Below are 57,671 nucleotides of genomic sequence, written 5' to 3' on the forward strand. Positions count from 1 at the left end.
GCTCATTTCATATTGTTCTCTTTAAAAAATCTAAAATTCATCCCTTTTTGTTTGTTGAAAAAAAGATTATTACTGAATAATTGTTGTTCAGCTTATTTGAAGGAGCGATTTTCTATCATGATTAATGAAGGAGGAACAAAGCCGTGAAACATAATTGTATAGCATGTTTCCATTTGTTAAAATTGTTGTTTCTGTAAACGAAAATACATATTGTTAGACTTTGAATCATTTTTATGAAAAAATGATAATAGATAAGGAAGGGTATTTTTCCTTAAGTGCTTCGTATTGAAATTATTCTATAAGAGAAGGTGAGCTTGATGAATTTAAATTAAATAAGGAGCTGTTTTTATTTTATGCAACAAAGACATAATTTAGATTTTGGACCTCAAGATGTTAATATTATTAATCCTAAACAAGCAAAAAAAGCTGTTGTAGCTACTGGCATTGGGAATATGATGGAGTGGTTTGATTTTGGTTTATATGCTTATTTAGCGGTTATTTTAAGTCAATTATTCTTTTCAAACGTCCATAATAGTAGTCTCCAACTTGTACTTACATTTGGTACATTTGCTGCTGCCTTTCTCGTTCGCCCAATTGGAGGCATTTTCTTTGGGAGAATTGGCGATAAATATGGGCGGAAGGTTGTTTTAAGCACGACGATTATTTTAATGGCGCTTTCTACATTATTCATTGCTCTACTGCCAACTTATGAACAAATTGGGATTTGGGCACCGATATTCTTATTAGTTGCTCGGATCGTTCAAGGGTTCTCTACAGGAGGCGAATATTCGGGTGCAATGGTTTATATCGCAGAATCTTCTCCAGATAAAAAGCGTGGAATACTTGGTAGTGGTCTTGAAATTGGAACGCTTTCAGGTTACATTGCCGCTTCAGGAATCGTTACCATTTTGACAGTATTATTAACAAATGAACAAATGCTTAGTTGGGGATGGCGTATTCCTTTCTTAATTGCTGCACCAATTGGTTTGGTCGGTTTATATTTACGCCGTCATTTGAGTGAATCTCCAGTCTTTCAAGAGATAGAAAAAGAAAAAGCACAAGAGGAATATAAAGATGACAAACAAATTCCTTTGATTTACATTCTAAAATATTATAAAAAAGATTTTCTTCTAAGTATAGTCATTGTCGCCTTCTTTAACATTACTAACTATATGATCCTTTCTTTTATTCCTTCTTATCTAACGCAAATAGTAAAAATGAAAGAAACAACTGGTTTAATAATCATTTCAATTACGATGACACTTATGATTCCACTGGCATTTTATTTTGGTAAATTAAGTGATAAGGTTGGAAATAAACGTGTCGTACAATTTGGCTTATTGGGTTTAACATTATGTTCAATTCCAGCATTTTTACTAATAAGACATGGACATATTGTAGCTATTTTCGCTGGTATTTTTGTTTTAGGCTTTTTCTTAAGTATTTATGAAGGAACACTACCTTCCTTATTACCATCTCTCTTTTTCACAGATGTGCGTTATCGTGCACTGTCTATATCTTTCAATATTTCTGTATCCATATTCGGTGGCACAACGCCACTTGTATCTTCATATCTTGTTCACATTACTGATAATGCACTTGCACCAGCGTTTTATTTAACAGGTGTAAGCTTAATTGGTTTAATTGTATTTAGTCTATTATTTGTGACAACATCAGGACGTGCATTGAAAGGTGCTTATCCTACAGTTGAAACAAAAAAAGAAGCTTATGAAGTAGCTAAGCAAGCCCCTGAAGAAGCACTTTGGTGGCATGAAGAAGCTTTAGAAGTGAAAAAGTCATAGTTTACGAAAAAAACGATATCATTTTTTGGGAATTTCAAAATATAAAAGATCCCTATCTTATTTAAAGAGGATAGAAGTCTTTTATATAGTTAGGTATTTTTTATAAAAATGTTTGGAAATAATATAATTTCTTAATAAAATATTTTACTTGATAAAATAAAAAGTGTATTGTTTTCGATAGATTACAAGCAGGAAATAAAAAGAAAAGTCAAAAAAGAGCTAGGAATAGAAAATGTTTTCTCAACATCTGAAAATTCTGAATACAAGAAAAAGAATTGAGCTTTTGTGGGATTAATTGTTAATATACCCTTGTATTACCAATTGATTGAAAAGGGGGATTTTGACATGAAACTAAAAATGAAAGTTAAAAAGGCTACGCAACAAGATAATCAATGTGTATGTTTATTATTATGCTAGTTTGAGAAAAGAAGGTGTGCAAGCACCTTCTTTTTCAATGGAATGGGGAGAAAAAGATGAGATTAAAAACAAGTTTGAATTTTAGAGGGTATCCAAATAGAAATGAAATTGTTTATTACGATGGCGAAGAACGAGTGATTGAAGTGAATGAATTTGAAAAGCTATGGTCATTACTGAAAATTTTGGAAAGCCCGAAAGAAGATGTTCATACAAAAATACAGGAATGGAAAAATAACAACGACATAGAGGATGAGGAGTTACATCAAATTCTCCAATTTATAAATGAGAATGGAATGTTATATGAAAAGCGTTGTGACAAGATGGATGAGGAACAATTATATAATATAAGAAACTTTCATTATTTCAGTACACACGATTCTACTATATATGCAGATGCGATTGTTCAAAGGATAAAAAAGGTAAAAGTAGTTGTAATCGGGGCTGGAACGATAGGTGCAACATTATGTATGACATTATCTAAACTTGGTGTCGGAGAGATTATTGTTATCGATTTTGATACGGTACAACTAAAAAATATTAGAGCGCAGACAATATTTCAAAAAGAAGATACGAATAAGAAAAAAATACATGTTATCCAAGAAAAGTTAAAGAAAATGGATCCGTATGTTAAAGTTCAAGTGTATGATATGAAAATCGAAACAATCCATGATTTGTTACGAGTAGACTTACATGATGTGCATTATATTTTTGGATGTTTTGATGAATCTTCACTTCAATTGCAAAAAGATATAATGAATTATTGTGATAAGGAAAAGATTCAATATTATTTGATGGGATACCATAATGATTTTGTCAAAGTGTTTCATGTAAGCAATCGGAATGATGGAGAGAGACTGCTTGAAGAGAGTTTTCAAAACTATCATACAGAATATGTTATTCGAGAAAATAGGGGGACGATCATTCAAAGCCTAGCTGTTTCGCTTATAATTAGTCGGATTCTATTCGAGGACATAACAAAAAGCAGTTGTACAGTGCCAAGTGGGTATCATTTTGACTTTATTACATTTCAAACTTCTCATAACCGTCAATCTATCTCGAGAGAACCATTCGTTCAATCATTGCAAAGAATTATGCCCTTTGACCAAGAACAATTAAATCGGAAGATAGAATTCCTTTTCAATATTATTGATAAAAAAGAGAAAGTGACGATTCTTCCGAAAGTAATAGAAATGGATATTTTATCTATGCACCAAGTGTTTGACATTTTATTTCATATAGGTCAAATTGCTAGCTTACAGTTAGAAGATCACTACAATAAATTTATAGAACTGATGAATGAAATAGACGAAACAGAAGACCCAGAACATAATGAATATGAACAATATCTACAATTCATTCGTAGCATGAAAATAAATTATGAAGATGAGGTATACACCATATTTGAAATTTTTGAAATGATTCGCAACACGAAGGATTATGAGGAAAAGAAAAAAATGCAAAGCGGAATCTATGAAGTATTGAAACAGAATGGTGACACACTGCTTTCGTTTTTTGTAAACAGTAAGAAGAAGTATTTAGCTTTAGAAATCCCGAATTATTGCATGGAAGTCTTTGGCGTTAAAGAGGAAACGTTACATATACTCGAAAATGAGTTGCAAAAGAAGTTCCATACATTACTTACGAAAAGTCTATCTATGATGTTTTCAAATTCATTTCATGAAATTGGCGTAGACTTTTTATCATATAATGAAGAAGAACACAGTATGATTACACTGGATGAGGCAAAACATTTCATCGTTACAAGTTTAGAGAAAGATGGGAAGCATCATTTTGTTCATTATATAGAGCGAATGTTCGAGGAGAATTTTATACAAGTATATAATAATGTTGAAGTAAATAAAACATACTATTTTCCAAGTATGAAGGAGAGTAGAATTGTATTTAACTATCATAATGATATGGATAGTGTATTTGTGCTATGCCATGAATTAGGACATGCTTATTTTAACCAAAGTTATGGACATACATTTTTTGACGATAGTACACAATTAGTTAACGAAATGATGGCATACTATTTTGAAATTATTTGTATTCAATCAATGCTAGGAAATGAAGAGATAAAGATTGAAATGAAACAAGAAATAGCACGACAATATATAAAAAGAATACATCAAACTGTCTTATCCACATACGGAGTTCACTTGTTAGAAAAAAGCTTAGTTAAGCATATAGAGGAACACGGAACCATTTCGTTACTCGACTTTTTGAAAATTCGTGATGAATATAATCAACATTCTTTTTTTAAAGGGATCAAATTTAAAAATGAAAAGTATTTTTATTTAAATCCACTTTTGAAATCTTCATTTATGCTTGAATTTGGAGAGCATCTTTTACCCCCAATGGCATATTTACTTGCGGTTAGTTTATACAATGACCGAAGTGAAACAAGTATTCCAAAAGATATTCGAATGCAAGAGGCTATATATAATGGGGTATATTGTACAGAAGAGTTTTTATCTTATGTAGCAAAGGATGTTCCTTATGATGAACGTATGAAACAAGCAATTCATACACTTTTAGAACTGTTTTGTAAACTGGAATCATTTACGATGAAGGATGAAGTATATTCCAATTAAAAATAAAAAAGTTATGAATAGAGACATGTCTCCATTCATAACTTTTTTATTTTGTTTCGAAATTTAACGAGAAAAGAAGACTTATGTAAGAGGAGGCATATTGCTAAACTTTTCAAGGAAAAGGGTGTAGAATGGTTATCTAAGAAGGAAGGTGTGAAAATGGCCAGCTGGAAAAGAAATTTAATGATTTGTTGGCTTGGTTGTTTTACCACTGCAGCCGGTATGAGTTTAGTAATTCCTTTCCTATCCTTTTATATTGAGAAACTTGGCGTGACTGGAACTTCTAATATCGCACAGTGGTCAGGAATTGCATTTGGGGTAACATTTTTAATGGGTGCCATTGTATCGCCTTTATGGGGGAAACTTGGTGATACACATGGACGAAAATTGATGCTTATTCGTGCTAGTCTCGGTATGGCGATTATTATGACACTTATGGGATTTGTGACAAATGTGTATCAATTAGTTGCCCTTCGCTTTTTAATGGGAGCGGTATCTGGTTTTCTTTCTACAGCAATGACATTTATTGCTGCAGAAACACCGAAAGAGCATTCTGGTTGGGCGATTTCTACAATCTCAACTGGGGGGGTTAGTGGTTCCTTACTTGGACCAATGCTCGGTGGGTATTTATCAGAGTTAATTGGTATGAGATATGTATTTTTCGTAACAGGCGCTTTTTTATTTCTATCCTTTATTATTGTCTTTTTCTTTTTAAAGGAAGAAAATCGTTCTGTTCAACCGAAAAAAGCACAACCGAAAAAAGTATGGACGATGGTTCCAGCAAAACATTTTATTATGAGCTTATTTGTCGTTACATTTATGATTCAACTTGCAAATATGTCGATACAACCTATTATTACATTATATGTAAAGCATTTGGCGGGGGCGCACACAGCGCATATTGAAACCATCGCGGGGGCTGTTATGTCCGCAACAGGCTTGGCTGTAATTTTAGCAGCTCCTCGATTAGGACGTTTATCTGATCATATTGGTCCGCAAAAAACATTGATTGTAGCTTTGTTTGTTGCAGGGATTGTTTTTATTCCACAAGCTTTTGTGACCTCTGCTTGGCAATTGTTAATTTTACGATTTCTTTTAGGAATTGCACAAGCTGGATTATTACCTTCTGTACAAACGCTACTAAAAAAACACACACCAAATCACATCACTGGCCGTATTTTTGGATATAATCAATCCTTTCAATTTTTAGGAAATATGATTGGTCCCGTACTTGGAGGGCAGGTAGCCGCGCATGCTGGTTTCCAATATGTATTCTTTTCAACTGCCGCGCTATTATTTATAGCTTGTATTTGGGTATATTTCCATAATAGACATGCAGAAGTGACAGGAAAAGAAGGATTGAAAGTTAGTTAACAAGGTGAATAAATATAAAGTGAAGCATAATTTATATAGTTTCAGTTTATAAGAATCGAATTTTAGGACATTATAAAAAGCACATCACCATAAAAATGTGATGTGCTTTTTCTGTGTCGAACTCCGTTAACAGAACTTTTATCGTTCGGTCTGTTAACGGGAATATATGACTCAAACAAAGATGGTAATAAAGTGATAATTTATTTAAGAGAATGCAAAATTATCATAAAGCTAACCAAATTGTTGTTTAGGAGGATTTTTATTTACCATGGTTTACTCAGAACACAAAGTATCATCATAATAAGTTGATGTTTGGAAGAAACTTGTGTTTAGATCTATCTGACTTAAAAGGTTTTGTCAGCAATAGATTTTTCTAATACTTTTAACTTTCTAGTTATGAATTTTTTATACGGAATGTTACTAACATGTCTACGTTTCCATAACAAAGAATGTAAAAATAGCATTACCATCTATTGTTTGACAATTATATTTTAAGCAAACTTTAGTAAAAAAATCAATAGCATAGAATAAATCTTTTAACAAAATTTTGAGAGAATTCTTCTTTAAGTACGTAAAGGGCATACTTCAAAAGTTGTTTTCGTCCTATAACTGAGAAGCTTCCACTTCAAACTTTGCTAATTCTCTTCATACAAATTAAAACTGAAAGCAAAGATAGCTTAATGTTCCAAGCTCATAGCTACGATGAATGACTTTTCCTTTCGTATCTCCACTACCCATAGCGATGAAAAGAGGGACAAAATGTTCTGGTCTTGGAACGGCTAAATGTGCATGAGGAGCATTTGTTTCCCAATGAAATAAAGCATTTGTATCATTTTTTTCTACATGATGAATGATCCAATCATCGAACTCTATTGCCCATTTTTCAGGTTCTGTTTGGCCCCATTTCAGTGCTCGTAAGTTATGAACCGTAACCCCGCTACCAATTACTAAAATATTTTCTTGACCGAGTCCTTTGATAGCTTGTCCAATTTCAAATTGTTCTTTTACTGGAAGGAATGGATGCACAGAAATTTGAATAACAGGTATATTAGCTTTTGGATACATGCGGTGAAGTAGCGTCCATGAACCGTGGTCTAATCCGCGAGTTATATCTCTTCGCACAGGAATTCCTTTACTTTTAAACTTTGCTTCTAATAATGATGCAATGGTAGAAGAACCTTTTGCTTTATATTTGATTTCGTATAATTCGGGAGGGAATCCTCCAAAATCGTAAATCGTTTCATATTCATCATCAGAGGATGAAATTGTTAACATTTCACTTTCCCAATGAGCTGTAAATATCACAATTGCTTTCGGTGTATATATTTCGCCAAGTGTTTTTAGAAAACGTGTATAATCTGTATCTTGAATCGCAAGCATGGGTGAACCATGAGCTAAAAATAATGATGGCATCATAAATGAACCTCCTAAAAAATATATAGTTACTTTATGTAAGTAACTATATATTTTTATTGTTTATATGTCAATACATTTATCCATTCATTTGTTACAAGAATCATAGTAAGAGGTGTTCATATTAAAAAGTACATCAAACAGGAAGTGTTTGTCAGGGGAGAGAGAATTACATATAATACATAATAAGAATTATGAATACTCATTCATTTTATGATGTATATGGAATAGATTTAGGGGGCGATTACAATGAAATTACAAGAAAGCTTCGTTACGGTATCAGATGGGTCTGAAATTTATTTATACAAGTGGCTACCAGAAAACGAACTTCGAGGCATTATACAAATTGCCCACGGCATGACAGAACATGCAGGGGTTTATACAGAATGTGTTAAGGCATTCATACAAGCTGGATACGGTGTTTATGCTCATGATCATAAGGGACATGGAAAGACAGTAAAGAGAGAAGACGATTATGGGCACTTTGAACCAGAAGTAGGCTGGGATCAAGCTGTTTCTGATATTATTTTTGTATCGGAGTTTATTCGGAAGGAGCAAACATGTCCACTTTTTTTATTGGGACATAGTATGGGCTCTTTTTTATCTAGACGTGCTGTACAACTTCGAGGCGAATTATATGATGGTTTTCTTATTTCTGGGACAGGTGGAAACCCAGGGTTGTTAGGGATAATAGGTCATAAAATAGCAACGATTGAAATGAAGCTTCGTGGTACAAAAACGAAAAGCCCGATGTTAAACTTTTTATCGTTCGGAAATTTCAACTCGCATTTTAAACCAAATCGAACAAAGTTTGATTGGTTATCTTCCGATACAAGCCAAGTTGATAAATATATAGAAGATCCATTGTGCGGATTTATTTGCTCAACAAGTTTTTATCGTGAATTATTTAAAGGTGTACTTGAAGTGAACAAAGTAAAGGAATATGAGAAAACGCCTAAAGATCTGCCTATCCATATTTTTTCTGGAGATCGTGATCCAGTAGGGAATATGGGGAAAGGTGTAAAAGAAGTATATGATACATATAAAAAATGCGGTATAAAAGATGTAACACTTCGCTTATATGAAAATGGGAGACATGAAATGTTTCATGAAGTAAATCGAGAAGAGGTTTTTCAAGATGTAATCTCCTGGTTAAATGAACATACTGCGTAAGAAAAGCTCTCACTAGAAATATAAGTCGGAGCTTTTTATTTAAATATATATTTTTTATGATGTGAAGAATGATTATAGATTAATAGTTTACATGAAAGGAGAATAAATGATGATCATTCGAGAAACGATATTAGAAGAAGCAAATGAACTAAGTAAACTCGCACTTCTTTCAAAGGCAACGTGGGACTATAGTACGCAATTTCTAGCAGCTTGTAAGGAAGATTTAACAATTACGGAAGCATATATAAAAAACAATTATGTCTATGTTTTAGAAAATGCGGGAGTAACAATTGGCTTTTTTTCATTTATACGTAAAGATAGAGATATTCTTGATTTTCTCTATTTACATCCGCATTACAAGGGGAAAGGGTATGGAAAAATGTTATGGAAAGCTGTTGTAGAAAAAGCAATTGAATTAGGGATAACATGCTTTATCATTGAGAGCGATCCAAATGCAAAAGGATATTATATGAAAATGGGAGCAAAGTTAATTGGAGAAACGCCTTCAACAGTATTGAAAGGTCGGAGTTTACCTCTTTTGCAGTATGATGTATAAAGCGGTTCATATATAGGGGATGATGAAATGGAAGAGTTAACTTGGGAGGAAATATGTAAAGTGCTCATGAAATCGTGGTCACTTGAAACGAGCTCCAAATGGTCAGAAAGAAATCCAGCGAAAGGACAATGCGGTGTAACAGCACTTGTAGTAAACGATTTCTTTGGTGGTGAAATAAAGAAGACGAGAGTCGGTGAAGATTGGCATTTTTATAATGTGATAGATGGCAGGAGATATGATTTTACAGCAGTGCAATTTAAGGAGGAAATCATTTACGAGGATACGATTTCAAGCAGAGAAGAAGCGTTTGCGGATACAAATAGAACACAATATAATACGCTAAAACAAAATGTATGTAGGGAATACAAGAAACTTTTGACTCTTTAAAATGATTAAGTTACTATAATAGTAGTAACCAATTGAGGTAGAATTATATTTTAAAGAATCGAGAGGGGAAATATTTTTGAAAACAGCTTATGTAAGCGCTACAATTGTGACGCTTAATGAACAAAATGAAGTATTTGAAAATGGATATATTATTGTAGAGGATCATACGATTATAGAAGTGCAACATGGAGATTTTTCTAAACACGATCAAGTGGATGAGGTCGTTGATTTAAAAGGAAAATGGTTATTACCAGGTCTTGTGAATACACATACTCATATTGTAATGAGTCTTTTGCGCGGTATCGGGGATGATATGTTATTACAACCGTGGCTTGAAACGAGAATTTGGCCTCTTGAACGTCAATTCACTCCAGAGCTTGCCGTTGCGAGTACAGAACTTGGTTTGTTAGAAATGGTGAAAAGTGGGACAACAACCTTTTCGGATATGTTTAACCCAATTGGTATCGACCAAGATGCGATTATGGAAACGGTTCGTAATAGTGGAATGCGTGCAGCGGTTTCAAGAACTTTATTTAGTTTTGGTACAAAAGAAGATGAGAAAAAAGCAATTCAAGAAGCAGAGAAATATGTGAAACGATATTATCGTGAACATGATATGTTAACAACGATGGTTGCACCTCATAGTCCATATACATGTTCTACAGAAATGTTAGAAGAGTGTGCAAGAATTGCAATGGAAAACAATACGATGGTTCATATTCATCTTTCAGAAACAGAGCGCGAAGTACAAGATATTGAAAAGCAGTATGGGAAACGCCCTGTAGAATATATCGAGAGCTGCGGTTTATTTAAGAGACCGACAGTCATTGCGCATGGTGTTGTGCTCAATGAAAATGAGCGCACTTTCTTAGCTGAACATGATGTGCGTGTAGCGCATAATCCAAATAGTAATTTAAAGCTTGGGTCTGGAATTGCAAATGTGAAAGCAATGCTAGAAGCGGGTATTAAAGTAGGGATTGCAACTGATAGCGTGGCATCTAACAATAATTTAGATATGTTTGAAGAAATGCGCATTGCAACTTTATTACAAAAAGGAATTCATCAAGATGCAACTGCATTACCAGTTGAAACGGCTCTTTCACTCGCAACAAAAGGAGCAGCAGAAGTAATTGGGATGAAACAGACAGGTTCTATTGAAAGAGGAAAGTGTGCGGATTTTATTACGATTGATCCAGCAAAAAAACCTCACTTGCAACCAGCTGAAGAAGTATTATCCCATCTTGTTTATGCAGCAAGTGGAAAAGATGTGTCTGATGTTGTCATCAATGGAAAACAAATTATGTGGAACGGCGAGTGCAAAACATTAGATGAAGAGAGAATCATTTTTGAGGCTAGACGTTATAAGCATGGTTTGCAAATGTAATTCGTATAAGAATGCTATTTTTTCGTGAAATCGAAAAAATAGCATTTTTAAATTGATAAGCGGATAAAGATTCATGGAGGTGTAACACTTTTTCAGTAAACTTTCTGCTATAATAAAGAGCGTTTTATAATAATTATTGAATGTAAGGAGAATAATTCATGAAGCAAGAAAAGAGTCGCTTACTTATGCTTACCATTATGACATTTTTTATTTTAGCAGCTTGTAATAAAAGCGAGGATAAAATACATAAAGAAGCTCAAAAACAAGTGTTAAACGTAACGATAGCAGAAGAAATGCCATCTCTTGATGTAGCGAAAGCAATGGATGGCACATCGGCACATGTAATGCAAAATATATTTGAAGGATTATATGTATTAGATCGTGATGATAAACCAATCCCTGGTGTTGCTGAGTCATTTGAGAAAAGCGGAGATGGTAAGAAATATACATTTCATTTGCGCAAAAATGCAAAATGGTCCAATGGTGAATCGGTAACTGCACATGATTTCATTTTTTCTTGGAAGCGAACATTAGCTTCTGACACAGCCTCTCCCTATGCTTACATGTTATTTGACATAAAAAATGCAAAAGAAATAAATAAAGGTGAATTACATGTAGATCAACTGGGAGCGAAAGCGTTAGATGATTATACATTAGAGGTACAATTAAATAGGCCTATTCCTTATTTTCTACAATTGTTAACATTGCCGATTTATTTACCGCAACATGAACCATTTGTGAAAGAACAAGGGGAACGTTATGGGTTAGAACCTAACCATCTTATTTATAATGGGGCATTTGTACTAGAGGAATGGAAGCATGAGCAAGAGTTTCAGTTGAAGAGAAACGAGACATATTGGGATAAAGAAAAAGTGAAATTAGACGAAATAAATTTTCACATTGTAAAAGATACAGCGACAGCTGTGAATTTGTATGAATCTGGCGTACTTGATCGAACACCTATTAATTCTACCTTTGTAGATCGTTACAAAAATAACAAAGAGTTACACATGTCAAGTGAATCAGCAATTGCTATGCTTCGCTTTCATGAAGGAGATGCGTTACTAGCAAACAAAAAAGTTCGCCAGGCCATTTCATTTGCCATAAATAAAAAAGAAATGGTAAATCATTTTATTAATAATGGTGCAGTTCCTGCATATGGCTTAATTCCTAGCGGATATGAAAATGAAGTAACTAAAAAAGATTTTCGGAAGGAAAATGGAGAGATCGCAGGTTATGACGTTGAAAAAGCAAAGGAACTTTGGAGTGAAGCGAAAAAAGAGCTTGGTACTGAAAAGGTTACGATAGAATTTCTGACATTTGAGCAAGATAATGCAAAACGCCTAGCGGAGTATATAAAAGGAGAGTTAGAAAAACATTTAAGCGGTTTAACATTACAAATTAAACAGCAACCATTCAAACAAAAATTACAATTAGAGCAAACTGGACAGTACGATATTTCAATGGTCATATGGGGACCTGATTATAAGGATCCCATTAATTACTTAGAATTATTTACGACAGATAGTCCGAATAATCGGATGCAATATTCTAATCCCGATTATGATAACTTAATTAAGCAGGCTAAATATGATATTGTATTAGATTCAAAGAAAAGATGGGAAACCTTGCAACTAGCGGAACGAATCATATTGGAAGATGCAGCTGTGGCACCTCTTTATTATAAAGGTTCTGCATATATGCAAAAAGAATATGTAAAAGGCATTGAAGAACATCAATTCGGTGGCATATATACGTACAAATTTGCCTATATAGATAAGAAATAATAGAGACTTGCTACAAGAAAGAGTAGAGTGCTTGAGTGAAAAGTGCTTTACTGCTCTTATTTTCTCGAATGTAAAGAGGTTTAAAAACTTATGGAGCAGATGTACTAGCCTCTGGTACAGTTGTATCTGTTCAAAATGATGAATTTGACTTAAAGCCCGGAGCGGATGATTCTAATTCTATGGTTGGGAATCACATATATATACGTTTAGATGAAACAGGAACATATTTAGTACTAGCCCATTTGAAGAAAGGATCCGTACGAGTGAAGAAAGGTCAGCATATAAAAGAAGGCACAGTCGTTGCGAATGTTGGGAATTCTGGAAATTCTAGTGAGCCCCATTTACACATACATCATCAGCGGCAAGATCCATCGAAAACAAGTATATTTCTAACGGAAGGACTTCCTTTATATTTTCGAGGGATTCAAGGTCCTGCAGCGCCAAAAGGTGGCGTTCGAATAGAGCAGGGAAAAGATGTTCCAGTAGGGGACAGTGTAATCCCGTTACCTCTCTAATTTTGGTGAAAAGAGAGAAGGAAAAAAGATCTCATCTATATTTGATGAGATCTTTTTTCTATTGACCTGTAAATGTTTGATACAGTAAGAAAATATTTAAGGCGATAACGAGTGCGGCAATAATCCAAGCCATTACAGTCGTTATGGGATGGTTGGAAAGTAATCCCATAATTTTTTTACTGCTTGTAAATATAATAAGTGGGACAAGTGCAAAAGCGATTCCAAATGATAATACAACTTGACTCATAACGAGAGCATATGTTGGATTTACCCCTAAGGCGATAATAACAAGTGGTGGAACCATTGTAATAAAGCGTCGTAAATATAAAGGGATGTGCATTCGAATAAACCCTTGCATAATAATGTCACCAGACATTGTTCCGACAGAAGAACTAGATAAGCCTGCAGATAATAATCCAACTCCAAAAAGGCTGGCGGATATCGGTCCCGCTAAGTTACCGAATTCTCTAAAAGCGACATCTAAATCTTCAACGTGCAATCCGTTTTTAAAGAAAAGAGCCGCAGCTACGATGAGCATACTTGCATTAATTGCTCCGGCAATCACCATAGCAATCATAATATCGATGAACTCAAAGCGGAAAATTTGTTTGCGCTGTTCATCTGTTGTTCCTACAACGCGGCGCTGTGTTAAAGCAGAATGTAAGTAGATGGCATGTGGCATTACTGTTGCTCCTAAAATGCCAGCTGCAAGTAAAATGCTATCTACACCTTGGAATTTTGGGATAAATAGTCCTGATAGAAGAGGGCTTAGCTCTGGTTTTGCATAGAATACTTGTACACCAAATGCAACAACAACGATAAAGACCATCCCTGTAATGATAGCCTCTAATGGTCTAAAGCCGCGGCGCTGAAATTCGAGTATAATAAATGATCCAGCTGCAGTAATGAAAGCGGCTGGTAACATGGGAATGCCAAATAGTAAATATAAACCTAAAGCAGCTCCGATAAATTCGGCTAAATCAGTGGCCATAATAACGAGCTCACCTTGTATCCATAAACCGATTGAAACTGGTTTTGGAAAATGTTCGCGTGCTACTTCAGGAAGGTTTTTACCAGTTGCAATTCCGAGTTTTGCTGAGAGAGTCTGGATTAAAACCGCCATTAAATTAGAAGCGAGAATGACCCAAAGTAATAAATAACCATATTGTGAACCCGCTGCAATATTTGTCGCAAAGTTTCCAGGATCAATATAAGCAACAGAAGCGATAAAGGCAGGCCCAAGAAAAGGAAGCAGTCTTTTTAGTCCCTTTATTTCACCACTTAAAGCAAGATGAGCAGATTGACTAGTTGTACTTTGCGGAGGGATGTTTTTCTCTTTTGTTATATTATTAGTCATAGTGGTTTCCCCCTTTAATTCTTAACGTAATGAAACTATTGTATGGATTCTTATTAAGCATTTCAATACATTTAAATATTTTCGTAATACCTTTATTTGAACACGAATGTTTCCTTAATGCAAATTATATGACTATACACAAAAAAGTGCGTGTGAGAATGAAGAAAGAAATCACTATGTAACAAAAATAAAAAAGACGATGCATATAGAATGAAACGCTAGATATTTTGGATCGTAAAGAAAATAACCTATAATTTGGAATGGAAAAAAGACTTTTCTCTTTGTAAATAAGCCTTATAGCATATAAATTGCTGGAAACTAAATTGTATGTTATATAATATATTAGGATTACAACATAACCATAGTGTTTTGTATGTAATCTTGCTTTTTTGTTAACTTATGGAAAATTATAATTAGAAGAAAATGATGTATATATAACTTGGCATGCATTCTCTTATTATTATATGTTTTGATATAATCGTTAACTTATACACGTAATTTTAAAATTTAGATAGGTGGTAGAAATGCATTGGCAATAAAAAAACCATATAGAGTGTTACTGTATTATATGTATACAACAATTGAAAATCCTGAAGAATTTGCTGCGGAGCACTTACAATTTTGTAATTCGCTTGAATTAAAAGGAAGAATTCTTGTCGCAAAAGAGGGGATTAATGGAACGGCTTCAGGTACTACCGAGCAAACGGAAAAATATATGGAAGCAATGAAGAACGATCCGCGTTTTGCTGGAATCGTTTTTAAAGTAGATGAAGCAGATGGGCATGCTTTCAAAAAAATGCATGTACGTCCTCGCTCAGAACTTGTTACGCTTCGCTTAGAAGATGATATTAATCCAAAAGAGCTAACTGGAAAATATTTAGAACCAAAAGAGTTTTATGAAGCGATGCAACAAGAAGAGACGATTGTAATTGATGCACGGAATGACTATGAATATGATTTAGGGCATTTTAGAGGTGCGATTAAACCGGAGATTAAATCATTCCGTGAATTACCAAATTGGATTAAGGAAAATAAGGAAGTACTTGAAGGGAAAAAGATTTTAACGTATTGTACAGGCGGAATTCGTTGTGAAAAATTTTCCGGTTGGTTAGTGCGAGAAGGATTTGAAGATGTAAGTCAGCTTCATGGTGGAATTGTCACATATGGTAAAGACCCTGAGGTTCAAGGTGAACTATGGGACGGACAATGTTACGTATTTGATGAGCGTATCGCTGTTCCGGTAAACCAAAAAGAACATGTTATTGTGGGCAGAGATCATTTTACAAACGAGCCATGTGAGCGTTATGTAAATTGTGCAAATCCAGAATGTAATAAGCAAATTTTATGTTCAGAAGAAAACGAAGCGAAATATTTACGTGCATGTTCTCATGAATGCCGCGTTCATCCACGAAATCGCTATGTAAAAGAACACGAATTAACAGAAGAACAAGTCGCTGCTGCATTAGAAAAAATTGAAGCAGAAAATCAAGTGAAACTAGGATAATCTTTTTTAGTAGCTGCCTATAAGTCGGTGAAACCGACTTATAGGCAGCCTTTTTTAATTTTATAAACAGAAGAGACTATGCACAATTACATATTCGCGAAATAATTATTTCAATATAACACTATCTCTTGTGGAGAAACAAGCTTTTTTACTATTATGCATAGATATTTTAAATTGAAAAATCTTGATTACTTTATTTTAAAATAAGGAGATAAATCATTGGAGATAAAGGGAAATAAAATAGTTCTTTACGTTAATAAGGCGCTGTGTTTAAATAATTTTACAGTACAGAACTTGAATGAAAAACAAAAGATTGTTTTCTACGATTTTGCTAAAAATGAATAATATTTTCATGTAATTTATGCAATGCGTAAATGGGCCCATTTTTCTATGCTTTTTAGTAAATTCAAGTTTGTGTTGTATTTTCAATTTCGTAAATAGGAAGAGAGTGCAAGGGCTGAATGTTAATTGTCCCTATTTATGAAGGGTAACAACTGAATCTGTATAAAAAATAAATTGTTAATTTATACATTAGGAGGAATTAAAGTGAAAAAGACTTTAATTGCGGGGTTATTGGCTACAGCAGCATCTACAAGTTGGTTTACCGATGTAAACGCTTACTACGAAGGGGAGCAATCTGGATTACAGCCAATGTATGCACAAAATGTAATGACTCCAAATACATTTTCAAATTCAATTAGAATGTTAGGAGCGCAGTCCCCGCTTATACAAGCATATGGATTGATTATTTTGCAGCAACCGGATATTAAGGTGAGCGCGATGAGTAGTTTGACGAATCATCAAAAGTTTGCAAAGGCAAATGTTCGAGAATGGATTGATGAATATAATCCAAAGTTAATTGATTTAAATCAGGAAATGATGAGGTACAGCATAAGGTTTAATAGCTATTACAACAAATTATATGGATTAGCGGAAAAAATAAATGAGGATGAACAAGCAGCGGTCGATTTTACAAATGCCTATGGAAAACTTCAAGGGCAGGTACAAATGATTCAGGATAATATGGAACAAACATTGTTTGAGTTAAACAGGTTTAAAGCACTGTTAACGAAAGATAGCCAAAGCTTATCACAAAAGGCCGATGAGGCTATTCAATCATTGCAAGGGGCAAATGGAGATATTGTTAAGATAAGAGCAGAGATAAAAAGAATACAAGAAGAAATTCAAACAGACCTTAGTGATATTTTAAATCGGCCACAAGAAATCGTCAAAGGATCTATTCATATAGGAAAAAAAGTATTTACAATAACAAATCAAACAGCGCAAACAAAAACGATAGACTTTGTTTCAATTGATTCTTTAAGCGATGAAATTGTAAATGCTGCGGATAGTCAAACAAGAGAAATAGCCTTACGGATTCAACAAAAGCAAAAAGAGTTACTACCGCTAATTCAAAAATTAGCAAAAACGGAAGCAGAGGTAACAGAAATTACTTTTGTTGAAGATCAAGTAAGCAGCTTTACGGAGCTCGTTGATCGACAAATTACAACTTTAGAATATGTATTAAATGATTGGAAAGTATTGAATCAGAATATGATCCAAATCAAAACAAATATTGACTCTGGAACATATACAAACGGTAGTCTGCTTCAAAAGCATTTCAATCAGCTAAAGAAATCTAGCGATGAGATAAAAAAACAAACGAGTCAATTTGAAGATTACATTACGAACGTCGAAGTACATTCGTGAAAAAAGCATACATATTGCATGATTAGGGAGAGAAAGAAAATGAATAAAAAACCTTCTAAAGTAATGACTTTATCAGCACTTATGATGGGGTTTGCAGCAGGAAATATGATGCCAGCGCATACTTTTGCAGCAGAAAATATGAAATCAGTTTCAGTTCATGCGGTGGCGAAAGCATATCATGAATATGAAGAGTATTCACTAGGTCCAGAGGGATTAAAAGATGCAATGGAACGCACTGGTTCGAATGCTTTAGTAATGGATTTATATGCTTTAACAATAATAAAACAAGGAAATGTTAGTTTTGGAAATGTAACAACGGTTGATGCTCCTTTAAGGGCAAAAATTGTGCAGCACCAAAATACAGCGCGAAGTAATGCAAAACAATGGTTAGATGTATTGAAGCCGCAGCTTATTTCTACAAATCAAAATATCATTAATTATAATACGAAATTCCAAAATTATTATGATACTTTAGTGAAAGCTGTAGATACGAAAGATAAAGCAACTCTGACAAAGGGATTAACAAGGTTGTCTAATAGTATTACAGAAAATAAAGAACAAGTTGACAAGTTAGTAGAAGATTTGAAACGATTCCGGAATAAAATGACAGCAGATACACAAAACTTCAAAACGGATGCAAATCAAATTACATCTATTTTAGCTAGTCAAGACGCAGGAATTCCACTATTGCAAAGTCAAATCACAACATACAATGAGGCGATGAGTAAGTATAATGCACTTATTATTGGTTCCTCTGTAGCCACAGCTTTAGGCCCAATTGCGATTATAGGTGGTACAGTTGTCATCGCCACTGGAGCGGGAACGCCGTTAGGAGTGGCACTAATCGCAGGCGGTACAGCAGCAGTAGGTGGAGGTACAACGGGAATTGTTTTAGCAAAAAAAGAACTTGACAATGCACAGGCAGAAATTCAAAAAATAACAGGTAAAATTACTACTGCACAATTAGAAGTAGCAGGGTTAACAAATATTAAAATGCAAACAGAATATTTAACAAATACAATTGACACTGCGATTACAGCGTTACAAAATATTTCAAATCAGTGGCATACAATGGGAGCAAAATATCATTCATTACTTCAAAATGTAGATTCTATTAGTCCTGAAGAGCTTGTGTTTATGAAAGAAGATCTTAGCATCGCAAAAGATAGCTGGAAAAATATTAAAGATTATGCGGAGAAAATTTATGCTGAGGATATTCAAGTAGTAGATAGGGAAAAAGTATAATGCTCTTTTAATTTATATATTTTTATGTAACAATTTATAATATGTGCAATAAAGAATAGGGGAAAAATATGTACAAGCATTTCTATCAAAAATGTCTATTATCTATCATGATTATTGGAGTCACAATAAATCATGCATTTCCTCTGCATTCTGTTGCCGAAGAACAAAAAGGTGCAGGAAATGATTCTCTTGGTCCAGCAGGCTTTCAAGAGGCAATGGTGCAAACAACATCAAGCATTTTTGCAATGGATTCATATGCAAAATTAATTCTTGATCAACAAGAAACAGATTTACATAAGATAAACTCCATTCACGGTGATGTAAGACGAGATATAATCCAACATCAAAGAGATGCAAAAATGAATGCAACAAATTGGATCCATCAAATGAAACCACAAATTATGAAAGTGGATCAAAAGATTATCGATTTTCATACTATTTTTCAAGCGCAATACAACAGCATGCTATTGGCAGTTGATCAGAAAGATCGTGACACATTAAAAGCGAATTTAGAAACATTGTATACGAACATTTTACGCAATCAAAAGGAAGTAGATGCTTTATTAGAGGAGTTAAAAGCGTTCCGGGAGAGAATGGTGAAAGATACAACTCGTTTTAAAAATGATGCGGATCAATTAACTGCGATTTTGGCAAGTACAAATGCAGGGATTCCAGCGCTAGAGCAACAAATTCAGACATATAATGATTCTATAAAAAAGAGCAATGACATGGTCATAGCTGGAGGTGTACTTTGTGTGACTTTACTTACCTGTCTTGCAGGTGGACCGATGATTGCTGTGGCTAAAAAAGATATTGCAAATGCTGAGCGAGAAATCGCGAATGTAAAGGCAAAAATTTCTGGAGTACAAGCGGAGATTGCCATTTTAACAGACGTGAAAAATAAGACAATAAATATGACAGAAACAATTGATGCCGCAATTACAGCGTTACAAAATATTTCAAATCAATGGTATATAGTAGGGGCAAAATATAATAACTTATTGCAAAATGTAAAAGGAATTAGCCCTGAAGAGTTTCATTTTATTAAAGAAGATTTGAATGTAGCAAAAGATAGTTGGAGGGATGTAAAAACATATACAGAAAAACTGCACGAAAGCATAAAAAAGTAGTAGATAGAATCTACTGCTTTTTTTGTCTTCGTTTTGATAGAGGGGAGGAAAGGTCGAATAGTCGAAATTTCGAGAATAAACCTGTATAATGCTTGTAATGAAAGGGAAATACAGGAAAGGATATGTAATGAGTTACTATGGATAAAGAAAAACAACAATTAAGTGTTGAAGTTGCAAGATTATATTATCAATCTGATTATAGTCAACAAGAGATTGCCAATAAGCTGAATATTTCAAGGCCAACCGTTTCAAGACTGCTAAAGTATGCAAAGGAAAAAGGCTTTGTTCAAATTACAATAACAGATCCATTTGCTAATTTAGACAATGTCGGAAATTTACTGAAAGAAAAATATAATTTGTTAGAAACACATGTCGTATTTTCTCCTGTACCAGAATATGCAACAATAACAGATTATATTAGCAAATATGCTGCTGAATATATGGAGAAAACGGTAAAAAATGGAGATATCGTTGGGGTAAGCTGGGGAACGACGATGTATGAAATCGCTCGAAAAATGGCACCGCAGCCTGTAAAGGGAGTAGAAGTAGTTCAATTAAAGGGGGGCATTAGTCATTCGAGTGTAAATACATATGCAAATGAGACGATTGCTTTATTTGCAGATGCTTTTCAAACAACGCCAAGAAATTTACCGCTTCCTGTTATATTTGATAATGCGATAACGAAGGAACTAGTAGAGCAAGATAGACATATTCATCATATTATTGAAATGGGGAAACAAGCGAATATTGCTATTTTTACTGTTGGAACTGTGCGTGATGAAGCACTGTTATTCCGGTTAGGGTATTTGGATCAGGACGAAATGGATCTCTTGAAAAAGCAAGCAGTCGGTGATATTTGTTCACGCTTTTTTGATAACGATGGGAATATTAGTAGTGAGGACATTAATCGGCGTACAATTGGAATTGAACTAGAAGAATTAAAATTAAAGAAACGTTCGATTCTTGTTGCAGGAGGTTCGCGAAAAGTAAAGGCAATCGACGGTGCATTAAGAGGGAAATATGCGAATATCTTAATTATAGATCAGCATACAGCAAAAGAATTATTACATTATCAAAAAGATTAAAATAAGGGCTTTCTCAAACCTATTATTTTGGGAAAGGCTTTTCCATATACAGTTCATTTTAATATAAGAAAATAAGAGGATAATACTTTATGAAGTATGGAAAAGAAGGCTCCTTGGTGGATTGTTCTTTTCAAAAACTAGAGATTTCGTCATGATAGTTCTTGATTTTTAAAAACGATAAATGAACATAATTTCAAAAGCGTATTTACATGTGTTCAAATGAAGGTTAAAATGGAGTTGTTAAAAGAGATAAGGAGTGAAAGATATGAACATTGCAAAGTTAATTGATCATACAGTTTTGAAACCGAATTCTAAAAAAGAAGATGTAATGAAAGTCATTGAAGAGGCAAAGAAATATAATTTTGCTTCCGTTTGTATTAATCCTACATGGGTAAAATTAGCTGCTGAAGAATTAGCAGGACATGATGTGGATGTTTGTACTGTGATTGGATTTCCATTAGGTGCAAATACGACTGAAACAAAAGTATTTGAAACAAAAGATGTAATTGCTAAAGGTGCAACGGAAGTAGATATGGTAATCAACGTAGGTGCTTTAAAAGATGGTGATGATGAATTCGTTGAAAAGGATATTCGTGAAGTTGTACAAGCAGCAAAAGGAAAAGCACTTGTTAAAGTTATTATCGAAACATGCCTATTAACAGATGAGGAAAAAGTACGTGCTTGTGAATTATCAGTGAAAGCTGGTGCAGATTTTGTAAAAACTTCAACAGGCTTCTCAACTGGTGGAGCGACTGCTGAAGATATCGCATTAATGCGTAAGACAGTAGGACCAAATGTTGGGGTAAAAGCATCTGGTGGCGTTCGTACACGTGAAGATGCAGAAAAAATGATTGAAGCTGGTGCTTCAAGAATCGGAGCTAGTGCAAGTGTTGCGATTGTATTAAATGACGAAAAAGGCGCTACAGACAATTATTAAGTAAAAAATAGATAAGGAGCAATAGATACACATATAGAGTATCTATTGCTTTCCCATTTAAAAAAGTGTAAGCGGATACGAAGGAGGGGGAGGTTTGTTATAAAATATGTTCTAAGTATCGCTTGATTAGCAAGTAATATATAGAAGGAAAGTGAAATTTCATCTTTAGAATATATCGAGTTTAGGGAGGAAATAACATGGATAAAAAAAAGTATATTGAAGCAGCAACAAAGATGCTAGAAAAAGCTTACATTCCATATTCTAAATTTCCTGTTGGTGCGGCACTCGTTACAAAAGAAGGTAAAATCTATACGGGTTGTAATATAGAAAATGCATCATATGGATTATGTAACTGTGCTGAAAGAACGGCGATCTTTAAAGCGGTATCAGAAGGGGAACGTCATTTTAGCTATTTAGTAGTTACAGGTAAAACGGATGGGCCTATTTCACCATGCGGAGCTTGTAGACAAGTGATTGCGGAATTTTGTGATCCCAAAATGCCAGTATTATTAACAAATGTCAAAGGTGATGAAAAGGAAGTAACAGTTGAGCAGCTATTACCTGGTGCATTTTTAAACGGCGATTTAGTTTAATTTCATTTTGATAAGATAAAAGAGAGCCGAAAATTTTCATATAAATATCGGCTCTTTTTACGTGCTAAATGCTATTCATTTAGCAGAATTAGATTTTCCGAATTACAAATTTCCATTCAGTATCTTATAATTTTTGTGATTGACTACTGTTCTATCGAATTCAAAAGTGCCACCGCTTATATTTGTGATTTCAACTAATACAGATTCACTGTATAGTTTCACGACTGAGCCTGTAATGGTAACATTTCCACGCTCAAATTGTATCATATCTCCAACATTTGCTTTCATAGAACCACCCCAATGAACAGAAATATTTTTATATTATATACATTAAAACATGAATTGTTGCATTCGTGAATATTTAATTGCATTTATTAAAGGAAAAGAACTATAAGATAGAAAAAATAAAAGAAAGTTTATTTTGAATTTCGTTTTTTCTATACGTATTCTCTAAACTTGGCAATATGACCGTTATATCAAATCATGAGTTTCTATTGTGAAGGCGGAAAGAATAAGCGTATAATATATAGGTCTTATACATAAATACATTGCGAATGATAAAAAGAAAGATTTATGTATCATCGCTTTTAACAGATCAAATGAAAAGTAACACTGGAATTTAGATAGGGAGTTATAAAATGAAATTAATTATTGCCGAGAAACCAGATCAAGGTTTAGCTCTTGTTTCACAATTTAAATACCGCCGGAAAGATGGGTATTTAGAAGTAGAAGCAAATGAGTTATTTCCAAATGGAGCTTATTGTACATGGGCAATTGGTCATTTAACGCAGTTATGTAATCCAGAACATTATCACGCTGAGTGGAAAAAATGGTCGCTTGATACGTTACCGATGATTCCAGAGCGTTTTCAATTTGAAGTAACAAAGTCGAAATATAAACAATTTAATGTGGTGAAACAGCTGTTACATAATCCGCAAGTGACCGAAATCATTCATGCAGGTGATGCAGGACGTGAAGGGGAACTGATTGTGCGAAATATTATTAACCTTTGTAATGTGCAAAAGCCGATGAAACGTCTTTGGATCTCATCTTTGACAAAACAGGCTATTTATCAAGGGTTTAAAAACTTACTTGATGAATCAGATACGATCAATACGTACTATGAAGCATATACAAGATCTTGCGCCGATTGGGTCGTTGGCATGAATGCATCGCGCGTCTATAGCATTTTACTAAAGAAAAAAGGAATGAATGATGTTTTTTCTGCTGGACGTGTTCAAACGCCAACATTAGCGTTAATTGTAAAACGTGAAAAAGAAATAGAAAACTTTAAATCAGAACCGTTTTGGGAAGTGTTCGCAACCTTTAATATTGAAGGTAAGAAATATGAGGGTAAATGGGAAAAAGATGGTGAATCCCGCTTAAAAGACCCTGATATGGCGAATAAAATTGCCGCTTTTTGCCAAGGAAAACCAGCTGAAGTAAAAGAAGTGAAAACGGAGCGCAAGGAATTTCAGCCGCCGCTTTTATTTAATTTGTCATCGCTACAAGCAACGGCGAATAAAGCATTTAAATTTTCACCGAAAAAAACATTAGATATTACACAAGCGTTGTATCAAAAAGGGATTGTTTCTTATCCTCGTTCTGACTCGAACTATGTAACACAAGGTGAGGCAGCAACGTTTCCTGATATTTTGCAAAAGTTAAGTCAATTTGATGAATATAAAGGAGTGTTGCCAGCCCCAATTGAATCGATTAGGAATAATAAGCGTTATGTGAATGAAAAGAAAGTGACAGATCACTATGCGATTATACCGACAGAACAAGTTACGAATCCAAATAAGCTATCTGGTGATGAAAAGAAAATTTACGATATGATTGTAAGAAGACTGATTGCCGCTCATTATGAAGTTGCTATTTTCGACTATACAACAATAACAACCCTTGTAGATGGACGGGCTGAATTTATTTCAAAAGGGAAACAACAAATTCAAGAAGGATGGCGGAAAGTCATCTTTCAAGATGATAAGGACGATGAAACGATCCTTCCAATTGTTACAGAAGGGGAAGAAGGAAAAGTTGTAAAAGTGAAAGTAAAAGAAGGAAAAACGCAGCCGCCGAAGCGTTATACAGAAGGGCAATTGATTACGTTAATGAAAACGGCAGGAAAATATTTAGATAATGAAGAGCTTGAAAAAGTGTTAAAGAAAACAGAAGGGTTAGGGACGGAAGCGACTCGGGCTGGTATTATTACAATGCTGAAAGACCGTAAATATATAGATGTGAAGAAAAACCAAGTGTATGCAACGGATAAAGGGAAAGTACTTATTACAGCGATTGGGGATAAAATTTTAGCTTCACCAGAAATGACAGCAAAGTGGGAGCAACGTCTTGCAGAAATTGGAGAAGGAAAAGCATCACCAGCGACTTTCATGGAACAAACGAAGAAGCTATCTGCAAAAATTATTGAAGATGCAATTGAAATGTCTGAGAAATGGGATTTCACAGGCTTAGATGTAGAATCGATTGAACGAAAAGGATCAAAATTTACAACGGGGAAAAAAGTAGGGAAATGTAAAAAATGTGATGGCGATGTGATCGATAAGTCTACTTTTTACGGTTGTTCGAACTATAATACAACAAAATGTGATTTTACAATTTCAAAAAAAATATTAGGCAAAACAATCTCACAAAAAAATATGACAAAACTATTGAAAGGTGAACAAACTGACTTAATTAAAGGATTTAAGAAAAATGATAAAACGTTTGATGCAAAGTTAGAATGGAAAGATAATAAAATAAACTTTGTGTTTGAAAATTAATAGTTGTTAACTAATAAAAAAGTGTTTTACGAATATGAAATGACAAAAATAATACGTCTATGCATTTTTGAAAATAAACCCCTGATTCCCTTTGAATGAGCTGGACCACTGATGTGAGACAGGAGTAAAACACCTACGCTACCTGTTCCCTATACTCAATCGGGGACAGGTAGTTTCATTTTTTAAACGGTTATATGTGATTAGAATCATGCAGGAAATGATTCCCTTTTTCTAGTACGATAGAATTTGTAAGACATTCCTTTTTCTAGTACGATAGAATTTGTAAGACATTCCTTTTTTGGTTGTAGCATTCTTCGGACTTTATGGTGGAGTGGAAGGATTCGATGACGGCATGATCGAAGCGGTTTCCTTTCCGAGACATGCTTGTGATAATGCCTTTTTCTACGGTTAAATGCTGAAAAACATTCTAATGATTTGAATGTATTACTTTGTAAAATTTATGTAAAAGTTTTTAATGCTAAATTGAAAAAACGATATATTAATGCTACATTAATTACGAATTTCGACATTTAGCCTTGGTACGTTATACTCTATTCTTCATGCGATGGACTTTTGAAGAAAGAAGAGCATAATGTAGCCGGAAACATTAGAAAATATGATACAGCGACTGAAAAAGGACGTGTAATGAAGAAAATAACGCCTCAAAATAAATTGAAAACTTTATTAGAAATATTGCTTGTTTCTACTAGCCTTGGACTTACATCTTTCGGAGGACCGACCGCACATCTAGGTTATTTTCATGAAGAGTATGTTCGCAAAAGAAAGTGGATGGATGAAAAAAGTTATGCAGATTTAGTTGCTTTATGTCAATGTCTACCGGGACCTGCGAGTAGTCAAGTGGGGATTGGAATTGGTGTCATGCGTGCAGGTATATTGGGAGGAATTCTTTCTTTTATCGGGTTTACTCTTCCTTCTGTGATAGCATTAGTCCTATTTGCATATATACTACAAGATTTAAATATGAGAGAAGCTAGCTGGATTCATGGTTTGAAAATTGTAGCCGTCGTAGTAGTAGCACATGCGATTTTAGGAATGGTTCAAAAGTTGATACCGGATTTACACCGGAAAGCTATTGCATTATTCTCTTTAGTGGGAACGCTATTATGGCAAACGGTTTTTACACAAGTAGCAGTCATTTGTTTATCCGGTCTGATCGGCTATTACATTTATAAAAAACAAGTGGACAATGATGAATCAAAACGAAACTTTCCAATCTCTCGAAAGGAAGGATTCATTTGTTTATCATTGTTTTTTGGGTTACTTATTTTCCTGCCAATCCTAAGAGAAATTACATCATTGAATTGGATTGCAATGTTTGATAGTTTCTACCGTTCAGGTTCTTTAGTGTTCGGTGGAGGTCATATTGTTTTACCTTTACTTGAGCGTGAATTTGTTCCGACAGGATGGATGGATCAATCTTCGTTTTTAGCGGGTTACGGTGCTACTCAAGCTGTACCTGGACCGTTATTTACATTTGCAGCATATATTGGTGCTATTATCAGTGGATGGCAAGGGGGATTCATTGCAACGATCGCTATTTTCTTACCAGCATTCCTTCTTATATTAGGGGCATTACCTTTTCGGTATCAGTAATGGTTGAGGAGGACAAACTTTTTGTGAAAGCTTGGACACGACAAAGATGGCGGAAAATGCTGTAATACATGTCAGTGTTCGAAATTTTAAAATGCACCTGAGGATGAGTTTTCCAAACGATTTTGATTCAAATCACCCTCAGTAACATTTTTCACGATTTATCTTCTATAGGAATCAATTCGAAAATACTCTCATCTTTTATAGAATCTACTAATTTTTGTAGCCATTTATAATAAGCACGCGATTCTTCTAATTGCTCATAAATCTGCTTTGCATGGGCTTTGATTTCTTCTGACTCTTCCTGATTATTCATCACTTCTCTCAATATTTTTTGAGACTTTCCTAATGCGTTCAAATTTATCTTTACCTCTCTTTCCCATTTATGAGAAAAGAAATGAGTGAAAAATTTAAAAAAGTCTTTTTCGGCTACATAAGTATGCTTTCTACTCCCTTTAGTAAAGGTCATTTTGACAATATCAAAGTCTTGTAGCTTTTTTACACTTGTGCTCATACTAGGTTTACTCATTCCTAGTCGTTCACGCATTTCATCTAAATTCATATCATCTTCAAAGTACATGGTTCCATATAATGTTCCTGCACTTCGTGTAACTCCATACAGATCCATTGTTTCAGCAATTGAATCAATTACGAATGTTTTTGCCTTTTCAATAGCCTCATATCCTTTATCGTCCATCTTATAAAAAACCTCCTAGTAGAGAAAAGTCAAATCGTTAAGAATATAAAGTTTATTTTGAACAATGTTTATATTAACGTATTACAGAAAAATGTCAAAAAAATACGTCGATAAATAAATTTTTTATACTTGATAATCCTTTATATGCCGAAGGGTTATAAAATTCTAAATTTAATTTTTATTTTGACAACATTTTTTGCGTATGTTACGTTAATTTTGTTAAAAACGTTAAGAAAAAACTTAACAAATTTAACTTAGTGATTTTCAAAGGAGTGATTGCATGTCTCTAAAAACAATGTATATAAACGGAGAGTGGGTAGAGTCCATTTCTGGAAAAACGAGAAACATCATCAATCCCTTTAATCAAGAAATCATTGCAACTGTAACTGAGGGAGACAAAGAGGATGCCAAGCTCGCGATTAAAGCGGCACGTGCAGCATTCGATCAAGGTGATTGGGCCAGTACGCCTGCGAATGAACGCGGAGAACTTGTTCAAAAGATTGCGGAGCTCATTCGCCGAGATAAAGAAGAATTGGCTAAGCTAGAAACCTTAGATACAGGAAAAACATTAATTGAAAGCCAAGCGGACATGGATGACATCGTCAATGTATTTCAATACTTTGCAGGTCTCGCTGATAAGTATGGCGGAGAGATTATCTCTTCTCCTATTCCTAATTCTCAAAGCCGAATTGTTCGTGAACCTGTTGGAGTTTGTGCTCAAATCACACCGTGGAATTATCCTTTACTTCAAGCAACATGGAAAATTGCGCCTGCGCTAGCTGCAGGAAATACAATTATTGTGAAACCGAGTGAAATTACGCCACTAACGACTATAAAAGTATTTGAATTAATGGAAGAGGCTGGTGTGCCAAACGGAGTAGCTAATTTAGTATTAGGTCCTGGATCGACAGTAGGTTCAGAATTATCTAGTAATCTAGATGTCGATTTTTTTTCTTTTACTGGAGGGATTGAAACAGGGAAGAGAATTATGCAAGCGGCTAGCAGTAATGTAAAGAAAATTGCACTTGAACTCGGCGGGAAAAACCCGAATATTGTATTTGCGGACGCAGATTTTGAAGTAGCAGTAGATCAAGCGCTCAACGCAATTTTTTATCATGCTGGCCAAGTGTGTTCAGCGGGAGCACGCTTACTAGTTGAAGAAAGTATTCACGATGAATTTTTACAAGCTGTTGTTAACCGTGCAAAAAATATAAAATTAGGAAACGGATTTGATAAAGATACGCAATGTGGCCCTCTTATCTCAATGGAACATCGTGCGAAAGTAGAAAGATATGTAGAAATTGGAAAGCAAGAGGGAGCACAATTAGTTCTTGGCGGGGAACGTCCAGAAGATCCAGAACTTCAAAATGGATTCTTTTATAAACCGACAATTTTTGCAAACTGCCATTCACAAATGCGAATTGTTCAAGAGGAAGTGTTTGGACCAGTTTTAACGGTGGAGCCTTTTAAAACAACAGAAGAAGTTCTACAACTTGCGAATGATACGATTTATGGGCTAGCAGGAGCTGTATGGTCAAAAGATATTGAGAAAGCTGAGTTTGTTGCTTCACGTCTTCGAATGGGAACGGTTTGGATTAATGATTTCCATCCATATTTTGCTCAAGCACCTTGGGGCGGGTATAAACAATCTGGTTTTGGACGTGAATTAGGAAGCAACGGGCTGGAAGAATATACTGAAATCAAACATATTTATCGAAATACGAAACCGGAAGCAATTAACTGGTTTAAATAAAGGAATGAAGAAAAAACAGGGGGTTGTCATGTATGAGTTTAAATATGAAAGTTGAACAGATGTATAAGTTCCATCAATTTGAGGTGCCTACAGCGATTAAGCATGGAATTGGATCTATTCGCCATATAGGAAAAGAAGTCAAAAATTTAGGTGTATCAAAAGTATTGCTTGTCACAGATCCTGGAATTTTTAACGCAGGTGTTGTTGATCCTGTTATGAAATATTTAAGGGAAGAAAATGTAGAGGTAGTTATATTTCATAAGGTTGAACCGAATCCGCCAGTACGTTTAGTTGCTGAAGGATCTGCTCTTTACAAAAAAGAAGGCTGCGATGGACTCGTTGCAGTCGGTGGTGGTAGTTCAATGGATACAGCAAAAGCGATTGGGGTGGAAGCAACACATGAAGGATCTATCTTAGAATATGAGGCAGCGGAAGGGAAAAAACCACTTGAGAATCGAATTCCACCATTGACAACTATTCCAACTACAGCTGGAACAGGCTCCGAAGTAACGCAATGGGCTGTAATTACAGATGAAGAGCGAGAATTTAAATTTAATACAGGGGGACCACTTATCGCTGCACATCTGACCATTATTGATCCTGAATTACATATATCTATGCCACCACATGTAACAGCTATGACAGGTGTTGATGCTTTAGCACATGCGATTGAATGTTATACAATGAAATATGCGCAGCCTATTACAGATGCGGTTGCATTAATGGCGATTGAGTATGCATCAAAATATATTTACCGCGCATTTGCAGACGGTGAAGATTTGGAAGCTCGTTACGGTATGGCACAAGCAGCAATGTTAGCAGGGCTATCTTATGGAAGTGAATCCGCAGGTGCTGCACATGCGATGAGTCAAACATTAGGCGGAATTATTCCGGTTGCCCATGGACAATGTGTTGCAGCTATGATGGGTCCAGTTATGGAATTTAACTGGAAAGGAAATCCTGAAAAGTTTGCACGTATTGCGCAAGCGGTAGGAATTAATACGCATGAATTATCGACTGAAGATGCAGCGAAAGCGGCAGTAAATTGGATGTATGATCTCGTAGAAAATCTAGAAATACCTACACTTGAAAAACAAGGTGTACCAGCTGATATGATTGAGCGCCTAGCCAAAGAAGCGATGAAAGACCCTCAAACGGTTGGGAACCCGCGTGACTTAACAGTAAAAGATTATGAATGGATATACAAAAGATGTTTTAATCTAGTTCCAAAAACTGTATAGAGGAAAAGAAACATAAAAGGATCTGCTTCTTATGAATGCAGGTCCTTTTGTTATAAGAGAAAATCTGTATTCATTATATGAAATGAAAAGGAATTTTTCTTTAATGGCTTGAAACGGTACTTGTTTCATTAAACTGGAAAGTTGAATAGAAAATCTATCCCCGCTTTATTTTTATTTCCACGATTAGGAATCGGTAAGACTTCTACCTCAAAATTCAGAGAGAAGCAAGGAAGATAGGTGAGGGCTAACAATCAGTGGAGGATGAAAAAAATGTACTGCTTCAAGGTTCACTTTATTATTATAACAGGCTTAAAAAATATTTTTAATTTGAGAATTTAAATCTTATTAAAGGTTACTTGAGTATACTTACTGACGTAAGGTAATAAAACATTTTTGCTTCAACTTAGATAAAGTGTAAATCAGAATACAATAAGAAGATTCTGACAATAAAAGATAGAATCTTTTCTTAGAATAAGTTTTTTTAAGTTGATGAATAATGAATATAAAAAGGAAGTTTAGGTGAAGAAAATGGGGGTATTTCGTTCATTATTTGGTAAGAAAGAAGAAATGAAAAAAGTAGAGGAGACAAAAACAATGTCAAAAGTATTATTTGTGAAAGCAAATGACCGTCCTGCAGATCAAGCAATTAGTTCAAAAATGTATGAAACATTTGTAAGCACGTATAAGGTAGCAAATCCGAATACAGAAGTGACAGAGTTAGATTTATATGAATTAAATCTTCCCTATTACGGAAATGATGCGATTGCAGGTGGGTATAAACGTAGTCAAGGACTAGAATTAACAGTAGAAGAAGAGAAAGCTGTTGCGACAGTTGATAAATATTTAAATCAATTTTTAGAAGCGGAAAAAGTTGTATTTGCCTTCCCATTATGGAACTTTACAGTACCAGCACCATTAGTTACGTATATTTCATACCTTTCTCAAGCTGGAAAAACATTTAAATATACAGAAAATGGTCCAGTAGGATTAGCTAGTGAGAAGAAAGTAGCTGTACTAGGTGCTCGTGGTTCTGATTACTCTTCTGAGCCAATGGCTTCTATGGAAATGGCTGTGAACTATGTGACAACTGTACTTGGATTCTGGGGCATTACAAATCCAGAGACAGTAGTAATTGAAGGGCATAATCAATATCCAGATCGCTCACAGCAAATTGTTGAAGAAGGATTAGAAAAAGTTAAGAAAGTAGCTGCAACATTTTAATTGAGAAGTAATGAAAGTAAAAAAATCAACATGGTTAGCCATGTTGGTTTTTTATATGTATGAGAACTGTTGTTTAGAAAAGAATCTCTATCCGAAAAATATATATGTATTTAAGAACATGAACAGTTTCCCATATCAGTCTCTCTTGAAATAATAAAGCACAAAATTTCCTTTTCAATGATATAAAGAAAGAAAACGAATTGTACGTTTGAAAGTCTGATTTACTTCCATATGAAAGTGGCGTTGGTAACTTTGTATTGCTTCTAGAAAGTTATGGATAGTAAAATGGACAACAAGAAACATGAAAAGGGAAATATGTGTAAGACAGCACCATTAAATTGTAAAAAAACAAAGAGTTTTACAGGGGAGGAGAGTATGTTGAGCATTTTTCAACATATAAAAACGTATCAATATTTTCCATTTCAGCCTGAGTTTGAAGGGATGGCAGACTATTATACAGAACATCGAGAAAAAAATATATGGAATCAAACAGTATTATTATTTTATCAATTTCGTCTAAAAAAAGATTTGCATCATGCTGTTTCAGTGGTTCCTGATGGGTGTATAGATATATTATTCGGTTGTAATGAACAGGATTGTTTTGCAAATATATGTGGAAGTGTCATTCGTAGTCGAATGATTCATCTGCAAGCTGGCAGTGAATACTTTGGTGTAAGGTTCCTGCCATATCAAGAGGTACTTCGTTCAAACTATATGGTAAAAGAAATAGTCGATAAAGAAGTACCTTTAATTGATATGATTTCTATTCAACATACAACTATAGAAAAAATAATACTTGCAGAAGGGTTTCAAGAAAGAGTGGGATTGTTTAAAGAGTTAATTGGTAAAGTTGTTTTTCCATCAGACGGTTCAATGAACATAATAGGACAAGTGCTAAATAAAATTTATGAATCAAAAGGAAATATGAACATAAGTCAGTTGGCGGGTAAGGTGGGATATTCAACGAGATATATACGGAAGCAATTTAAAGAATTTATTGGAATCTCTCCAAAACGATTTAGTCAAATTGTAAGATATCAATCTGCTTTAAATATGTTGCTTAAAATGAAGAACTTTACCATTTGGGATATCATCAATGAAAATGGTTATTATGATCAAGCGCATTTCATTCATGAATTTAAAAGTTTTGGCTCGTTAACTCCAAGGGAATATACTGAAAAGTTTTTTGGAAAGTTACGTTGTGACGCAGAGTAGTTGGTTAAATTATCAGAATGTTCCGTTTTTTACAATCAATATGGACGGTAATTGGCTATTATTTTCTTAAGTTTAGAGGGGGAGGGGATCGTATGTTAAAGACATATCAATTATTTATAAATGGCAAGTGGGTAGATGCGGTATCGGGAAAAACATTTGAATCCATTAATCCTAGTACGGGAGCAATACATGCCATTGTAGCAGAAGCTGGTAAGCAAGATATTGACTTAGCTGTAAAGGCTGCTCGCAATGCTTTTGAATCAGGAACATGGTCCAATATGGATCCGAGTGAACGAGGGAGGCTTTTATATAGAGCGGCGATGCAAATGAGAGATAAGTTAGATTTTCTTGCTGAGATAGAATCGATGGATAACGGTTTACCTATTAATGAGACAAAATACATTGCTATACCAGCAACGATTGATGTATTAGAATTTTACGCTGGCTTAGCAAATAAAGTACAAGGTGAAACATTGGCTTCACCAAAAAATCGTTTGAATTATACATTGAAAGAGCCACTTGGGGTAGTTGGGGCTATTGTGCCGTGGAATTTTCCGCTTATGCTTGCGATGTGGAAATTAGCACCAGCTTTAGCAGCAGGAAATACGATTGTTATTAAGCCAGCAGAACAAACACCTGTTAGTATTTTAGAATTAGCAAAAATTTTTCAAGAAGTCGGTATTCCAGACGGTGTAATAAATATTGTTCCGGGGTTTGGAGATGAAGCTGGAGATGCATTAGTAGCTCATCCAGAAGTTGACAAAATTGCTTTCACAGGTTCTACTCGTACAGGTCAACTCATTATGCAAACAGCAAGCAAGAAATTGAAACCGCTATCATTGGAGCTTGGAGGGAAATCACCGAATATCGTTTTTGAAGATGCCAATTTAGAAGATGCAGTAAATATGTCGGCCTTCGGTATTTACTTTGCACAAGGGCAAGTCTGTGCAGCAGGTTCGAGGTTATTTGTTCAGGAGTCGATTTATGATACATTTATGGATCTTTTTGTGAAAAAAGCGAAGTCTATTCGCATTGGAAATCCTCTTGAAAGGACAACACAAATGGGGCCACAAATTTCAGAAAAGCAGTTGAAGCAAATTGAACAATATGTAGCAGTTGGACTTGATGAAGGAGCTAATTTAGTAACCGGTGGTAAACGATATCTAGAAGCTGGAGATGGTTATTATTTTACACCAACTATTTTTGAAAATGTTAGCAACAAAATGACGATTGCTCGTGAAGAAATTTTCGGACCTTTTGTGTCGGTGATTCGTTTTAAAGATGAAGAGGATGCGCTAATGAAAGCAAATGATACGGTTTATGGACTTGCTTCTGGCGTATGGACAAACGATTTAAAACGAGCACATCGTATGGCGCGCAATATAAAAGCGGGAACAGTATGGGTTAATACGTATAGTTTTTTAGATAGTGCAGCGCCGTTTGGGGGCACAAAACAAAGTGGGTTCGGCCGAGAGCTAGGGGTGCAGGCAATGGAGATGTACACGCAGACTAAACATGTGTGGGTTGATTTAAATGAGAGAGCTTTAAACTGGTATGAAGGATAAATGATTATAGGAAAATCAGGGGCATCAATTGAATGATTGGTGGAAGTCATATTTTAGCTATAGCATGCAGGGAATAACAAGAGGGGGAAATGATATGAGTAAAATAGATTGGCCACAAGTATTAGAGTGGGATAAAAAATATATCATGAGAACTTTTTCGACCCAAGAAGAATATGAGCCGATTCCAATCGCGACTACAGAAGGCGATTATTTAATTTTGCCAGATGGCACAAAGTTGTTAGATTGTTTTAATCAATTATATTGTGTAAATGCTGGTCAAAAGAATGAGAAAATTAATAATGCGATTAAGGACGCTCTAGATCGATATGGTTTTTTACAAGATGCTTACGTGACAGATTATAAGGCAAAGGCAGCGAAAATGATTATTGAAGATGTATTAGGAAATGAAAGTTGGCCAGGGAAAGTTCGTTTTGTTTCTACTGGAAGTGAAGCGGTAGAGACAGCACTTATGATTGCTAGATTATACAAAAAGCGTCCCCTTGTTGTAACGAGAGAATATGCTTATCATGGCTGGACAAAAGGGGCTTCATCAATGACAAGGTTAAAGGGGAGTAAAAGTGGGGTGACGGAATCAGTTCCTGATTCACTTCCGCATCATGTACCAGCTCAAGACAGTGGACTTGTTGCCGTAGCACCTTCTCCTAATTGTATGCGCTGTTCACTTGGCCATAAATATGGTACTTGCCAGGATGAAAATGGTGAACTCGCTTGCGTGAAATATACGAGACGTATTATTGAAAATCAAGGGCCAGAACAAGTTGCAGCAATCATTACAGAAGTTACACAAGGAGCTGGCTCTGTTCAGCCGCCAGATGAGTATATTCCACAAATTCGTAAAATGACGAAAGAACTTAATATTTTATGGATTGCTGACGAAGTGCTGACAGGGTTTGGAAGAACAGGGGAATGGTTTGCATATCAGCATTATGATGTCGAGCCTGATATCGTATCAATGGCAAAAGGAATTTCTAGCTCAGCTATTCCAGCAGGTGCTGTCGTTGTAAGTAAAGAAATTGCGGAATTTATGGATCAATATCGATGGGAGACAGTTTCAACGTATTCAGGGCATCCAATCGCTATGGCTGCGGTATGTGCAAATTTAGAATATATAATGGAAGAAAATTTGGTAGAGAGAGCTGCAGCGGCTGGACAGTATATAAAACAAAAATTATTGGAGTTAAAGAAAAAACATCAATCAATTGGACAAATCGCTGGGTATGGGGTTTTATGGCTTGTGGAACTTGTAAAAGATGAGCAGATGACACCTTTTGTTGAAATAGATAGAAACTTTACTCATGAAGCAGACCCAAGTACGTTTCCTTCCAATATTATTAGAGAAAAAGCGATTGAAAAAGGAGTATTAATCGGTGGAGTAATGCCGAATACACTTCGTTTTGGAACCTCGTTAAATGTAAGCCGTAAAGACATTGATAAAGCTATAGATGCGCTTGATTACGCGCTGATTTATTTAGAAAGGCAAGTATTACAAATAAACTGAAAGAATAGGATAAAAGTATGAAGTAAGGATATTGATGGAGGAACAAAATGAGTAGGCGAAGTAGTTCTTCTTAAAGTTCAGAAGAGAAGTTATGTAAACGTAGCTTCTCTTTTTATATGTAGAGAAGTATGAACTTATGATTGAAAAGGAAAAATAGAATACATCATGTGTTATACGTAGTGGATTTTTAGAGAAGGATGTGTCGGAATGAAGAAGGATAAGAAATATACAGTCGTAGGCACTGACATTGAAGAAGTGAAACGATTAAATAAAAACTCAGGGTTAACATATAATCAAGTAAAAGAATTATTAGTGAAACAGATGAAAACAAAGCTATAAACATTATGTTTATGGCTTTGTTTATATTTGACCGGTATAAAGTAGAATTCCCCTTAGTGAGTGCTTCATTTTCCACTGATGATGAATTCTCGCCAAGCGAGCTATTTACGAAAAAGAATGTGTATAGATATCATGAATAAGTAATGAAAAGATAAAGAAAAAAGAGGATTCTTTTCAATTTATGAGAAAGATTGTCTACAGGAATTCATAATATGTAGTAATATGGCAATAGATAGACCTGTATTTCAATATATGAATATCAATCCATTGAAGGGGGAGAGTAATTTGTCATGATTCAAGTAAAAAACTTTTTTCAAAGTAGAGGATTTCAACGATTCATTGTATTCGTCATATTAGCGTTTTTATTATATGGATTAAAAAGTATGATTAATTTAATATTAATCACCTTTATTCTGACTTTTTTAATGGATCGATTTCAACGATTTATTTCAAACAAGTTAAAAATAAATCGAAAAGTAGTGATTGCTTGTTTATATAGTGTTTTAGTAACGTTTATTGTCACAACATTATATAAATATTTGCCGGTATTAACGATACAAATTTCTCAGTTAATTTATCAGTTTAAACTGTTTTTTCAGCATCCACCTGATAATGAGATCATTAAATATGTACTTTCAACAATTAATCAAATGGAAGTATCAAAATATATTGAACAAGGTGTAGATGTCATTTACCAGTCTGTGGCGAACATTGGAAAAGTTAGCTTGCAAATTTTATTATCTCTTATTTTAAGTTTATTTTTCTTGCTAGAAAAAGAACGAATTATTACGTTTACGTCTAAATTTAAAGAGAGTAAATTAAAGATTTTTTATGAAGAAATTGCCTATTTTTCTCAACGGTTTGCACGGTCATTTGGAAAAGTGATTGAAGCACAGTTTTTAATTGCGATCGTAAATTGTATTCTCACGGTCATTGCACTTGTTTTTTTAGGATTTCCCCAGCTTCTCGTATTAGCAATTATGATTTTTTTACTTGGCTTAATTCCTGTTGCTGGTGTTATTATTTCATTGTTTCCACTTTGTATCATTGCCTACAATATCGGTGGAATAATGTACGTTGTATACATATTAATTGTGATTACGGTTATTCATGCTCTTGAAAGTTATTTTTTAAATCCAAAATTTATGTCTGCAAAAACGAACTTACCCATTTTCTATACATTTATGATTTTAATCTTCTCAGAGCATTTTTTAGGAATATGGGGTCTTATTATCGGAATTCCAATCTTTATTTTCTTATTAGATGTATTTGAAGTAAATGATGAAGAATAGTTAAGAAATGAAAAGAATACGTATGTTTCCAGCGAACGAAAACACACCTAGACGTTTGAATGTATAAAAATACGTAAAAACGGACTCCCGAACATAAGCGAGAGTCCGTTTACTTAAAGGATATCGATGGAGAGTATTTAAGTACGATCAAATTGCTACTTTCATTTCTAGTATTCACTCTCTATTTTAACAAATTTACAAAAAACGCTTCATCCCCAAGCGTTTTTTGATTACGATACATGTAGCTGATTCTCGATTAAAGAACAGGAGCCATTGTTTCTTTTAATACTTGAACAGAATGATCGAATTGTAATTCTTCTTGCGCATTTAATTCAACTTCTAATACTTCGCGAACACCTTGGCGGTTTAGAACAGCAGGCACACCGATATAGACGTCTTTTTGTCCATATTGTCCATCCAAGTAAGCAGAGACTGTTAATACGCTGTTTTCATTGTTTAAAATTGCTTTTGTAATGCGCAACAGAGACATGCCAATGCCGTAATACGTAGCGCCTTTACGTTCAATAATATGATAGGCAGCATCGCGAACTTTAATGAAGATTTTATCTAATTCTTCTTGATTATGTTCATTATCTTTGTCTAAAATCGTTTGTAGTTTTTGAACACCAACTGATACGTGACTCCAAACCGGAAGTTCTGTGTCACCATGTTCACCAATGATATAAGCATGAATATTATGAGGAGCAACGTTGAAATATTCTCCTAACATATATCGGAAACGTGCAGAATCTAAAGTCGTACCAGAACCGATGACACGTTCCTTTGGTAATCCTGACTCTTTCCATGTTACATAAGTTAAAATGTCTACAGGATTCGTAGCAATTAAGAAGAGGCCATCAAATCCATTATCCATAATACTACGTACAATTTGTTTGAAAATTTTTGCATTCTTTTCAACTAAATCTAAACGAGTTTCACCTGGCTTTTGTGGTAAACCAGCAGTGATTACAACAAGGTCGGCATCTTTGCAATCTTCGTAGCTTCCTTTCCAAACTCTTGTCGGTGCTGGAGCGAAAGGAACCGCATGACTTAAGTCCATTGCTTCTCCTTCTGCTTTCGCTTCATTTACATCAACTAAACTAAATTCTTCAGCAACGCCTTGGTTAATCATACAGTAAGCATAACTACATCCTACCGCTCCAGTTCCCACTAATACAACACGATTAATACCTTTTTTCATATACCAATTCCTCGCTATTTCAATAATTTTGATATGTACAAATGGACTCTGCTTATACAGATTCTCATCTAGTTTATGACATTACAAAAAAGATATTCATTAGGTTCTTTGTTAAGCGATCATTATTCAGATGGTGTAATTGATATAGTTGCAAATAGTATGAGATAATGGGGGATGGGTACAAAGTGCGAGTGAGTCTAGAGTTCGAGTTACATACGAGGTGAATGAGACAGTTTCGTTTACAAAACATACTTCTTTTAATAAAATAATGAATATAAATCGTAATTATTACGTTTTGAGAAGATTAGAGTAGAGAAATGGATGGTCGATGAAATGAAAAAAGTAGAAATTCATATATTAGGTGGGTTTTTAGGAAGCGGAAAATCAACATTGCTTCAAAACCTATTATTAGCAGAAAAGAAAAAGAATAGAAAAGTTGCTGTTTTAATGAATGAAATAGGTGAATACTCAGTAGATACAGATATTATTGGGAAAGAGAATGTTTTAAGGGAGCTACTAAAAGGTTGTATTTGTTGTACATTAAAAGAAGAGCTTGAAATCCAGTTACATTCTTTATATCAACAAGAAAAGCCGGATGTCATTTACATAGAAACAACGGGAGTAGCTCACCCAATTGAAGTATTAGATGCATGTATCTCACCGATTTTAGCTCCTTTTCTTGAGGTGAAATCAATTATAGTCGTTTTAGATGGAGTAAGGTGGTTAAATCGAAGTGTATTAAGTGCAAACGTTCAGCAGTTATTACAAGAACAAATAAAATATGGAAGTCATATTCTTATAAACAAAGTAGACTTACTCACAGAAGAGGATAAGAACAAGCTTGTAGAAGAGGTACGGACTATAAATCAGCATGCTAAATTGTATGAAACAAAGTATTGTAATATATCTTTAGCTCATATAGAAAAAGCTGAGTTTAGAAGCAAGGAAGAGCATGAGACATTGCATGTGAAACAGCATTTGCATATTCAAACAATGACATATCAATTTACGACACCAATCGATCAAGAAAGATTATATGAATGGTTATCAACATTACCTGATTGTATTTATCGTGTGAAAGGCTTTGTGAAATTTCATGGGAATAAGTATCCACACTTATTGCAATATTCGTTTGGAGTACCAACCTTATTGGAACAAGACTTTGGCTTTCCAACTAATTTGGTTATGATAGGTGAGGGATTCAATCAAAATCAAATCAAAAAAGAATTAGAAATGGTAGAAAATCATGTTTAGGTGAAGAAATAGGTAGGAGTAGTTGTATGTAAAAAAAACTGAGTGGAGAGGAAGTCTCTATTGATGAAAGCTTCACTCTATATAAAAGCTACAAGTTATGAATAGAATGAAGTGTGTTCATAACTTGCAATGTTTAACTTGTGAAAGTCTGCAGTGAAAACATATAAGTTTAAACGAGAGGAGAGTGTACGAAGGGAATGCTATAACCGAGAAGCTCTCTTTCTCTAAACGAAGGAGGGAGTCCATTTAGAGTTAGAAGATGTAATAAACATATGTAAAAAAATATTTTTATAGCCAATTAACAAGGGAAAGAGACGTTTTACTAGAATACATAAAATGAATGTATGTGGTAAATCCATGAAGATAAGGGAGAGATAAAACAATGGCAATCAAAAGAGTTTTATCATTTTTAGCCGTACTCTTAATCGGATTAACAGGTTGCTCGATGATTGAAGGGGGGAAAAACTCCGTTGAATATGCACAAAAGACAACGGACTATATAAACGAAGTCAGTCAGTTTGCAAATGAGGCACCAGAGTTAGCGAAAAAAGCGATCAATGATAGCGCCTCAAGAAAAGAGTTAGAGAATAAGTTAGAAGAGATTCAAAAGGATATTTCAAGCTTTAATAAATTAACGCCGCCGGATGTAGCAAAAGAAATGCATGAGCAGATTGTTGGATATAATGAAACGTTAAGTACATGGATTGATGAAACAATGAAAAAGATTGAGAAAGGTAAAGTGGATCTAGAACAATTTAAAGATTCAGAGTTTATGCAGACAGTTCAACAAGTTCAAGAGTTAAAAAATAAGATTCAAAATATAGGGGAATAAGTGTAAGAGTACAAAAAAGTCCGTTTTCAATAACGGACTTTTTGTATGGCTATATTTATTATTGTATACAATAAATGACAACACCGATGACAATAATAAGGTTACCAATGAGCTTTCTTTTTGTAATTTTTTCGCCTAAGAAGTACCAGCTAAATACTAAAATAATAAGATAGCTTAGTGATTCTAAGGCAGATGCTTGTTTTAAAGGCAAGCCTTTTAATGCAATGACATTTAAGCCAGCATTCATAACAAACAAAGAATACCCGATCATAACATAGTGGTTGACATATTCTCTTAGTTTAGAGTCGTATTTTTGTAATGTTGCTTTTTTTAATAAAATCTGTGAGTAATTGGCTAAAATGATACCAAAAATAAATAGTAACATGTAATTATTCATCTTTTGTCACCACCACAATTCCAACGATAATAATAGCCGCACCAAGTATATGATTCCACTTGATTGTATCGCCGAATAGGAGAACAGACCATAGCATAGACCATAATATAATAATACCTCGGTGTGAGTATGCTCTAGATATTTCAAAGTGTTTAATGACTTGTTGCCAAATAATAGCATAGCCAAATAAAAATACGATAAGTCCGAAGTAGGCGACAAAAAAGCCAATAGATGCAATCGGGAATTTAGCTGCCCATTTCATATAAACCATGATAATCGAATATAGTAAGAAAGCAGCATGTAAAAAGATATAATTTTTTATAGTCGGTTTCATATATTCACTCTCTTTTACATGTAAATACATTAATTTGAAGCGAATGAATTTCATTATCTTCTTTATGATATAGAATGTTTGTCCATTCACATTCCAAAGTATATAGTATCATGTCTTATGTGGGAAAACAATATGAGGAAACAACTCTCTTTTTTCTAAAAGAAAGTTGTTTCCTCATAAATAGAATTCATTTCATGAAAACATGCTAAGCAAAATAAAAATGCTTAGCATGAGTAGATAATTAGAGAGTGATGTTAATGATTAGTTGAATTCAATAGCATCAATTTTACGATAATCAACTACTAAAATCTCTCCATTTCCTTTTGAAAAAGTTGCAAGGCCGCTTCTTCTATCAAATGAAGCAAAAGCATCAACTGCTTCTTCTAGGCCGTTGATAAAAACATCTTCTACATCTGTTCCAGGATTTAATCCTGAGAGTAATTCAAAGATCGGCCCTCTGTTACTACGATGTGCCATATCGTAATCCCTCCTTTTGTTAAGGTGTACTATATTCTATTAAATAACATGGTTTTGGTTTGTACATATCTTCTATTTTATAAAAAATGTGTAGAATAAATAGTTTACAATTGACCTGACGCAGTGTGTATGGTTTGTATTAGTATGTTAGGACTTTTTTACCTTGACGGTATGAAGGCATTGTTGATAAGGTTAAATCTGAAATGATAATTTGATAGATTAAAAGGAGTTTAGCGATGAAAAGGTTAAGGTGGGGAAGAGTAACAATACTATTAGCCGTTATTTTCGGTATATGTTGGTTCGTTTTCCATGAAGGTTTAGGAAAAGATGATAGAGATATTGCAAAAGCAAAAGAAAATCCTCTAATAGAAGGACCACCTCTTCAAGTGGCAGAGTTGCCAAAGTTGGGTGTATCGGAAAAAGTCATTCCGCAAAAATATCTCCCGGTTGTGGAAGCAAAAGCAGCGATTATTATTGATGCAAGCGATGGAGAAGTAATTTATCAAAATAATGAAAATGAAACGTTTGCTCCAGCGAGTATGTCAAAAATGATGACCGCATATTTACTTTTAGAAAATATACATAAGGGAAAAGTGCATTGGGAAGATCAAGTGAAAATAAGTGCAAAATCAGCACAAACGGAAGGTGCTAAAATTCCGTTACAAATGAATGATGTAGTAACGGTGAAAGATTTATTCCATGCTTTAATGATTCAATCCGCGAATAATGCAGCAGTTGCTTTGGCAGAACATATGGCAAAGACAGAAAAAAACTTTGTTCAAATTATGAATCAAAAAGCGAAGGATTTGGAACTTTCTAATAAAACGAAGTTTGCTAATGCGTCTGGTCTACAAGAACCAGATGGACGTGAGACGAAGATGCCAGCTGCTGATGTTGCAAAGTTGGCGTATCATCTTATTAAAGAGTATCCAGAAATATTAGAGGTAACACATTTACGTCGCAGCCAATTAGCTTTTAAAAATATTTCTGTTACAAGCACAAATGAAATGTTAAATACAGCCAATAAAAACCTTCATATAGAAGGAATAGATGGATTAAAAACAGGCTTTACTGATAGTGCAGGATATTGTTTCACAGGAACAGCAAAACAGGGAGATAAACGTATTATTACAGTTGTTATGGGAACAAAGAGTCAAACAAAACGGTTCACTGAAACACATAAATTAATGTCTTATGGATTTGAATTCGTTAATGAGAGAAAAGAACATGAAGAAACATCTTATTTGAAAAAGTGAACATCCTCGATTCACTAGAAATACATGAGACAGTCGCTAGTCGGGTAAAAAGAATTTGCAGCGTGAGAAAGGCGTATAAAAAAGAAGGTCTTCCAATTTTATATATGTAATTTTAGTAGGCTTATTCTTTTTATAAGAGCAGACTGCAGATTTATAGCCAGTGCCTATGTGAAGAATTTCGATACAAACAGGATTTGTTTTTTCGATAGTTCGTATATGAACGTTTTGAGATGAATCAATTGAAATTGAAAATGAATGCAAGGGAACGGTTAAACCTGCACCAGACTGCTTTACAAAACTTTCTTTTATAGTCCATAAGTGATAAAAGTAAGCCATTCGTTCAGGTTCTATTTTCGCCATTAAATCTTCATATTCTTCATAACAGAAGAAATGTTTTGCTATGCTATAGTCTATCGGTGCTATTTTTTCAATATCAATTCCGATCGGATGACAATCTATTGCACATACAATCCAATTACCAGAATGAGATATATTAAAATGAAAGGAAGGAAGATTTTCGACAAAAGGTTTTCCGTACGGTCCAACTTGAAATGTAATGTTGTGATTTGGGAGATGAAGTTCCTCTTGAATAATGAATCTGACAAAAATTTCACTAAGTAAGGAACGATGTTTATCCTTAGGAAAAACAAGCTGATTGATTTTTGTAATTCGTTCTGGTGAAATGTGCTTCATTAAAGTATGAAATTCGCTTGTTTGTAATAATCTGTCTATATGTAATGCGAAAACTTTCATTAACGATAGTTCCTTTCGAATGTATTAATATAATGAAAAAAGAATTACAGAAAATATGTAGTCCTTTTTTGTATAAGAAGATTCATAATTTATAAATGTTATCTTTGTTTATATCATTCCAATCGTGAGTCATAGCATATTTTAAATTTTTCTTTTTTTGTTCAATCGTTAGAATTTTTCGGAATGTTAATACGGATAATAGACACATACATGCATAGTAAATTTCATTGTGCTGTTTAGAATGTTGGTCAATCACGTAAGCCATGAATAAGAGCCTCCTATGGTTTCTATATGTAATAGTTATTTTAACATGTTTAAATTGTATCTTCTATAAAAAATCAAGAATGTATCATGAACGTTTTTTACGAAAATGTTCATGATGCACCTCCGCTTTCGCTCATGTAGAGGTAGAGGGGAGTGTCATTTAAACGAAAAGGTACTATGTTAAAAGAAATATAGTATTTCAAAATATTATATAGTTGATAAATCATTCGATTTTTGTCATGATGTAAGAGTGACTTATAGAATGAACTTTTTGAATGAGATAGCAATTGAATACGTTTAGTGATTGTTTCAACTTATCTTATCATCTCAAAAAAGTTCACACAAAGTTCACACAAAATTCACGTCAATGTTTTACAATAAACGACGTGTGAAAAATAAAGCTCTTGTCAAAAAATGAAACTTAATGCGCATTCAATTTTAAGAAAATTGTAGATTATTAAGTTCATTTTTTTAAAGAGGGTAGTAGGGAAAGGAAGTAAAAATAACTTATGAAGAAAGTAATTGCAGGTTTGGCAGCAGCATCCGTAGCTGGTGTAGCAGTTCCTGGAATGGACTCTGCTCATGCACAAGTTACATCTGATGCGTTAAAGGAAATCAATGGACAAACTCAACAACAAACAACTAAAACAAACAACGTATCTGAAACACCTTCTGAACTAAAATATACAGTAACAGCTGATGTATTGAATGTTCGTTCAGGGGCTGGTACAGAACATAACATTATTTCTAAAGTAACAGAAGGTCAAGTATTACAAGTAACTGGTGAAGAAAACGGTTGGTTTAAAGTAAATGTAAATGGTAAAGCAGGCTATGTAAGTGGCGATTTTGTAACAACTGGTGGAACAAAAGGTACTGCTGTTCAACAAGGAACAGGCAACTACACAGTGAATGTATCTTCACTTAATGTACGTACAGGCCCAAGTACATCTCATCCTGTTTTAGGTTCTGTACATAAAGGAAAAGTGGTACAAGTTGTAGGGGAAGTACAAGATTGGTTTAAGGTTAACTACAATGGTGGAACTGGATACATAAGTAAAGACTTCGTAACAAAAGGTGGGACAGCTGTATCTAGCCAAACAGAGAAACCAGCTGCAAACAATAGTGTGGCACTTCAAACTGGTGGAGCATATGTAGTAAATACAGGCGCTTTAAAAGTACGTACAGGTCCTGCTACATATAATGCTGTTATTGGTGGTGTAACAAGAGGTCAAGTGCTACAAGTAACTGGTGTAGAAAATGGTTGGTATAAAATAAATCATAACGGAAGAACAGGGTATGTAAGTGCAGACTATGTGAAATTCGTAAAAGGTGGAGCCGCGAATACAAATACAGGTGCAAGTCAAGAAACAACTCAAACACAAAAATCGGCTGCACCAACAGGTAATACATCATCAGTTGCCGCATTTGCAAGATCTTTAAATGGCTCTCCATATAGAACAGCTGGTACAACACCTGCTGGGTTTGACTGCAGTGGCTTTATTTACTATGTATTAAAACAAACAGGGCATAGCGGCCCTCGTCAAACAGTTGCAGGTTACTGGAGCTCTAAGACAAAAACAAGTAATCCACAACCAGGCGATTTAGTATACTTTGCCAATACTTATAAGGCTGGTCCTTCACACATGGGTGTTTATTTAGGAAACGGTCAATTCATTAGTGCAGAAACTGATGAAACTGGTGTAAGAATTAGTTCAGTAAATAACTCTTACTGGAGTAAGCATCTATTAGGGTATACAAAAGCATAATAAGAGATAGTATCATTATGATAAAAAAGGCTTTCCGAGGAAACTCGGAAGGCTTTTTTCATTTTCAGACTCTAGTAAAAACTGTGCGTATAAATCATGAAAATGGTTAAGGTGAAATTTACTTATTTATTTGCAAAGAAATACCTCTTTCAAGGAATGGAGATATTTATAATTTATCTCGCTATTTTAGGAAAGTAAGACTCCCATCTCCAGCTCATGTAGAAGTAGGTGGGAGTTCAATATATTTGAATTGCGAAGTAGGAAAGGTTGAAGGGGGAATTTCAGGTTTAATAAATTGTTTATAGTTACTTATAAGTAACCTACGCACGTTAAAGTGCATCATTGCATTTTTTATCATATGCATATAGAATTCATGATATGAAATAAGCAACATAGATTGAGGAGTGTTTTATTTGGCAGAATTATTACAAGGCAAAAATGCGTTAATTACAGGAGCAGGCCGCGGAATCGGTCGTGCTGTAGCAATCGCTTTAGCAAAAGAAGGTGTAAATGTTGGTCTATTAGCGCGTTCTGAAGAGAATTTAAAGGCCGTTGCAAAAGAAGTAGAAGCAGAAGGGGTAAAAGCTGTTATTGCTACTGCTGATGTGTCTTCATATGAGGAAGTTACAACTGCTATTGCAACGTTAAAAGATGGATTAGGTTCTATTGACATTTTAATTAATAATGCAGGTATTTCTAAATTCGGTAAATTCTTAGAACTAGATGTAGCTGATTGGGAAAAAATAATTCAAGTTAACTTAATGGGTGTATATTATGTAACTCGTGCAGCTTTACCAAGCATGATTGAGCAACAATCTGGCGATATTATTAATATTTCGTCTACAGCTGGGCAAAAAGGTGCGCCAGTAACAAGTGCATATAGTGCATCAAAATTTGGTGTTCTTGGTTTAACAGAATCATTAGCAATGGAAGTTCGTAAACATAACATTCGTGTCACAGCGTTAACACCAAGTACAGTAGCAACAGATATGGCAGTAGAATTAGGATTAACAGACGGTAACTCAGATAAAGTAATGCAAGCTGAAGATATTGCGGAATTTATCGTAGCGCAGTTGAAGTTAAATAAGCGTACATTTATTAAATCAGCAGGGCTTTGGTCTACTAATCCATAAGAAGAGAGAATATAAAATCCAAATGGGATTTCTATTCTGTAATGGAGTAGAAATCCTATTTTTATTTACGGATGATGACCATTTCTCTAACAAAGTATAGAGGGAAGGTATATAAAATGTTAGGGAGGTTTTTGATTATGTATGATGCATAGCCATTTAAAATGATGCCCCTTTTTAAGTAAATACTTCTTTGGATAGAAATATTTATATGCTGTATGTAAATATACCGTATTATGAAAACTATTTTTATAGAAATTCTGATGTGCTACATGCTACTACTCATAATCATGTGCAAAGGAAAGAGAGAAAGAGGATCATGGACGCCATTTTTGTGGGTTGAAAAGATTCCTTTATATATTAAATCAGTTGTCTGCAAGGAAAGTCCTACTTCTTCGCTTATTTCACGAAGGCCCCCATTTTTACATCTTCATTGTGCATAATGTGTCCTCCTGATATAATATCCCACTTGCCAGGAAAATCTTTTTTGTTTTTAGAGCGCAATTGGAAATATAAAAACATATCTTTCTTGTTCTTTTCTACAAACCAGCAATGAAATATTTCATGCCAGTCGCCGTCGCGATGTACGTCATCCCGAAGTTTATTGCCGATTTTTTCTCTGTTCCTATGGAATATCGTTAACCATTTTAATTCCCCTTTCTATATATTTTATTACGTATCAATTGTATGAAATTTTGAAAAAATAAAGAAAAAAGGGTTGTTTTTTTACATTTTCATAACTATAATAAATTAACAAATAAACATGAACGAAAAAGTAATGATAAGGACACAAGATGATTTTTACGGTTTGCAGAGAAGGAAGTCTAAGGCTGTGAGCTTCCTAACACGAGAAATGATCTTACCACCTTTGAACTTCAATAGTGAACGAGAAATCTAGTAATTATTGGCGGTCTCAGCCGTTATCTGAACTTGAGCAATCTAGAAAGAAAACGTGCCTAGATTGGAACAAGGGTGGAACCACGAAAACACATTCGTCCCTTTACTAGGGATGAGTGTGTTTTTTTGGATTAAATCGATTGAAAATAAACAAAATCAAAAATATATTGATTTTGTTTTGTATACGCGTATAATGAGTTAACAAAAATGAGTTAACAAATAAATATGAATGGAAAAGTAATGATAAGGACACAAGATGATTTTTACGGTTTGCAGAGAGGGAAGTCTAAGGCTGTGAGCTTCCTAACACGAGAAATGATCTTACCACCTTTGAACTTCAATAGTGAACGAGAAATCTAGTAATTATTGGCGGTCTCAGCCGTTATCTGAACTTGAGCAATCTAGAAAGAAAACGTATCTAGATTGGAACAAGGGTGGAACCACGAAAACACATTCGTCCCTTTACTAGGGATGAGTGTGTTTTTTTATAACTTTGAAAGGAGGTGCTGTATATGATGCTGGTTATATGTACGGAAAGAACCGCTAGCATGTATAGAAAGCAAATAAGAAAAGAACAGATTGTTTATTTTCAAATTTGAGAGGAGATTGAAAGATGAATCGTGTTGTACATGTTGGAGTATTAGGACTAGGAACTGTTGGAAGTGGCGTCGTTCAAATTTTACAGGAACATGGTAAGAAGATTGGTCTTGAGACAGGGAGTGAAGTGAAGGTAAAAACAGTTGTTGTGCGGGATTTAGAAAAAGAACGAGATGTTTCTATCAAGGGAATTATTGTTACAAGAGAGGCCGAAGAACTTTTACATGATGCAGATATTGATATTGTTGTAGAGGTAATGGGCGGGATTCAAGAAGCAAAAGAGCATATTATAAAAGCGTTGCAATATAAGAAGCATGTTGTAACTGCTAATAAAGATTTGATGGCTGTACATGGAGCAGAATTACTACAACTTGCAAACGAGAATCATTGTGAGTTGCTTTATGAAGCGAGTGTAGCAGGTGGAATTCCAATATTAAGAGGACTTGCTGATGGATTAGCTTCAGATCATATTGAAAAGATGATGGGAATTTTGAATGGAACAACAAATTATATTTTAACAAAGATGAGTCAAAATGGCTGGTCTTATGAAGAAGCGTTGCAAGAAGCAAAGAGGTTAGGGTTTGCAGAATCAGATCCTACAGCAGATGTAGATGGGCTAGATGCAGCAAGAAAAGTAGCTATTCTTGCTAATTTAGGATTTTCAATGAATGTGTCTTTAGATGAGGTCTATGTTCGCGGTATTCGGAATATTGGAAAAGAAGATTTGGAAATAGCAGAAAAACTAGGGTTTACAATGAAACTGATTGGGAAAGCAGAAAGAGAAGGTTCAGCAATTCATTTAAGCGTTGCACCTACTTTATTGCCGAGCAAACATCCTCTGTCAAGTGTAAATAATGAGTTTAATGCTGTATACGTACATGGTCAAGCAGTTGGAGAAGTCATGTTTTACGGACCAGGTGCAGGCAAGTTGCCGACAGGTTCTGCTGTAGTAAGTGATATTGTAGCTATTGTTAAAAAAATGAACCAAGAGGTGCAAAATCAAGATGTATGTAAAGAAATGGAGCCATATGAATTAAAACAAGATAAAGATATTGTTTCAAAATATTTCTTGCGTATTATATTACGTGATGAACCAGGGATGTTCCATAAAGTGACAGAATGTTTCGAGAATTGTTCTGTTAGTTTCGAAGAAATTATACAATTACCAATAAATAAAGAATTTGCAGAAATTGTAATTGTAACGCATCAAACTTCCAAATATCAATTTTCACAAGTCTTACAGTTATTAGAGGATGTCGCAAGTGAAATAAAAAGTTACTACAGTATTGAGGAGGAAAAACAATATGTATAAAGGGTTATTAAAACAATATGCTTCTTATTTACCTGTGAGCCACAATACACCAGAGGTTAGTTTGATGGAGGGAAATACACCGCTTATTCCGCTTGAAAATATCTCTGAAAAATTAGGGATATGTTTATACGGAAAATATGAAGGAGCAAATCCAACCGGTTCGTTTAAAGATCGCGGTATGGTAATGGCAGTTGCAAAAGCAAAAGAGATGGGTTCAAAAGCCATTATTTGTGCTTCGACAGGGAATACTTCGGCATCTGCAGCAGCATATGCGGCTCGCCTTGGAATGAAATGTATTATCGTTATACCGGAAGGTAAAATTGCTCATGGAAAGTTAGCACAGGCGTTTGCATATGGTGCAGAAATTATTTCGATAGAAGGAAATTTTGATGATGCGCTGCGAGCAGTGCGACAAATCGCGGCCGAAGAGTCTATTACATTAGTAAACTCTGTTAATCCGTATCGGATTGAAGGGCAGAAAACAGCTGCGTTTGAAATTTGTGATCAGTTGCAAAAAGCGCCAGATGTTCTTGCTATTCCAGTTGGAAATGCTGGGAATATTACTGCATATTGGAAAGGTTTTTGTGAATACGAGAAAGAGAAAGGGTATAAAAAACCAAGAATCCATGGGTTTGAAGCGGAAGGTGCAGCAGCGATTGTAAAAGGTCATGTCATTGAAGGACCAGAAACAATTGCAACTGCAATTCGAATTGGCAATCCTGCAAGCTGGCATTATGCAGTGGAGGCTGCTGAACAGTCGAACGGTGAAATTGATATGGTATCGGATGAAGAGATTGTAAAGGCTTATCAATTGCTAGCGAGAACAGAAGGAGTGTTTGCTGAACCAGGTTCCAACGCTTCTTTAGCGGGGATCATTAAACATGTTCAATTAGGTAAAATTCGTCAAGGAGAGACAGTCGTCGCTGTATTAACAGGAAATGGTTTGAAAGATCCGGATATCGCAATCTCCTCGAATTCATTACAAATTACAAATATCTCAAATGATTTAGAACAAATGAAAGGTCATATTAAGGGAGTGATTATTTCGTGATACCATTTAAAATTCGTGTTCCAGCGAGTACAGCAAATATAGGCCCTGGTTTTGATTCTGTAGGGATGGCACTATCTTTATATTTAGAAGTTATTGTGAAGGAAGAAGTGCCGCATTGGTATGTTATACATCCATTTGACCAATCCGTTCCAAACGATGATAGCAATTTAATTATAAGTACGGCCCTTCAAGTATGCCCATCGTTACCTTCTCATATAATAGAAGTCATAAGTAATATTCCACTTACAAGAGGATTAGGAAGCAGTGCTTCTGCCATTGTTGCTGGAATTGAACTAGCGAATCAGTTAGGAGCGTTACACTTAACAACAGACGAAAAAATTCATCTTGCTACAAAGTTTGAGGGGCACCCGGATAATGTAGCAGCTTCTATTTTAGGAGGAACAGTCATTGGTGCAATAGATGAGGGGCATGTATCCGTTGTTCGGATTGAAAGTAAAGAATTAGGAGTTATTTCTGTAATACCAGATGAAGAACTAAATACAAATGAAAGTCGTTTCGTGCTACCTGAAACATTTTCATTTCATCATGCTGTTCGTGCAAGCTCGATTAGTAACGTATTAGTGGCAGCACTATGTGAAAAGAAATGGGAAATAGTTGGTGAAATGATGGAACGAGATTTATTTCATGAGCCGTATCGTTCGCAATTGGTTCCTCTTCTACCTTCTGTTCGTGAATATGCGAAGCGATTTGGAGCATATGGAACAGCACTAAGTGGGGCAGGGCCATCTCTCTTCATTTTAACCCCATATGAAAATCGTCAGGAGATTGCTGAACAGTTAATGAAAGTCTTTCCAAAGATAGAGGTGTGTGAACTGGAGATTGATTACGAGGGAGTAGTCGTAAATATGGACATATCAGTGAACAGATAATTAGCATTAAATATGTGAAAACAGAAAAAGGAAAATCGTGAGGAGAGAAAGCTGGCCGTGTACTAGCTTTCTTTTTTTATTATTACATTTTTGTAATAAACGTTTTGTATGTGTATGGGGGAGATATAGAAACAGGAAGTGTGGAAAATAAAGATATTCCATTACATATTATAAAGTATGATAAAAAGTTTTTAACTTTTATGATTGTAAATTTTTTTAAAGTAGTATTTCTTACTTTGTTAAAAGGAGTTTTTTACCTTGTCAAAAGAAAATACGAGAGTATAATGTGAAGTGAAATATATTCATTTTGCATTTTTTGAAGTGAAACCTTACAAAAATGTAAGGTGAATGAAATGAATTTCAATAGGAAGTTTACTATACATGAAGTATACTAAAAAAAGAAAGAGAGGAGAGTGAACATGAGCTCTGAATTAGAACATCATAATACAAGAAGTAAACAGAGACGCTTTAAAAGAAAATCATTTAAATGGATCATTTTCATTTCATTGTTTTTGCTTCTTTTGGGAGGCATTGGATATGGTTCTGTTATATATAATAAAGCGAAAGCAGTTGCAAATAAAGCATATGAACAAATTGATAAATCAACGAAACGTGATAAGGAAGTTGAACCACTAAAGGATAACGTTTCAATTTTAATTATGGGTGTAGATGGTAGTGATGTAAGAGAAAGTCAGTATGGAGAAGCAGTTCGTACCGATGCGCTTTTATTGGCTACTATTAATAAAGATAATAAAACTGTGAAATTAGTAAGTATTCCACGTGATTCACGTGTATATATTCCATCAAGAAAGAAATTAGATAAAATTGCACATGCTCATGTATTTGGTGGTGTTGAAAGTACAAGAGATACTGTTGAACGATTTTTAGATGTTCCAGTAGATTATTATGTGAAATTTAATTTTGATTCGTTTATGAGAATTGTTGATTCACTTGGAGGCATTGATGTGGATGTGCCTGTAACGTTTACAGAACAAGACAGTAAAGACCAAGCAGGTATGATTCATTTAGAAAAAGGGTATCAACATTTAAATGGAGAACAAGCTCTCGCATTAGCGAGAACACGTAAAATTGATAGTGATGCAATGCGTGGGCAAAGACAACAACTTGTCATTGAAGCTATTGCGAAAAAAGCGTTTTCAGCTCAATCTATTAGTAAAATGAGTTCATTATTAACTGCAATTGATAATGGTATGAAAACGAATTTAACATTTGATGATATGCTTTCGATTGCAAAAAATATGGCTGAATCCGATTGGCAAATGGACAAAATACAAGTAGAAGGGACAGATAAACGTATTCGTGGAATTTATTATTATATGCCAAATGAGAAAAATGTAAAAGAGATTTCGAAAACATTAAATGAACACCTAGGCATTGCATCAAATTAACTCAAAATTAGATGAAAAGGGTGGTATTTGCCATCCTTTTTTGTATCAGATTAATAACAGTTTACACTCTTCCTTAGGATTCAGAGAGAAACAAGAAAGGTAGATGCGAGTTGTGTTTTACGTGAAAGTCTAATGAGTGATTATGAAGAATTGTAGATTTATAGGTATAATATGTTGAGAGTAAAAAGAAATCGGTATAACAATTTCGTTAAAATTTATTCTATATTTGTCTTTTTATCGTTACAATCAAATGAATACGTGTATAATTACATTTGGTAATTTATATATAAAATTAATAGAGAGAAGGAATGATAGAATGGATAATGCTTTAAAAGTAAAACGTATTGTCGTAGTAATGGTAGCGATTATTGCAATTGCGGTCGGCTATTTTATGTTTCAATCGATTACTTCGCCAGCGACAACTGTAGCTAAGCAAGAGAACCCGGTGCAGCTAGCAAGCGAACAAGGAAAAGTTGAACTAAAAAAAACAGCGCCAAGTAAATTTAATGGTCAAGTGAGAAAGGTTGCATATCTTACTTTCGATGATGGACCAGGAAAATATACAGCAGAGTTGTTAAAGATTTTGAAACAAAATGATGCGAAAGCTACATTTTTCTTAATTGGTGCAAATGTAAAACAATATCCTGATTTAGTAAAGCGTGAAAAGGAAGAAGGTCATTATGTAGGTATGCATAGCATGACACATAACTTTAAAAAGTTATATACAAATGGTGAATACGTAAAGGAAATGAAAGAGAATCAAAGATTAATAGCAGATATTATTGGACAATATCCTAAATTAACACGTCCACCGTATGGATCAATGCCAGGGCTAAATGAAGCGCTTCGTAACAAAGTGGTTGAAGCTGACTTAAAAGTATGGGATTGGACAATTGATTCTTTAGACTGGAAATACAACAAGATGCCAGTCGATGCAGCAGCAGCTAAAATTGCGCAAAATGTACTTGCTGGTGCAACAAATGATCAAGAAGTGATTTTAATGCACGATATTCATCCGCAATCTGTTGCAGCTGTTCCAGCAATTATAAAAGGACTAAAAGAAAAAGGGTATGAATTTGAAGCGTATCATGAAGAAAATCACTTCCCGGTGAATTTTTGGCATGATAACCGTATTTGATGGAGGAATGGAAAGTGATTTATAGAAAAGTAGCACTTGTTGGAGCATTATCAGTAGGATTATTATCTGGTTGTTTTGGTGAGAAGCCAGAAGAAAACATTTTTGTTGCCTTTGAAAACGCAGCAAAGCAAGAAAAGATGCTTTCTGATGATGTGAAAAAATTAGAAAAGTTAGAGAAGCAAGACCAAGAATTATATGCTCAAATTATGAAAGAAGGAAAAGAGCATAATGAAGCGGTTATTCAAAAAATTGACCAAGCGGTTGCAAATGTAGATGAACGAGAGAAAATAATTACAAATGAAAAAGATTTGCTTGAAAAAGCGCAAAAAGAGATAAAATCTGTTCCAGATTATGCAGATAAAATTGAAGATAAAAAAATTCAAAAACAGGCAAAGAAAGTAAATGAAGCTTATAAAAATCGTTATGAATCTTTCAAAAAGATGAATGAAAGTTATAAGCAGGCATTGACAATTGAAAAAGAATTATATGAGAAATTGAAAGTAAAAGAAACAAAATTAAAAGAAATTGGCGAAAAAGTAAAGGCTTTTAATACATTGAGCGAAGAAATTCAAAAAGAGAGAGAGAAATTTAACCAATATACAAAAGAATATAATGAAGGAAAAGTAGCCTTTTATAAAAATGCCAATATTAAGATAAAAGAAGGAAAGAAAGATAAATAATGAAAAAAGTCGAAAAAATATATACATATTTTTTCGACTTTTTTCGTTTTCTTTATAGAAAAGACTGGAATCCATACTATAAAAGAGTTATAGTTTATTCTTTAGAGAAAGATGATGTTTAACATATAAAATGATGAGCATCATATAAGTAAGGAGAATGAAATATGTCATATGAATTTTTACTGAAATTAGGCTTAGCGCTTTTTTTAGGTTTATTTATTGGAGTTGATAGGCAGCTTAAGAATAAGCCGCTTGGTGTAAAAACAAGTATGGTTATTTCGGTAGCAAGTTGTTTAATTACAATGGTTTCGATTGAATCAGTAAATGTATATTCTTCGCCAGGGCATACTAATATGGATCCAATGCGCTTAGCAGCTCAAATTGTAAGTGGTGTTGGTTTTTTAGGGGCAGGGGTCATTTTACGCAGAAATAATGATGTAATCTCTGGATTAACTACAGCCTCTATGGTATGGGCAGCGTCAGCTTTAGGGATCGCAATTGGGGCTGGTTTTTATATACAAGCGACAGTAGCTATGGTTTTAATTATATTAGCAATTAATGTAATGCCTCAACTTATTAAAATTGCTGGTCCTTATTCGTTAAGACAAAAAGATTTATCTATAAGAATTATTGTAAATGAGCACAGAGAGTTAGATGGAATTTTTAAGCAAATAAAAAATTTAAATATGCAAGTGAAACGAGTTAAAATAAAAGACATTGAGAATGGTACATCACAAAAATTAGAGATGGTGATATTGGTACCGGAGGATTTATATACAACAGAGTTATATGGTACTTTAAAAGAAATTGATCATATCGTTTCAGTTGAAGTGGAAAGTAGATAAGAAGAGCAAAGAAGGGTGACGAATATCATCCTTTTTTTATTTGGGACAATTTTTGTACCTCGTTACCGGTTGATAAGATCTTCATTTAATGTTCAGAGAAAACGAAAGAAGTTGTATACATAGGATTGTTAAGAGTCATTGTCGAAAATAAATGATATAGAAAAATGGATGGAGCTTACAATCATTTATTTTTTATAGACTAAATCGTTATAAGTACAAAAGGTGGGAAAGAAATGCAAATAAAGATTAGAATAGCACGAAAAGAAGATATTCCTAGTATCGCAAAAGTACACGTTGATAGTTGGAGAACAACATATAGTGGATTGTTACCTAAGGAGATTTTAGAGAATATGACATATAGGCGTCGAGAAAAACAGTGGGAAAATATTTTTAAACAAAATATTTCTAAACAATATCGATATGTTGCAGAAACAACAGACGGGGAAATTGTAGGATTCATTGATGGGGGTGGGGAAAGAACTGGAAATTATAGTTGTGATGGTGAATTATATGCGGTTTATTTAATAAAAGAATATCAAGGATATAAAATTGGACAACGATTATTTCAAATGATGATTTCCGAATTCATTAAATATGATATCCATTCCGTACTGGTGTGGGTTGTGTCAAATAATCCTTCAAAACTTTTTTATGAAAAATTCGAGCCAGAGCGAGTAGATACAAAAATGATAGAGAAATGGGGTGTAGAAGAGACGGCATATTGTTGGAGGGATATTAGAGATCTGTATGAAAATTTAACTCTGTTGTAAGAAAATCTATTTTTAACATTTTAATTGTATGTAGTTCAAATTTTTATGTTTGTACATGAATTGATTCTCAATGGTAAAAAATGTTGAAAATAAGGTGAATAAAAAAACATGATTCTTTGCATTTTAATATATAAAGGAGGTGACGACAATGGCTAGAAATCGTAATTCTAATCAATTCGCTTCAAATGGAGCTCAAGCAGCTCTTGATCAAATGAA

At 34.4% G+C, this 57,671-nt stretch carries 48 protein-coding genes, 3 pseudogenes and 2 other annotated features (1 of these 53 cut by a window edge); of the genes and pseudogenes, 40 read left to right on the forward strand and 11 right to left on the reverse strand.

Going from position 1 to position 57,671, the window contains the following annotated elements; translation table 11 throughout:
- Positions 1–353: 353 nt before the first annotated feature.
- The 3 genes from MR059_RS02140 (at position 354) to MR059_RS02150 (ending at position 6,190) form a co-directional block, all read left to right on the forward strand.
- Positions 354–1,802, forward strand: a complete 1,449-nt coding sequence (locus MR059_RS02140; protein ID WP_242161465.1) for an MFS transporter — start codon at positions 354–356, stop codon at positions 1,800–1,802.
- A gap of 473 nt (positions 1,803–2,275) precedes the next feature.
- On the forward strand, positions 2,276–4,816 hold the full coding sequence (locus tag MR059_RS02145; protein ID WP_242161467.1) for a ThiF family adenylyltransferase: 2,541 nt from the start codon (positions 2,276–2,278) through the stop codon (positions 4,814–4,816).
- Between the two features lie 159 nt (positions 4,817–4,975).
- A complete protein-coding gene (locus tag MR059_RS02150) occupies positions 4,976–6,190 on the forward strand; it encodes a multidrug efflux MFS transporter (RefSeq protein ID WP_012093946.1) in 1,215 nt (404 codons plus the stop codon).
- 654 nt (positions 6,191–6,844) lie between these two features.
- Here the strand turns inward: MR059_RS02150 and MR059_RS02155 are convergent.
- Positions 6,845–7,606: a DODA-type extradiol aromatic ring-opening family dioxygenase gene (locus tag MR059_RS02155; RefSeq protein WP_242161469.1), complete on the reverse strand. Its 762-nt coding sequence runs from the start codon at positions 7,604–7,606 to the stop codon at positions 6,845–6,847.
- 246 nt (positions 7,607–7,852) lie between these two features.
- On the opposite strand from MR059_RS02155, the gene MR059_RS02160 reads away from it, so the two are divergent.
- The 6 genes and pseudogenes from MR059_RS02160 to MR059_RS02185 form a co-directional block, all read left to right on the forward strand.
- Positions 7,853–8,776: an alpha/beta fold hydrolase gene (locus MR059_RS02160; protein ID WP_012093948.1), complete on the forward strand. Its 924-nt coding sequence runs from the start codon at positions 7,853–7,855 to the stop codon at positions 8,774–8,776.
- Positions 8,777–8,885: 109 nt separating this feature from the next.
- Positions 8,886–9,332, forward strand: coding sequence for a GNAT family N-acetyltransferase (locus MR059_RS02165; protein ID WP_041809637.1), 447 nt, complete (start codon positions 8,886–8,888; stop codon positions 9,330–9,332).
- A gap of 27 nt (positions 9,333–9,359) precedes the next feature.
- Entirely contained in the window at positions 9,360–9,719 is a 360-nt protein-coding gene (locus MR059_RS02170; RefSeq protein ID WP_012093950.1) for a YunG family protein, read from the forward strand.
- Between the two features lie 76 nt (positions 9,720–9,795).
- Positions 9,796–11,103, forward strand: coding sequence for a bifunctional S-methyl-5'-thioadenosine deaminase/S-adenosylhomocysteine deaminase (locus MR059_RS02175; RefSeq protein WP_048722767.1), 1,308 nt, complete (start codon positions 9,796–9,798; stop codon positions 11,101–11,103).
- 158 nt (positions 11,104–11,261) lie between these two features.
- Entirely contained in the window at positions 11,262–12,890 is a 1,629-nt protein-coding gene (locus tag MR059_RS02180) for a peptide ABC transporter substrate-binding protein (RefSeq protein WP_048722768.1), read from the forward strand.
- A gap of 89 nt (positions 12,891–12,979) precedes the next feature.
- Positions 12,980–13,405 (forward strand): annotated as a pseudogene (locus MR059_RS02185) (M23 family metallopeptidase); the annotation flags it as partial.
- Between the two features lie 58 nt (positions 13,406–13,463).
- Here the strand turns inward: MR059_RS02185 and MR059_RS02190 are convergent.
- Entirely contained in the window at positions 13,464–14,762 is a 1,299-nt protein-coding gene (locus MR059_RS02190) for an Nramp family divalent metal transporter (RefSeq protein WP_242161471.1), read from the reverse strand.
- A gap of 529 nt (positions 14,763–15,291) precedes the next feature.
- Between MR059_RS02190 and trhO the strand changes: the two genes are divergently transcribed.
- The 7 genes from trhO (at position 15,292) to MR059_RS02225 (ending at position 22,966) form a co-directional block, all read left to right on the forward strand.
- Positions 15,292–16,266 (forward strand): oxygen-dependent tRNA uridine(34) hydroxylase TrhO, encoded by a 975-nt coding sequence (trhO, locus tag MR059_RS02195; RefSeq protein WP_012093955.1) that lies wholly within the window; start codon positions 15,292–15,294, stop codon positions 16,264–16,266.
- 546 nt (positions 16,267–16,812) lie between these two features.
- Positions 16,813–17,976, forward strand: coding sequence for a non-hemolytic enterotoxin subunit A (nheA, locus tag MR059_RS02200; protein ID WP_012093956.1), 1,164 nt, complete (start codon positions 16,813–16,815; stop codon positions 17,974–17,976).
- A gap of 39 nt (positions 17,977–18,015) precedes the next feature.
- Positions 18,016–19,221, forward strand: a complete 1,206-nt coding sequence (gene nheB, locus MR059_RS02205; RefSeq protein WP_242161473.1) for a non-hemolytic enterotoxin subunit B — start codon at positions 18,016–18,018, stop codon at positions 19,219–19,221.
- A 68-nt stretch (positions 19,222–19,289) separates the two neighbouring features.
- Positions 19,290–20,351 (forward strand): non-hemolytic enterotoxin subunit C, encoded by a 1,062-nt coding sequence (gene nheC, locus MR059_RS02210; protein ID WP_242161475.1) that lies wholly within the window; start codon positions 19,290–19,292, stop codon positions 20,349–20,351.
- Positions 20,352–20,488: 137 nt separating this feature from the next.
- Positions 20,489–21,436, forward strand: coding sequence for a sugar-binding transcriptional regulator (locus MR059_RS02215; RefSeq protein WP_012093959.1), 948 nt, complete (start codon positions 20,489–20,491; stop codon positions 21,434–21,436).
- Between the two features lie 265 nt (positions 21,437–21,701).
- On the forward strand, positions 21,702–22,373 hold the full coding sequence (gene deoC / locus MR059_RS02220) for a deoxyribose-phosphate aldolase (protein ID WP_012093960.1): 672 nt from the start codon (positions 21,702–21,704) through the stop codon (positions 22,371–22,373).
- A gap of 197 nt (positions 22,374–22,570) precedes the next feature.
- Complete coding sequence (locus MR059_RS02225; RefSeq protein ID WP_012093961.1) at positions 22,571–22,966, forward strand: cytidine deaminase; 396 nt, start codon at positions 22,571–22,573, stop codon at positions 22,964–22,966.
- 102 nt (positions 22,967–23,068) lie between these two features.
- On the opposite strand, the gene MR059_RS02230 is transcribed toward MR059_RS02225, so the two are convergent.
- A complete protein-coding gene (locus tag MR059_RS02230; protein WP_012093962.1) occupies positions 23,069–23,254 on the reverse strand; it encodes a YkvS family protein in 186 nt (61 codons plus the stop codon).
- Positions 23,255–23,604: 350 nt separating this feature from the next.
- On the opposite strand from MR059_RS02230, the gene topB reads away from it, so the two are divergent.
- Complete coding sequence (topB, locus tag MR059_RS02235) at positions 23,605–25,749, forward strand: DNA topoisomerase III (RefSeq protein ID WP_012093963.1); 2,145 nt, start codon at positions 23,605–23,607, stop codon at positions 25,747–25,749.
- A gap of 645 nt (positions 25,750–26,394) precedes the next feature.
- A pseudogene (gene chrA, locus MR059_RS02240) lies at positions 26,395–27,351 on the forward strand (chromate efflux transporter); the annotation flags it as partial.
- A 163-nt stretch (positions 27,352–27,514) separates the two neighbouring features.
- Here the strand turns inward: chrA and cudC are convergent.
- A complete protein-coding gene (gene cudC, locus MR059_RS02245) occupies positions 27,515–28,057 on the reverse strand; it encodes a choline uptake/conversion transcriptional regulator CudC (RefSeq protein WP_012093965.1) in 543 nt (180 codons plus the stop codon).
- Positions 28,058–28,337: 280 nt separating this feature from the next.
- Here cudC and betB point away from each other — a divergent pair, with 280 nt between their 5' ends.
- The 8 genes from betB to MR059_RS02280 all read left to right on the forward strand — a co-directional run bounded on the left by betB (position 28,338) and on the right by MR059_RS02280 (position 38,202).
- Positions 28,338–29,810: a betaine-aldehyde dehydrogenase gene (gene betB, locus MR059_RS02250; RefSeq protein WP_242161477.1), complete on the forward strand. Its 1,473-nt coding sequence runs from the start codon at positions 28,338–28,340 to the stop codon at positions 29,808–29,810.
- 32 nt (positions 29,811–29,842) lie between these two features.
- Positions 29,843–31,051 carry an iron-containing alcohol dehydrogenase gene (locus MR059_RS02255; RefSeq protein ID WP_012093967.1) on the forward strand — a complete coding sequence of 403 codons (1,209 nt, stop codon included), beginning with the start codon at positions 29,843–29,845 and terminating at the stop codon, positions 31,049–31,051.
- A gap of 528 nt (positions 31,052–31,579) precedes the next feature.
- A complete protein-coding gene (locus MR059_RS02260; RefSeq protein WP_242161501.1) occupies positions 31,580–32,272 on the forward strand; it encodes an FMN-dependent NADH-azoreductase in 693 nt (230 codons plus the stop codon).
- Between the two features lie 378 nt (positions 32,273–32,650).
- The gene (locus MR059_RS02265) at positions 32,651–33,487 is read left to right on the forward strand and encodes a helix-turn-helix domain-containing protein (RefSeq protein WP_157671205.1); all 837 of its coding nucleotides are present in this window, start codon (positions 32,651–32,653) and stop codon (positions 33,485–33,487) included.
- A gap of 92 nt (positions 33,488–33,579) precedes the next feature.
- Positions 33,580–35,052 carry an aldehyde dehydrogenase family protein gene (locus tag MR059_RS02270; RefSeq protein ID WP_048722779.1) on the forward strand — a complete coding sequence of 491 codons (1,473 nt, stop codon included), beginning with the start codon at positions 33,580–33,582 and terminating at the stop codon, positions 35,050–35,052.
- 94 nt (positions 35,053–35,146) lie between these two features.
- Positions 35,147–36,571, forward strand: coding sequence for a class-III pyridoxal-phosphate-dependent aminotransferase (locus MR059_RS02275; RefSeq protein WP_048722781.1), 1,425 nt, complete (start codon positions 35,147–35,149; stop codon positions 36,569–36,571).
- 207 nt (positions 36,572–36,778) lie between these two features.
- Positions 36,779–36,910, forward strand: a complete 132-nt coding sequence (locus tag MR059_RS21765; protein WP_012093972.1) for a hypothetical protein — start codon at positions 36,779–36,781, stop codon at positions 36,908–36,910.
- A gap of 290 nt (positions 36,911–37,200) precedes the next feature.
- Entirely contained in the window at positions 37,201–38,202 is a 1,002-nt protein-coding gene (locus MR059_RS02280) for an AI-2E family transporter (protein ID WP_012093973.1), read from the forward strand.
- A gap of 256 nt (positions 38,203–38,458) precedes the next feature.
- On the opposite strand, the gene MR059_RS02285 is transcribed toward MR059_RS02280, so the two are convergent.
- On the reverse strand, positions 38,459–39,403 hold the full coding sequence (locus MR059_RS02285; protein WP_242161479.1) for an L-lactate dehydrogenase: 945 nt from the start codon (positions 39,401–39,403) through the stop codon (positions 38,459–38,461).
- A gap of 333 nt (positions 39,404–39,736) precedes the next feature.
- On the opposite strand from MR059_RS02285, the gene MR059_RS02290 reads away from it, so the two are divergent.
- Both MR059_RS02290 and MR059_RS02295 read left to right on the forward strand, forming a co-directional pair.
- Positions 39,737–40,657, forward strand: coding sequence for a CobW family GTP-binding protein (locus MR059_RS02290; RefSeq protein WP_041810325.1), 921 nt, complete (start codon positions 39,737–39,739; stop codon positions 40,655–40,657).
- Positions 40,658–41,039: 382 nt separating this feature from the next.
- A complete protein-coding gene (locus tag MR059_RS02295) occupies positions 41,040–41,489 on the forward strand; it encodes a DUF6376 family protein (protein ID WP_012093976.1) in 450 nt (149 codons plus the stop codon).
- A 58-nt stretch (positions 41,490–41,547) separates the two neighbouring features.
- Here MR059_RS02295 and MR059_RS02300 read toward each other — a convergent pair whose 3' ends face one another.
- From MR059_RS02300 to MR059_RS02310, 3 genes are all read right to left on the reverse strand, one after another.
- A complete protein-coding gene (locus tag MR059_RS02300) occupies positions 41,548–41,886 on the reverse strand; it encodes an EamA family transporter (protein ID WP_012093977.1) in 339 nt (112 codons plus the stop codon).
- Entirely contained in the window at positions 41,879–42,220 is a 342-nt protein-coding gene (locus MR059_RS02305) for an EamA family transporter (protein ID WP_041810327.1), read from the reverse strand. Before MR059_RS02305 ends, MR059_RS02300 begins: the two co-directional genes overlap by 8 nt.
- A gap of 261 nt (positions 42,221–42,481) precedes the next feature.
- Positions 42,482–42,697 (reverse strand): hypothetical protein, encoded by a 216-nt coding sequence (locus tag MR059_RS02310; RefSeq protein WP_012093979.1) that lies wholly within the window; start codon positions 42,695–42,697, stop codon positions 42,482–42,484.
- 236 nt (positions 42,698–42,933) lie between these two features.
- Here MR059_RS02310 and MR059_RS02315 point away from each other — a divergent pair, with 236 nt between their 5' ends.
- Positions 42,934–43,953 (forward strand): D-alanyl-D-alanine carboxypeptidase family protein, encoded by a 1,020-nt coding sequence (locus MR059_RS02315; RefSeq protein ID WP_048722787.1) that lies wholly within the window; start codon positions 42,934–42,936, stop codon positions 43,951–43,953.
- 36 nt (positions 43,954–43,989) lie between these two features.
- Here MR059_RS02315 and MR059_RS02320 read toward each other — a convergent pair whose 3' ends face one another.
- Together MR059_RS02320 and MR059_RS02325 are read right to left on the reverse strand one after the other, a co-directional pair.
- A complete protein-coding gene (locus tag MR059_RS02320) occupies positions 43,990–44,706 on the reverse strand; it encodes a 4'-phosphopantetheinyl transferase family protein (RefSeq protein ID WP_012093981.1) in 717 nt (238 codons plus the stop codon).
- 82 nt (positions 44,707–44,788) lie between these two features.
- Positions 44,789–44,971 carry a hypothetical protein gene (locus MR059_RS02325; RefSeq protein ID WP_242161481.1) on the reverse strand — a complete coding sequence of 61 codons (183 nt, stop codon included), beginning with the start codon at positions 44,969–44,971 and terminating at the stop codon, positions 44,789–44,791.
- Positions 44,972–45,479: 508 nt separating this feature from the next.
- Between MR059_RS02325 and entFM the strand changes: the two genes are divergently transcribed.
- A complete protein-coding gene (gene entFM / locus MR059_RS02330; protein WP_048722792.1) occupies positions 45,480–46,736 on the forward strand; it encodes an enterotoxin EntFM in 1,257 nt (418 codons plus the stop codon).
- 413 nt (positions 46,737–47,149) lie between these two features.
- Entirely contained in the window at positions 47,150–47,869 is a 720-nt protein-coding gene (locus MR059_RS02335; RefSeq protein ID WP_242161482.1) for a 3-ketoacyl-ACP reductase, read from the forward strand.
- A gap of 340 nt (positions 47,870–48,209) precedes the next feature.
- On the opposite strand, the pseudogene MR059_RS02340 reads toward MR059_RS02335, so the two are convergent.
- Positions 48,210–48,502 (reverse strand): annotated as a pseudogene (locus tag MR059_RS02340) (NUDIX hydrolase); the annotation flags it as partial.
- A gap of 133 nt (positions 48,503–48,635) precedes the next feature.
- Positions 48,636–48,869: a binding site (T-box leader), on the forward strand.
- 125 nt (positions 48,870–48,994) lie between these two features.
- Positions 48,995–49,228 (forward strand) — a binding site (T-box leader).
- A gap of 148 nt (positions 49,229–49,376) precedes the next feature.
- Between MR059_RS02340 and MR059_RS02345 the strand changes: the two are divergent.
- The 9 genes from MR059_RS02345 to MR059_RS02385 all read left to right on the forward strand — a co-directional run.
- The gene (locus tag MR059_RS02345; RefSeq protein WP_048722794.1) at positions 49,377–50,672 is read left to right on the forward strand and encodes a homoserine dehydrogenase; all 1,296 of its coding nucleotides are present in this window, start codon (positions 49,377–49,379) and stop codon (positions 50,670–50,672) included.
- Complete coding sequence (gene thrC, locus MR059_RS02350; protein WP_012093986.1) at positions 50,665–51,723, forward strand: threonine synthase; 1,059 nt, start codon at positions 50,665–50,667, stop codon at positions 51,721–51,723. The genes MR059_RS02345 and thrC overlap by 8 nt, the downstream gene beginning before the upstream one ends.
- A complete protein-coding gene (gene thrB / locus MR059_RS02355; RefSeq protein WP_012093987.1) occupies positions 51,720–52,613 on the forward strand; it encodes a homoserine kinase in 894 nt (297 codons plus the stop codon). Before thrC ends, thrB begins: the two co-directional genes overlap by 4 nt.
- A gap of 419 nt (positions 52,614–53,032) precedes the next feature.
- The gene (locus MR059_RS02360; protein ID WP_012093988.1) at positions 53,033–54,022 is read left to right on the forward strand and encodes an LCP family protein; all 990 of its coding nucleotides are present in this window, start codon (positions 53,033–53,035) and stop codon (positions 54,020–54,022) included.
- Between the two features lie 316 nt (positions 54,023–54,338).
- Entirely contained in the window at positions 54,339–55,160 is an 822-nt protein-coding gene (locus tag MR059_RS02365) for a peptidoglycan-N-acetylglucosamine deacetylase (RefSeq protein WP_012093989.1), read from the forward strand.
- A 14-nt stretch (positions 55,161–55,174) separates the two neighbouring features.
- Positions 55,175–55,840, forward strand: coding sequence for a YkyA family protein (locus tag MR059_RS02370; protein ID WP_012093990.1), 666 nt, complete (start codon positions 55,175–55,177; stop codon positions 55,838–55,840).
- Between the two features lie 164 nt (positions 55,841–56,004).
- Positions 56,005–56,685, forward strand: coding sequence for an MgtC/SapB family protein (locus MR059_RS02375; RefSeq protein ID WP_242161484.1), 681 nt, complete (start codon positions 56,005–56,007; stop codon positions 56,683–56,685).
- 233 nt (positions 56,686–56,918) lie between these two features.
- A complete protein-coding gene (locus MR059_RS02380; protein WP_087094810.1) occupies positions 56,919–57,455 on the forward strand; it encodes a GNAT family N-acetyltransferase in 537 nt (178 codons plus the stop codon).
- Positions 57,456–57,603: 148 nt separating this feature from the next.
- On the forward strand, positions 57,604–57,671 hold the 5' end (the start) of the coding sequence (locus MR059_RS02385; RefSeq protein ID WP_242161486.1) for an alpha/beta-type small acid-soluble spore protein. It continues 139 nt past the right edge of the window; 68 of the gene's 207 nt are visible here — the first part of the coding sequence; its start codon is at positions 57,604–57,606; its stop codon lies beyond the right edge, outside the window.

The organism is Bacillus cereus group sp. BfR-BA-01522 (assembly GCF_022662635.1).
In the GTDB taxonomy this organism is placed as follows: domain Bacteria; phylum Bacillota; class Bacilli; order Bacillales; family Bacillaceae_G; genus Bacillus_A; species Bacillus_A cytotoxicus.

Bases quoted from the DNA above. Each gene is read 5' to 3' on its own strand.
- cudC (WP_012093965.1), bottom strand. From the start codon at position 28,057: ATGGACGATAAAGGATATGAGGCTATTGAAAAGGCAAAAACATTCGTA.
- MR059_RS02305 (WP_041810327.1), bottom strand. From the start codon at position 42,220: ATGAAACCGACTATAAAAAATTATATCTTTTTACATGCTGCTTTCTTA.
- MR059_RS02300 (WP_012093977.1), bottom strand. From the start codon at position 41,886: ATGAATAATTACATGTTACTATTTATTTTTGGTATCATTTTAGCCAAT.
- deoC (WP_012093960.1), top strand. From the start codon at position 21,702: ATGAACATTGCAAAGTTAATTGATCATACAGTTTTGAAACCGAATTCT.
- MR059_RS02215 (WP_012093959.1), top strand. From the start codon at position 20,489: ATGGATAAAGAAAAACAACAATTAAGTGTTGAAGTTGCAAGATTATAT.
- MR059_RS02380 (WP_087094810.1), top strand. From the start codon at position 56,919: ATGCAAATAAAGATTAGAATAGCACGAAAAGAAGATATTCCTAGTATC.
- MR059_RS02320 (WP_012093981.1), bottom strand. From the start codon at position 44,706: ATGAAAGTTTTCGCATTACATATAGACAGATTATTACAAACAAGCGAA.
- MR059_RS02155 (WP_242161469.1), bottom strand. From the start codon at position 7,606: ATGATGCCATCATTATTTTTAGCTCATGGTTCACCCATGCTTGCGATT.
- MR059_RS02290 (WP_041810325.1), top strand. From the start codon at position 39,737: ATGAAAAAAGTAGAAATTCATATATTAGGTGGGTTTTTAGGAAGCGGA.
- MR059_RS02230 (WP_012093962.1), bottom strand. From the start codon at position 23,254: ATGAAAGCAAATGTTGGAGATATGATACAATTTGAGCGTGGAAATGTT.
- MR059_RS02285 (WP_242161479.1), bottom strand. From the start codon at position 39,403: ATGAAAAAAGGTATTAATCGTGTTGTATTAGTGGGAACTGGAGCGGTA.
- MR059_RS02170 (WP_012093950.1), top strand. From the start codon at position 9,360: ATGGAAGAGTTAACTTGGGAGGAAATATGTAAAGTGCTCATGAAATCG.
- MR059_RS02145 (WP_242161467.1), top strand. From the start codon at position 2,276: ATGAGATTAAAAACAAGTTTGAATTTTAGAGGGTATCCAAATAGAAAT.
- MR059_RS02280 (WP_012093973.1), top strand. From the start codon at position 37,201: ATGATTCAAGTAAAAAACTTTTTTCAAAGTAGAGGATTTCAACGATTC.
- MR059_RS02150 (WP_012093946.1), top strand. From the start codon at position 4,976: ATGGCCAGCTGGAAAAGAAATTTAATGATTTGTTGGCTTGGTTGTTTT.
- betB (WP_242161477.1), top strand. From the start codon at position 28,338: ATGTCTCTAAAAACAATGTATATAAACGGAGAGTGGGTAGAGTCCATT.
- MR059_RS02360 (WP_012093988.1), top strand. From the start codon at position 53,033: ATGAGCTCTGAATTAGAACATCATAATACAAGAAGTAAACAGAGACGC.
- MR059_RS02275 (WP_048722781.1), top strand. From the start codon at position 35,147: ATGAGTAAAATAGATTGGCCACAAGTATTAGAGTGGGATAAAAAATAT.
- MR059_RS02160 (WP_012093948.1), top strand. From the start codon at position 7,853: ATGAAATTACAAGAAAGCTTCGTTACGGTATCAGATGGGTCTGAAATT.
- MR059_RS02255 (WP_012093967.1), top strand. From the start codon at position 29,843: ATGAGTTTAAATATGAAAGTTGAACAGATGTATAAGTTCCATCAATTT.
- nheC (WP_242161475.1), top strand. From the start codon at position 19,290: ATGTACAAGCATTTCTATCAAAAATGTCTATTATCTATCATGATTATT.
- MR059_RS02180 (WP_048722768.1), top strand. From the start codon at position 11,262: ATGAAGCAAGAAAAGAGTCGCTTACTTATGCTTACCATTATGACATTT.
- entFM (WP_048722792.1), top strand. From the start codon at position 45,480: ATGAAGAAAGTAATTGCAGGTTTGGCAGCAGCATCCGTAGCTGGTGTA.
- MR059_RS02295 (WP_012093976.1), top strand. From the start codon at position 41,040: ATGGCAATCAAAAGAGTTTTATCATTTTTAGCCGTACTCTTAATCGGA.
- MR059_RS02140 (WP_242161465.1), top strand. From the start codon at position 354: ATGCAACAAAGACATAATTTAGATTTTGGACCTCAAGATGTTAATATT.
- thrC (WP_012093986.1), top strand. From the start codon at position 50,665: ATGTATAAAGGGTTATTAAAACAATATGCTTCTTATTTACCTGTGAGC.
- MR059_RS02325 (WP_242161481.1), bottom strand. From the start codon at position 44,971: ATGGCTTACGTGATTGACCAACATTCTAAACAGCACAATGAAATTTAC.
- MR059_RS02375 (WP_242161484.1), top strand. From the start codon at position 56,005: ATGTCATATGAATTTTTACTGAAATTAGGCTTAGCGCTTTTTTTAGGT.
- MR059_RS02270 (WP_048722779.1), top strand. From the start codon at position 33,580: ATGTTAAAGACATATCAATTATTTATAAATGGCAAGTGGGTAGATGCG.
- MR059_RS02365 (WP_012093989.1), top strand. From the start codon at position 54,339: ATGGATAATGCTTTAAAAGTAAAACGTATTGTCGTAGTAATGGTAGCG.
- MR059_RS02260 (WP_242161501.1), top strand. From the start codon at position 31,580: ATGGGGGTATTTCGTTCATTATTTGGTAAGAAAGAAGAAATGAAAAAA.
- topB (WP_012093963.1), top strand. From the start codon at position 23,605: ATGAAATTAATTATTGCCGAGAAACCAGATCAAGGTTTAGCTCTTGTT.
- MR059_RS02315 (WP_048722787.1), top strand. From the start codon at position 42,934: ATGAAAAGGTTAAGGTGGGGAAGAGTAACAATACTATTAGCCGTTATT.
- MR059_RS02165 (WP_041809637.1), top strand. From the start codon at position 8,886: ATGATCATTCGAGAAACGATATTAGAAGAAGCAAATGAACTAAGTAAA.
- MR059_RS02225 (WP_012093961.1), top strand. From the start codon at position 22,571: ATGGATAAAAAAAAGTATATTGAAGCAGCAACAAAGATGCTAGAAAAA.
- MR059_RS02310 (WP_012093979.1), bottom strand. From the start codon at position 42,697: ATGGCACATCGTAGTAACAGAGGGCCGATCTTTGAATTACTCTCAGGA.
- MR059_RS02345 (WP_048722794.1), top strand. From the start codon at position 49,377: ATGAATCGTGTTGTACATGTTGGAGTATTAGGACTAGGAACTGTTGGA.
- MR059_RS21765 (WP_012093972.1), top strand. From the start codon at position 36,779: ATGAAGAAGGATAAGAAATATACAGTCGTAGGCACTGACATTGAAGAA.
- MR059_RS02190 (WP_242161471.1), bottom strand. From the start codon at position 14,762: ATGACTAATAATATAACAAAAGAGAAAAACATCCCTCCGCAAAGTACA.
- nheB (WP_242161473.1), top strand. From the start codon at position 18,016: ATGAATAAAAAACCTTCTAAAGTAATGACTTTATCAGCACTTATGATG.